This window comes from Streptomyces sp. NPDC058045 (genome assembly GCF_042885635.1).
Taxonomy (GTDB): domain Bacteria; phylum Actinomycetota; class Actinomycetes; order Streptomycetales; family Streptomycetaceae; genus Streptomyces.
On the sequence record NZ_JBHVRR010000045.1, the window covers coordinates 1 to 45,854 of the forward strand.

The following is a 45,854-nucleotide window of genomic DNA, read 5'->3' on the forward strand; positions in this document are numbered from 1 at the left end:
GACATGGATCCGCCCATGGCTTGGGCGACGACTTCGTAGGCTTTGTAGTTCTTGTAGGGGCCGTCGCCGAAGCCTTTGATGGAGGCGAAGACGATGCGGGGGTTGATGTCCTGGATGTGTTGCCAGGTGAAGCCCATGCGGTCGAGGGCGCCGGGGGCGAAGTTCTCGACCATGACGTCGGAGCGGGTGATGAGCTCGGTGAGGAGTTCCTTGCCGCGTTCGGTTTTGGTGTTGAGGGTGATGCTGCGTTTGTTGGAGTTGAGCATCGTGAAGTAGAGGGAGTCCGCGTCGGGCAGGTCGCGTAGCTGGCGGCGGGTGATGTCGCCGGTGGGTGCCTCAAGTTTCACGACGTCCGCGCCGAGCCAGCCCAGGAGCTGGGTCGCGGACGGGCCGGACTGGACATGCGTCATATCGAGAACACGCACGCCGTTCAGTGCTGTGGTGCCGGTGCTGGCTGTATCCGTGCTGGTCATGGCGGTCACCTCACTAATTGCATACAGTCGACGAATACTGTATGAAGCTTGTTATCTCGCATACGGAGGGCGGTGTCCAGGGGTCGTGCAGCAGTTTTCGGTCCTGGGTCGAAAGAAACCGGCCAGCTCGGTCCGAGCCGCGACGTATCCACCGCCGTGGTGCCGCGCCGGACACCGGCCCGGTACGCCCGCCCCGTGCGGCCCGACCGCACCGGCCGACCACTGACTTACGGAGCCGCGATGGACCTGTACGAACACCAGGCCAGGGACCTCTTCGAGGCGTACGGCATCCCGGTCCCGCGAGCCGGGCTCGCCCGCACCCCGCGGCAGGCCCGCGAGACCGCCGAACTGCTCGGCGGCCCCACCGTCGTCACAGCCCAGATCCGCGCCGGCGGCCGGACCGGGGCCGGCGGTATCCGGCACACCGCCGACCCGGCCGCCGTGGAAGCAGCCGCCCGCCACCTCCTCGGTATGAACCTCGACGGCCACCGGGTGCGCAGCGTCCTCGTCGCGGAGGCGGTCCAACCGCCGTGCTCGGGGCGGGAGTTCACCGTCGGCTATACCCTGGACCGCTCAGCCGGCCGCTTCCTCGCGGTACTGCGGACCGGACCGGGTGCCGACCTCCGCATCCCCGTCGATCCGCTCGAAGGCGTCACGCCCGCCGGGGCCGCCCAACTCCTCGCGGAGACCGCCGAGTTGATGCCGCGGGCCGCCGACATCCTCAACCGGCTCTGGCGGCTCCTGACGAACGAGGACGCGCTCCAGGTGGAGGCGGGACCACTGGTCGTGACGGGCGCCCCGGAGGCCGCCGGGCCGCTCACCGCGCTCGGCTGCCGGATCACCCTGGACACCAACGCCCGCTTCCGCCAAGCCCGTTGGGGAGAGGACAGCACCGTGCCCGACGACCCGCTCGAAGCCCGCGCCGCCGCGAGAGGCCTCACCTGTGTACGCCTCGGCGGCGAGGTCGGCGTCATCGGCAACGGCGCCGGGCTGGGAATGGCCACCCTCGACCTGGTGGCGGACCACGGCGCCCGCCCCGCCACCTTCCTCGACATCGGCGGCGGCGACCCGGCCCGCGCCATGGCCGACGCGCTCACCATCGTCCTCGCCGACCCCGCCGTACGCTCCGTCCTGGTCCATGTCTTCGGCGGCATCACCCCGTGCGACGCGGTCGCCGAAGGCATCGTGCGCGCCCTCGACACCGTCCACCTCACCCACCCCCTGGTGGTCCGGCTCGACGGCAACCGGGCAGCCCGCGGCCGCGACCTCCTGACCCTGCACCACCACCCCCTCGTCCACCAGGCCGCCACCATGGACGACGCCGCCCGCCTCGCCGCCCAACTGGCCCGCGGCGGCCCGCCCGCCACCCCGCACCCGGTGGCCCCGGCCGACCGCGACTGACCCGTACCGCGACCCCGATACGCAGGTGAAACGCACCGCGAAAGCTTGGTACTGTTGTCCTTGTCGCCGCAGGGAATCCGCAGGGAGTTCCGTGGGCGGCACACACCTTGTCCGGGTGGCGGAATGGCAGACGCGCTAGCTTGAGGTGCTAGTGCCCTTTATCGGGCGTGGGGGTTCAAGTCCCCCCTCGGACACACACCGTAGCGATACGAGTACGAAGCCCCGGCCGGTCGGTCGGGGCTTCTGTCGTCCCGCCCGCGTGTGTGCGTCCCGACCCCGATCCCGCCCGTGTGGCCGCTGCTGGGAGACTGCCGCCATGAGTACGGAGCAGCGGGCGATCCTTGTCGTCGGTATCGGGGCCGGCGATCCCGATCACCTCACCCTTCAGGCCGTGAAGGCGATCCGGCGGGCCGATGTGTTCTTCATCGTCGGCAAGGGGCCGGACAAGGCCTCGCTCACCGATCTGCGGCACCGGATGATCGAGGAGCACGCGCAGGGCCCGTACCGGGTGGTGGCGGTGGAGGATCCCAGCCGGGACCGGCGGCCCATGGACCGGTCCGGCTACACCGCGGCCGTCCAGGACTGGCGTGAGCGGCGCGGTGAACGCTTCGAGGCGGCCATGCGCGAGGAGCTGGCCGCGGGGGAGACCGGCGCCTTCCTGGTGTGGGGAGACCCGTCCCTCTACGACAGCACCCTCGGCATCCTCGCCGACATCGAGCGGCGCGGCGCGCTCTCCGTCGCCGTCGAGGTGGTCCCCGGCATCAGCAGCGTCTCCTCGCTCGCCGCCCGCCACCGCATCCCCCTCAACCAGGTGGGGCGCCCCGTGCACATCACCCCCGCCCGGCGGCTGCCCGAGGTCGGGCACGGCGACGACGGGGACACCGTGGTGATGCTCGACGCGCAGGAGTCGTTCACCCGGGTCGAGGGCGAAGGGGTGTGGATCTACTGGGGCGCCTACCTCGGCACCCCCGACGAACTGCTCATCGCGGGGCCGCTCGCGGAGGTCTCCGAGCGGATCCGCCGGGTGCGGGCCGAGGCCCGGGAGCGCCATGGGTGGATCATGGACACCTATCTGCTGCGGACGGCGGGGGCCTCCTCCCCGGTGTCCGGAGCGCTCTCTGAGGCGTCCGGCACCCCGGAGACGCGATGACCGGGGACTTGGTGACCGGCAGCGAAGCCCCCGTACTCGTCCGGCGGGAAGGCAGGGCCGGGTTCCTGGTGCTGAACCGGCCGCGTGTGCTCAACGCGCTCACCCCGGAGATGGTCGCCCTCGTCGACCGGGCGCTGGCCGCGTGGGAGCACGACGACGGTGTGCGGGTCGTGGTCCTCAGCGGTGCCGGGGAGCGGGGACTGTGCGCCGGTGGGGACATCCGCGCCATCCATGACGACGCCCTCGCCGGAGGCACCGCCTCGGCGGACTTCTGGCGTGCCGAGTACCGCCTCAACTCCCGTATCGCGCACTACTCCAAGCCGTATGTCGCCCTCATGGACGGCATGGTGATGGGCGGCGGGGTGGGGGTGTCCGCGCACGGTGGGGTACGGGTCGTCACCGAGCGTTCGCGGGTGGCGATGCCCGAGACCGGGATCGGTTTCGTACCGGACGTCGGCGGTACCTGGTTGCTGTCCCGGGCCCCCGGCCACCTCGGTACCCATCTGGCGCTGACCGGGGCGCAGGCCGGTGCCGGGGACGCCCTGCTGTGCGGGCTCGCCGACCACCATGTGCCCTCGGCCGCCCTGCCCGAACTGGTAGCGGACCTCGCCGCCCGGCCGCTCCGCGAAGCCCTCGCCAGTCATGAACTGCCGCCGCCCGCAGGGGACTTGGCCGACCGGCGGCACTGGATCGACGCCTGCTACGACGCTCCCACGGTGGAGGAGATCGTGCGGAGGCTGGAGGCGTACGGTGATCCGGCGGCCAAGGAGGCGGCCGAGACCCTGCTGGGCCGGTCACCCACCATGCTGAAGGTCACCCTCGCCGCACTGCGCCGGGCACGCCAACTCCCCACCCTGGAAAGCGTCTTGGACCAGGAGTACCGCGTCTCCTGCCGCGCCCTGACCGCCCCCGACCTGGTCGAGGGCATCCGCGCCCAGGTGATCGACAAGGACCGCACCCCGCACTGGACCCCGCGCACCCTCCCCGAGGTCACCGAAGCGGACGTGGAACGGTACTTCGCCCCACTCGGGGAGCGTGAACTGCGGCTGGGGGGACGGGAGTTGGGGGAGGGGTAGCGGGCCGGCCCGAGGCGAGCCCACCCGGTGCTCGTTCGGGTATCCCGATTCCTCCCGCGTTTCTCCTGACGATTCCTTCTGCATTTTCTCTCGAATCGAGGCTTTTGCTCTTCGGGGATACGGTGTTCTGGGGGGTGGTCGATACCCGACGACTGGGTTACCGGACGACTGGAGGACTGAGGCTCATGACGAACCCCGAGAAGGACCCCGAGCAGCAGGAAGGCCCCGCGGACGGTGGCGCGTCCGGTACGCCGGGTGTGCATGACGGCGGAGCCGATGGTGGAGCCGATGGTGGCGCGGACGCCGGTGCGGACCGTGGTGCCGATGGTGGCGCTGACGGCGGTGCGGATCACGGCGCTGATGGTGGCGCCGATGGTGGTGCGGACGGTGGTGCGGATGCCGGGGCCGATGGGGGCGCCGACGGTGGTGCCGGGCGTCGCGGTTGACGGGGCCGGCCCCCGGGAATTCCGGGAGTGGGGTGCTGGAGGAGCGGCTGACCGGGCTGAGCCGGGAGGTGTTCGCGCGTGATGTGTGGGCGCGGGCCGCGTGGCTGACGCGCCGGGCCGGCGACTTCGCCGACCTCTTCTCCACCGAAGCCGTGGACGAGCTGATCGCGCGCCGCGGGTTGCGTACCCCGTTCCTGCGGGTCGCCAAGGACGGTGTGACGCTGCCCGATTCGGCGTTCACCGCGCCCGGCGGGGCCGGTGCCGGCGTACCGGACCAGCTCGATGACACCGCTCTGTGGCGGGAGTTCGCCAACGGGGCCACCCTCGTGCTTCAGGGCTTGCAGCGGACTTGGGAGCCGGTGGCGGAGTTCTGCGCCGCGCTGAGTGGGGAGTTGGGACACCCGGTGCAGGCCAACGCCTATGTGACTCCGCCGCAGAACCGCGGGTTCGGTGATCACTACGATGTGCACGATGTCTTCGTGCTGCAGATCGCGGGCAGCAAGCGGTGGCTGGTGCGTGAGCCGGTGCGGGCCGATCCGCTGCGGGACGAGCCGTGGACGGACCATCGCGCCGCCGTCGAGGAGGCGGCGCGGCACGAGCCCCGTATCGACACGGTGTTGGAGGCCGGCGATGTGCTCTACCTGCCGCGGGGCTGGCTGCACGCGGCGCGGGCGCGGGGCGAGACCTCGGTCCATCTGACGCTCGGGGTGCACAACTGGACGCGGTACGCGCTGGCCGAACAGCTCACGCGGTCCGCGCTCGCGCTGCTCCGCGAGGACCCCGGGATGCGCGGCACGCTGCCGCTGGGCCTGGACGGGCCGGACGAGGAGACCGCGTATGTCCGTGAACGACTGCTCGCCGCCGTCGACCGGGCCGACCCGGCTCCCCACTTCCACCGGGCGCGGCGCGGGCAGGGGCGTCCCGCGCCGTTGGGACCGCTGGCCCAGCTCGCGGCCTTCACCGGGCTCGGACCCGAGTCGGCGGTGCGGCTCCGGGGTGCGCTGGAGGCGAGGTTGGAGGGGGCCCGGTTGAGTACGCGGGTCGGCCGATTCGACTTCACCGAGGGGGAGTTGGGCTCGTTGGCCCGGCTGCTCGGCGGGGAGGTGTGCACGGCGGGCGACCTCGGTGTGGAACTCGCCGGGAGGCTGCTGCGGGCGGGCGTGCTGGTGCCCGCCGGGCGGTGAGCGCGCCGCCGTGGCCCCGGGTGAACGCTTCTTCTGCGCCACCGCCGCCCGGTCGCGGGGCGACTCGATGGTGGGTACGGCACCGCACGGCACGGTATGGGTCCTGATCGAGTACCGGGGCGGCTGGCCGGTGAACGGTTTCGACGGCCTCGACCTCGAACCGTCCACCAAGGCACTGGTCCGCTCCACCGCGGAGGCCGCCCGCGCCCGCATCCTCCTCATCCGACGCCACGGCCGCCGCACCCCCGCCTCCTCCCGCAACCGCTGGGCCGTACTCCGCTACGCCAACTCCGGTGCGCATCAGCAGAGTTGGGGTACATGGGGGCGTGGCGAGGACTTGGCGCAGATCGCCGCGGCGCTGCGGCTCTCGCCGTCACCGGGGGATGGTGGCTTGGGGGTAGCGGCCTGTCCGCCCCTGCTGTTGGTGTGTGCCCACGGTCGGCATGATCCCTGCTGTGCCGTGCGGGGGAGGCCGGTGGGGCGGGCGCTGAGCGAGCGGTGGCCGGAGTTGGTGTGGGAGTGCAGCCATGTGGGCGGCGACCGCTTCGCCCCGAATGTGGTGGTGCTGCCGGACGGTGTCTACTACGGGGGTCTGGACGCGGAGGACGCCACCACCGTCGTGGCGGAGCATCTGGCGGGGCGGATCGACGGGCGGTATCTGCGCGGTTACACGGACCTCTTCCCGCCACAACAGGCGGCCGTCGCCGCGGTGCTCGCCCGGTTCGGTCCGGCCGGGCGACGGGACTACGCGGTCGTCGGAACCGTCCGGGAGGAGGACCGCTGGCTGGTCCGTATCACCGGCCGGCCGCCCGGCCCGGCAGCACTGGAGGTGGAGGTACGGGCACACCGCACCCCGCCGCACCGGATGACCTGCCGTGGCCCCGCAGACGGCAGGGCGGTCGCCTACCGGGTGACCTCCGTCAGCCTCCGCTGAGCGGGGACACGTTGCCGGTACGACCGGCGGTTCGCCTGAACGTCCGCCGGTCCGCGCCGACTTGGGCGACCGTCACCCGTCTACCGGGACTCGGCCGCCGCCCGCGCCAACCCGGCGAACCCGGTCCACGCGGTGCGCGAGACGGTCAGGACGGGGCCAGTGGAGCGGGCCGGGCTGAAGCGAGCGCAGGAAGCGCGCCTGCCGCTGTATCAGCGGACCGCCGGCCGCCACGCGCGGGAGCTGGGGCGTTCGGTGACGTGCGTCGGCTCGGGTACGACCGACACGTCAAGTGATGTCGCCGAGGCGGGCCGCACGGGCCCGGAGGTAGCGCTGTTCGGGGAGGCTCAGGGTCTTGGCGGCGGCTGACTCGTAGGCGGCTCGGGCGGCCTCGGGGTCGCCGGCGCGTTCCAGGAGGTGGGCGCGGACCGAGTCCAGGCGGTGGCCTGTTATCAACTCCGGTGCGAGCGCGTCCAGTTCGGCCAGACCAGCCTTCGGTCCGTGGACCATGGCGATGGCGACGGCACGGTTGAGGCGTTCGACCGGGCTGGGGACAAGGTGGACGAGGACGTCGTAGAGGCCGAGGATCTCGGGCCAGTCGGTGCTGTCCGGCGAGTCCGCCTCGTCGTGGACGGCGGCGATCGCGGCCCTCAACTGGTAGGGGCCGGGGCGGCGTTGGGACAGAGCCCAGGTCACCAGGGTCACGCCCTCCTCGATCGCCGCCTTGTCCCACAGCCCGCGGTCCTGCTCGTCGAGGGGGATCAGTTCGCCGTCCGCCCCGGTCCGCGCGGTGCGGCGGGCGTCGGTGAGGAGCATCAGGGCGAGCAGGCCGGTGACCTCGCAGTCGCCTGGCAGCAGGCGATGCACCGTACGGGCCAGCCGGATGGCCTCGCCCGCGAGTTCGGCCCGCTGGAGGGAGGCTCCGGAGGTGGCCGTGTAGCCCTCGTTGAAGATCAGGTAGAGCGTGTGGAGGACGGCGGGCAGCCGCTCCTCCCAGCGGTCAGGGCGGCCGAAACGCGTGCCCTTCACCCGCTGCTTGGCCCGGCTGATCCGCTGGGCCATCGTCGCCTCCGGCACCAGATGCGCGCGGGCGATCTCGGCCGTCGTCAGACCGCCGACGGCCCGCAGCGTCAGCGCGATCTGTGCGGGCGGGGACAGATCCGGGTGGCAGCAGAGGAAGAGCAGGGTCAGCGTGTCGTCCTCGGAGGGCGCACGATCGGGCCCGGGCGGCGGCGCGGTGAAGGCGTCGCGCGGTGTGAGCGCCGCTGCCTTCTCCTCACGCAGCCGCCGCGCCTCATCACTGCGCAGCGCGTCCGTGAGCCGCCGCGAGGCGACCCTGATCAGCCAGCCTCGCGGATTGTCCGGAGCCCCCGACTCGGGCCACTGCCGGGCCGCCGCCAGCAGCGCCTCCTGTACGGCGTCCTCGGCGGCGTCGAAGTGCCCGTACCGGCGTACGAGCGCGCCGAGGACCTGCGGCGCGTGCAGGCGCAGCAGGTCCTCGACCTCGCTCGTACGTCTCAAACGTCTCCCCTGCTCACACTTCGCCGAGCGGCCGGATGACGACGGGGTACGTGTTCGCGCCCTCGGGGACGGGGCACTGGGTGACCCGCGCGGCGATCTCCGTGACCCGTTCCAGGCTCTCGCACTCCAGGAGCCAGTAGCCGGCGATCACTTCCTTGGTCTCGCCGTACGGCCCGTCGGTGATCACGGGCTTGCCGTCCGCGCCGGCGCTGACCAGGCGGGCCCTGGCAGGCTCGGCCAGCCCCTGGGCATCGATGAACTCGCCTGTCTCGGCGAGGTCGTTGTTGATCGCCCCCATGTGCTGGAACATCGCCTGCATGTCCTTGTCGCTCCAGGCCGGGAGACCGGCGTCGGGCTTGCCCGCCTGGGCCTCGTAGTCCGCCTGCGTGCCCTGCACCATCACCAGGTACTTCATGAGTCCGCTCCTTCGGCTCGGGCCGCTCGTGGTGGGCGGCTCTCACAGGGGACGTCGGAGCCGGCCCCCGCTTCTCTACACCCTCGCGGAAGTTTTTCAGGCTGGCGGGAAGAGCGTCAGGAGTCCCGCTGCTCGACCCTGTCGAACGCCGGTCCGCTCCCCGTCGTGAGGACGGGCTCCGACTCGGCCTCTTCCGCCTCGTGCACCTGGCACTCGGGGTTCTTGCACGGGCCGGGACGCCACAGGGGCACGATGATGCCCAGGGTCTTGTGCCGCCGCATGACCTGCTCGATGGGGTGGCCGCAAATGGGGCAGAGGTACTCATTACTGGCCATGTCCCCAGGGTATTGCGATACGGCCCGGGCCGACAGGTGAGCGACGTGCCCGCGTGGGCGTCGCGCGGACGGAGGCTGCGGGGTACCCGGGTGCCGGGGCACGTCGGCCGGGCTCACTCCCGCACCACCAACACCGCCAGCCCCTCCGCCTCGAACCGTTCGACATCCCTGAACTCGACCGTCAGCGCGGCGAGTTCGGCGTCATCCAGTGCCACGTCACGCAGCGCCTCCGGCGTTCGAGCGGCCGTGGGGGTGATCACCACCAGGGCTCCACCCTCGCCCAGCAACCCGGCGAGACGACGCAGTACGCGCACCCGGTCACCGAAGAAGGCCACGGCCAACCGTACGGTGATCAGGCCATAGCCGTGCGCCCCGTCCTCCCCGTCCTCCCCGTCCTCCCGGAGGTGGGTGAGTTCGGTGTGCTCGACATTGAGGCACCACCAGCGCACCGCCTCCACCCCGGTGTGCTCGGTGCGGGCCCGCAGCAGTGCACCCTCGGCGAAGTCCACCGCGTCGACCTGGTAGCCGAGGGAGGCCAGGAATACCGCCAACTCGCCTGTGCCGCAACACACTTCAAGCGCACGACCTCCGCGCCCGGCCCCCGGCGGCCACGCACGCAGCAGCCTCTTCTCCGCCTCCCCGAGCGGCCGGAACCCCCGTCCTTCGCCATAGTGCCGCGACCACTCATCCGCCCTGACGTAAGCCACCGCCCCATCCTCCCCGTTCGGCCGCCGAACCCACCCCGCCAGCCCGAACGAGAACTGACCGCCACCCGCACCGCGTCACAGCCTGAGAACACGGCGGCGGCGCAGAGAGCGGTACACATGGCGGAACGAACGGTGGAGGCAAGCGGCGGAGGTGGTCGGCGGGAGGCGACCGCGGAGGTGCGGGGAGCCCAACGCGGGGTGTTTCGGGCCGCGTTCACTGTCCTGCGCCGCCACGGGCTCGCGCTGACCGCTCGTGCGGCGCGTGCCTCTGGAGCGGCCGCAGTGGGTGGTCTGCTCGTCACCGGTACGGCCTTCCTGCTCGCCTGGCCCGCGTTCACCGAGATGCGCCGGGGTGCGATCGCCGCGCGCGAGGCGGAGGACTCGTATGCGCCCGATGGGAGTCTGGTGACCGATCTGCACCTGCTCGCCCTGGCCGGTCTGCCGTTTCTGATCCTGCTGTTGCACCTGGGGTGTACGGCGCTTCAGACCGCGGCCGCCGACGCGGTGACCGGTGGACGGGCGGGCCTCCGGTCGGGTGGTCGTTTTCGTCGGGTGCTCGGTGTGTATGGGCTGCGCGGGGTGTGCGTAGGGGCGCCGGTGGTGCTCGGGGTGTTTGTCGAGGCCTACTTCACGACGACCACCTTTCGGGAGTACACCGCGATCGTCCCGAAGTGGCAGTACCCGAATCTTTTCCCTGTACTGGCTTACGGGGCACCGCTGTTGGGACTGTTCGGCAGTCTGCTGCTGCGCTTCGGTTGGACCCTCGCACCGGCGACCGCCGCGCTGGAGGACCTGCCACCGCTCACCGCGCTACGCCGCTCCTGGTCGCTCACCTGGGGCAGCCTCGGCGCCTGGCTTCGCACCGCGGGCACTGCCCTGCCCCTCGCCTCCCTCACCCTCGGCACCTACCTCCTCGTCCAGCTCGCCGTCAGGCCCCTGCGCTCCGCCACCACCTCCCTCTTCCTGACCGTCGGCCCGGACAACACCTACGCCGCCTATGTGGCCGCCCTCCTCGTCCCTATCGCCGTCACTCTGCTGCTGACGGCCACCCTGACCCTCCCCACCGCTCACGCCACCCTCGCCTGTCTCCAGCAACGACCGGCGCGGGAACGGGAGTTGAGGTCACTTGGTGCCACGGAGGTGGTCGCGGAGGAGGGTGCGTAGTGCGGGGAGTGAGGTCTGGGCGCCGAGGGCGGTGAGGAAGTCGGTCACGTCCCAGGTGAAGAGGGCGCCGTGGCGGGAGAGGTAGAGGCCGGTGCGGCGGATCGCGTACTGGTCGTCGTAGTCGAGGAGCAGGTAGCCGGCGAGTTGGAGTATCTCGGTGCGGCCGATTCTGGAGGTGCGGGTGACGGCCTTGCAGTCGATCAGGGTCCCGTCCAGGATGAAATCGGCGTCCGCGCCGCCCAGGTCACCGCTCCCGGCGAAGACCGGGCCGCACACCCTGCGGTCCGCCGGCAGCCCCCGGTACGCGGCGAACGGGCCCTGGGCCAACTGGAGTTGCTCCTCGATGTCCTCCACCACATACCGCGGCACCGAGGCCGTGAGGTCCTCCAGTACGGTGTCCGCGCCGGCCTGGGCCAGCAGATTGCGGCGGCGGGCGAAGACACCGCTGCGGTAGCACGCCTCGAAGTAGCCGGCGACATGGCACAGCCGGGTCAACTCCTCCTCGCTCAGGGTGTGCACGCCCATGAGATGGGCCTCGAACCGGGACAGCAGGTGGCCCCCGGCCAGGTACAGGGCCGACCGTACGTCGGGTGGGGGCGCACCCTGCAACGGGGCGGTGCTGCCCACCAGCAGGATTCCGGCCTCGATCGGGGCACCGAGGCCGCTGCCCAGGGTGAGACGCAGCCGGTGGTCGATGGTGTGGCCGAGGGCGGGCCAGTCGGGGCGCCGCTCGTCCATCGGCTGCACGGCCGGCGGCAGGCCCTGCATCTCCCGGGAGAGGTCCTCGGCCGCCCGGTCCGGGGTCGGCAGATGCCGGTTGAGGAAGATCGACATCGGGGACCGGGGGTACGCCAACTGCCCGGTCAGCGGAAGGGAGGCCACCGGAATCCCGTTCGGGGTGACGGTGCCCCCGCGCGATCCGGTACCGATGCGGCTCCTGGCCCACCGCAGTGCGGAGGTGTCCAGTTCGTGCCGGGCCCGGGTGACCGCCACATAGATCAGCCGCGCCTCCGAGGGGTGCAGACCGCGGTCCTGCGGTGCGTCCGGGGCGGGCTCGAAGCCGCCGCCCACCCGCACCCGGCCCCACTCCCGCCCCTTCGCCTTGTGCACGGTGGACACCACGACCTCCGCCTTCGCCTCCGCGGCGAGCTGGTTCACCACCGAGATGATCTGCTGCGGACCGTAGGCGTCGACCAGTTCCACGATCGCCTTCAACTCCGCGGCCGCGGAGTCCTGTTGGGCGTACTCCTGTACCTCGCCCCAGGAGGAGAACAGGAACAGCTCCTGGTGCGAGGTGCGGCGGCCCGCCTGGAGGTCGATGGCGGCCTGGGCGATCCGCAGCAGTGGCCCGCCGCCGCCGACCAGGGCCACCGGCACACCCCGGCTCAGCTGGTCCAGCACCTCCGCCAGGGCGTCGGCGTTGCCCCGGCACAGCACGGCGTCGGGCGACGGCACGGCCTGGATACGGGAGGGGATCGGGCGGTGGCCGGAGAGCTGCATGGACGAGGACGCGGCGCGCAGCCACCGGTTGGCCTCCACTGCGATGGCCGTGCCGAATCTGAAGGACTGCGTCAACTCCAGCCGCCGGCCCGGGAATCCGCTCATGATGTCCTTGGCGAACCGCCACTCGTAGATCTGCTGGGCCGGGTCTCCGACGCACACCCGCTGGGCGCTCTGGGCGAGGAACACCTCCTCCAGTACCGGGTTGGTGTCCTGCGCCTCGTCCAGCAGTACGAAGTCCGCCGGCAGTGAGGGGCGGCTCAGCGCCCACATCTTCAGATAGTGGTCGTGTTTGAACGGCAGCCTCCCGGTGGGGGAGCACACGTCGTCCCAGGCCCACCGGGCCCGGGGCAGCAGCGTCTCCGCCAGGAACTGGCCGCCCCTGTCGTCGAGGCCGTTGACCCGGCCCAGGTGGCGGGCGGCGACCTGCTCATCGGTGCTGAAGCAGAACCGCTGCACCATCTCCATGACCAGCCGGGCCTGTGTCGTCGCCTTCAACCGCCTTTTGCCGATGGCCAGATCGCCGGTCAGGCCGAGCAGCGCCGCCGTCCGCTTGAGCGGCATGTGCCCCGACGCCGCGAGACGGTCCCGGAACGCGGCGCCCACCGTCTGGTACGCCAGGGAGTGCGAGGTCCGGCAGCGGACGTTGGAGCCGAAGCGGTGCTGGGCCTCGGTGGCGATCGACTTGTTGAAGGCGATGTACATGCCTTGCTTCCCGGTCGCCGATCCCATCATCGCCAGGGTCGAGGTCTTCCCGGTGCCCGCTCCGGCGACCAGTGCGAGATCGTTCCCGCCCACGAACTCGTCCCTGGCCCGCTCCTGCTCCGCGGTCGGCCTCAACTCCACGCGGCCACGCCCCCCTTGCCCCACATCGTGCCCGGTCCCGGGCCGGCGGCGGGTGCCCGCGCCGACTGTCCGGAAGCATGACAGGGCAGCCGGGATGGCGGGTGCCGGGCCTTCGACCTGGGGCTGAGGCGGGCCAACTTGGCTGAGTGGCACCGCCGTTGCGTCGAGTTCAGGCCACGGTGGTGGGGTGGTGTGTGCCCGGTTCAGTCGGGGGGACGGTCGGCGTAGACGCCGTGCAACATGCCGGTGGCCTGGCCGACTTCGATGAGGTAGCCGTCGGGGTCGCGCAGATAGCAGCGCAACTCCGCCTTGCGGTCCAGGGGTTCGGTGAGGAACCGGGCGCCCTTGGCGGTGGCCTGGGCGTGGAACGCGGCGATATCGGCCACCCGCACATTGAGGAAGGAGGACACCGTGCTGTCCTCGCGCGGCGCCTCAAGGGTGACACCGGGCTTGTCGGGGGTGGGCCCGCCGCCGGGGTTCATGATGATCCAGCTGTTGGCCACCTTCACGATCGCCGGATTCTCTTCGAGTACGACCTCACCGCCGAACACCTCGGCGTAGAAACGCCGCGAGACCGCGACATCGCGCACGGTCAGGAAATGGGTGAGCACAAGGCCCTGCTGCGGCGCGGGAAAATCACCGGGTGACGTCATCGCCGACCCCTTTCCGGCTTGGCCTGCCTGGTCGGATGGATTCGGATGGATATAGAGGCCTTCTGACGGGTGCGGGGGGAGAGGGGGTACGCGGCGCCGGTCCGCTCCCGGGTATCCCGATTCGTCCGCGCCAGACATCGCGGCGCGCGTGGTGCCGGACACGGTGTGAGGTCACCGCTACACGGTCCGAAGTCAGGGGCGGTACGGGCCTCGGTAGGGGGCGGCGGACCGGTCCCGTAAGCCTTGGCTTACGTCGCTTGTGCTCGCCGAGGGCGGGTCACCACGCTGTGTGGTGCCGCCGCGGCCCATCCGGCGGGGACCCCGCAGGGCCTTCCCCCGCCGGTCGCTTCCGCGCGGCCAACCCCCCACCGCACACCATCCGGAGGTCACGTTGAGCATCCGACAGCCCAGCCGACAGCCCAGCCGCAGAGGCGTCATCAAGGCCGCCGCCGGACTGACCGCGGCGACGGCACTCGGTACCGGAGGCGCCCTGGCCTCGTCCTCCGCCGCGCACGCCGCCGGTGACGGCAACGGGTTGCGCATCGTGGAGCGCAACGAGAAGGACCCCCGAATGTGGTACTACCGCTTCGCCACCGAGGCGATCGGCTGGAACCCTGGGGTCAATGTCCTGCTGCCGGACGACTACCACACCAGCGGGCGCACCTACCCGGTGCTGTACCTCTTCCACGGCGGCGGTACCGAGGAGGACTTCACCCGCTTCGACAAGCTGGGCATCCGCGACTGGACCGCGGGCAAGCCGATCATCGTGGTGATGCCCGACGGCGGACCGGCGGGCTGGTACTCCAACCCGGTCAACTCCAATACGGGGCCGCGTAATTGGGAGACCTTCCATATCTCGCAGTTGCTCCCCTGGGTGGACGCCAACTTCCGTACCTTCGCCGAGTTCGGCGGGCGTGCCGTGTCCGGTTTCTCCATGGGCGGCTTCGGTGCGCTGAAGTACGCGGCCAAGTACCACGGCCACTTCGCCTCCGTCAGCGCCCACTCCGGACCGGCGAGCCTGCGGCGGGATGCCGGGCTGGTAACCCACTGGGCCAATGTGTCCTCCGCGGCCGTGGAACTCGGGGGCGGCACGGTCTACGGTGCCCCGCTGTGGAACGAGAAGCGGGTCAGCGCGGACAACCCGGTGGAGCGGATCGAGAGTTACCGCGGCAAGCGGGTGTTCCTGGTGGCCGGTACCAGCCCGGACCCGGTCAACTGGTTCGACACCGTGAACGAGACCCAAGTCCTGGCCGGGCAGCGGGAGTTCCGTTCCCTGCTGGGGAAGGCGGACATCGGGCACGAGTGGCATGAAGTGGGCGGCGGCCACAAGGTTCGCCCCGAGCTGGTCCGTAAGGACCTGGAGGGCATGATCGCCCACCTCCGCAAGGCCTGACCCCGACCCGCACCCACGTCCCCGCTCCTGTCCCCGTTCGGCGTCTCCCTCCGGTTACATCGGATACCGGAGGGGGACGTCCCTTGTTTGCCCGTGTTTCGCTCAACTTCCCTGCATTTACAGTGCAGTTGGGGCTTCGTTACCTATGGGTAGGGGAGGGGGCGCGGATGGCCACCGGATCTCCGGCGGGGCTCTGGACAGACCGTCGGCGGGGGCCTAGGTTCGCGGTCTGTTGAGGTTTTACGCAGAAGTTGTGTGGCTGAGGTGTGCGGTTCCGCCCGTGCCGGATCCGGCCGCCGGGGAGTGCGTTGGACCAAGGGGGAGCATGGCCGGCAAGGGCACTTCACCGACTGATGAGACAACAGCCGGTGCAGCGGGCGCAGTTGACACGGTGGCCCCTCCGGAGCGCACCCGGTTCCTGGTCCTCGGACTGCTCGCCGTCACCGACGGGCGGCAGACCATCGTGCTCCAGCCCTCCCGGCCCGCCGCCCTGCTGGCGGCACTCCTGCTGCACCCGGGAACGGTCGTCGCCACCGACTTCCTGCAAGGGGTGGTGTGGGGCGAACACCCCCCGGCCGGCGGCCGATCCGCACTGCACACCTGTGTACTGCGGCTGCGGAGGCTGTTCGAGAAGCACCGCATCACCGACCACACCATCGAGGCCGTCCCCGGCGGATACCGCCTGCACACCGACGCGGACAGCCTCGATCTGCTGCACTTCCGCGATCTGCTGACCCGGGCCTCGGCCGCCACCGACCCGGAGCAGTCCCTGGAGTTGGCGCGGGCCGCGCTGGAGCTCTGGCAGGGCCCGCTGCTCGGCAACGTCCAGTCGGAGCAGCTCCACCGCGACCAGGTCCCGCGCCTGGCGGAGGAACGGCTGCTTGCGGTCGAGTTGGTCTTCGACGGTGAACTCCGCCTGGGCCGCCACCGCGAGATGATCTCCGAGGCGCGGCGGGCAGTCCAGAGCCACCCCGCGCACGAGCGGCTCTCCGCCCTGCTCATCGAGGCGCTGTACCGGTCCGGCCGGCGGGGGGACGCGCTCGCCGAGTACGGCAGGATCCAGGCCCACCTCGGCCGGGAGCTCGGGGTGGAACCGGGGCCGGTGCTCCAGGGGCTCCAACTGGCCGTGCTGCGGGGCGAGTCGCTCACCGGACGGGTCACCGGACGCCGCCACGTGGCCCCACCGGAACCGGACCGGAGCACGGCCGCCCTCGCCGCGGGGGCGGCCGCCACCGCCACCGGGGACCGGGTGCTGCGCGGGCTGGTCGATGTCGGACTGCTGGCGGAGGGGCCGCCCGGCCGCTACCAAGTCCACGCCCTGCTAAGGCTGTTGGCGCTGGAGCTCGGCACCCGGCCACCGCCCGCGCCGGACCGCCCACCGGGCACCGCGCCGTCAGACGACTGACCACCTCTCCGCCGCTCTCCGCCCGCACCGGAGGTTCACCCCCCATGGCTCCCACGTCAGTGTCCTACGAAGAGATCGCCCAGTCCCGGCCCCGTATCCGCAGGGACGTGCTGTTCACCCGGACTCCCACCGGGGTGCTGTTCCACAACGCCTACGGCGGTTTCAACGTCGTCACCGCCTCCGCCTACCGGTTCGCCTCCGCGCTCGTACCGCACCTCGACGGGCGGCAGCGGGTGGCGGAGCTGTGTGCGGGGCTGGGGGAGAAGCAGCGTGGGATGGTGGTCCAACTCGTCGCCGCGCTCTACGCGCGTGGCTTCGCGCGGGACGCCACCGAGAGCGCCCCGGTGGAGGTGCCGCCCGCGGTCGCGGAGCGTTTCGCCCACCAACTCGACTATCTGGACCACTACTCGGACGGTGCGGCCGAGCGGTTCCTGCGCTTCCGGTCCACCGCGGTCTGCGTGCTCGGGGACGACGCGGTGGCGCGCTGGGCCGCCGTCGGACTGCTGCGGAACGGGTGCGCGGCGGTCGCGGTCACCGAGACGGGGTCTGGTGCGGGGGTGCTCCGCCCGGAGCTGCACGGTGTGTCGGGGACCGCGGACGTCGAGGCGGAGGCGCAGGCCCTCGGCAAGGCGGACTGCGCGCCCCGCCTGGACCGCCTCCCCGCGCCCGCCGCCGGCACCTACGGCTGGGCCGACCTCGACGGCTGGGACACCGTCCTGGTCACCGGCGGCCCCGGCGGATACCGGCAGATCCTGCGGCTGCTCTGCGAAGGTGTGCCCGACGGGCGCCGCCTGCTTGCCAGTTGGACCTTCGGGAACCGTGCCGTGGTGGGCCCGGTGATGACCGCCGGGACGCCCGGCTGCTGGTCCTGCGCCACGCTGCGCCTCGGCGCCGCCGGAGAGGCCGCGGACAGCGCCGAGTTGTGGGCGGCGGCGGGCCCGGCGGCACCCCTCGGTACCGCGCCGCCCACCGTCGCCGGGCCCCTCGCGGGGATGCTGGGAAACCTGCTGGCGTTCGAGGTGTTCCGCCTCACCACCGGGGCACCGCCCGCCGAGACCGGCCACCAGATCATCGTGCAGGACCTGGACTCGCTGGACGTCCTCACCGAACCCCTGCTGCCGCACCCGCGCTGCCCGTTCTGCGCCCCCGCGCAGGACACGGCGGAGGTGGCGTACACCCCGGGGACGCTGCACACCGCCGACGCCGCGGACGAGGCGCCCGCCCCGCCCGCCGACGGCGCCGCCGACCAGGACGCCGCGCGGGCCGCCCTGGCCGAACTGGAGCTCCGCGATGTGCTGGTGCACCCCGCCGCGGGTGTCTTCACCGGGTACGCCGACGACGACTGGGACCAGACCCCGCTCAAGGTCAGCACCGTCCGCCTGGGCACCGGGCCCGGCCGGGTGCGGGAGATCTCGGCCGCCGATGTGCACCATGTCGCCGGGGCGCGCATGGCCGCCCTGCTCCGCGCCGCGGAGGTCTACGCCGACCATGTGGTGCCGCCCCGGGTGGTGGACGCGGCGGACGAGAGGCGCCGGATCGCCCCGGCCGCGCTGGCGCTCTCCACCGGTCTCGACGTGCCCGCCGAGCAGGTCGCCCACTGGAGCGCCGCGACCTCCCTGCTCGACGGGCGGCGGGTACTGGTCCCCACCGCCGCCGTGCGCACCCTCGGCCCGTACAACGAGCAGGACCTCTTCGAGCGGACCCCGGCGGGCACCGGCGCCGGGGCCACCCCCCGTGCCGCGCTCACCCGCGCCCTGCGCACCGCACTCACCCGCGACGCCCTGTCCCGCGCCGTCCACCGGACCGCGCCGGTCACCACCGTCGACCCGCAATCCCTCACCGGGCAGCCCGAGTTGCTGTTCCTCCAGCGCGCCGCGGAGATCCTGGGCGCGGACACCACCGTCCTCGATCTGACGGCGGCCGGGGGCCACACCCTGCCGATCGTCCTCGCCCGCCACACCGATCCGGAGTCGGGGACGGTGCGCTGGGCGGCGGGCAGCGGTCTGCGGCTGGGCGATGCGGTACGGGAGGCGCTGCAAGTGCTGCTGGGAGCCGAGCAGTTGAGGCGGGCCACGGGGGAGCCCGACACCGGTGATCCGCTCTGGGGCGACCTGGACGTCACCACCCTCGTCGCCGAGGGCACCGCACGCCTCGCGGACACCGCCACCACCTGGGGCGCCGTGCTGGACGCCGTCGCCACCGCCGGGCGGGACGTGCTGGTGGTGCCGGTGCACGCCCCCGACCTGGCCGCCGGGGAGCTGTACACCGTGCGCACCCTGCTCACCCGCGGCGAGCACCGTGCGCGGTGACACCGCCGCCGCGCCCCCCACCGGCACCGTCGGCGACCCCTGGGACGCCCTGTGCGCCGCACTTGCCGAACGCACCGGCGCACCCGGCGCGACGGTACATATGCTCGGCGTACGCGACGAGTTGACCGCCGAGGCACGGCGGTACCCGCCGGGTGCGGTGCCGGTGGGGCTGTACGGGCATCACGCCGTGGTCGGTCCGGTCACCGCCGACGGCACGCCGGGCTGCCCGCAGTGCCTGGCCCGCCGCTGGCAGGCGGTGCGCGCCGGGTTCCTGCGGGACGCCCTGGAGACCGGCACCGGGACCAGGGCGACCGGAGTGCCGCCCTGGCGTGCGGACTTCGCGGCGGACGCACTGGCCGGGCTGGTGGCGGCGGCACGGGAGCCGTCCCCCGGCAGCGGCCCCCGGGTGTGGCTGCTCGACCTGGAGACCCTGCACATCGCCCGCTTCCCGCTGGTGCCCGACGGAGAGTGCCCGGCCTGCGGCACCCGCCCCGACGACAGCGCCGACACCGCCCGCGTCACCCTGGAGCCGGCTCCCAAGTACCGCCAGGACAGCTACCGTTCACGGCCGCCGGGCGCCTACGGCATCCGCGTCGAGGCGTTCGCCAACCCCGTCTGCGGGATGCTCGGCCCCTCCGTGGCACCCGACCGCACCTCGGTGTCCACCTCCTCCGCGGTGGGCGCGTTCACCGCACGCTCCGGCGGCTATCTGCGGGACTGCTACTGGGGCGGGCACACCGGCGCCTACGGCACCAGTACGGCCGTCGGGGTGCTGGAAGGGCTGGAGCGGTTCGCCGGGATGCGGGCGCGGGCCAAGCGGACCGCGGTCCTCGCCTCGCTCGACGAACTCGGCGCGCTCGGCCACACCGTGGTGGACCCGCGCACCACCGGCCTCTACTCCGACGCCCTGCACACCGCCGAGCCGGACATCCCGCGCTTCGCCCCGGACCGGCCGGTGACCTGGGTGTGGGGCTGGTCGCTGCGCGACCAACTCCCCGTGCTGGTACCGGAGGTGGTCGCGTACTACCACGCGCCCGGCGGCCGGCGGGTCCGCTTCGTGCAGGAGAGCTCCAGCGGCTGCGCGTCCGGCGGTTCGGTCACCGAGGCCGTCTACCACGGGCTGATGGAGGCCGTCGAGCGGGACGCCTTCCTGCTGGCGTGGTTCGGCCGGGTACGGCTCCCCGAGATCGACCCGGCGAGCAGTACGGTGCCCGCCACCCGCGCCATGGTCGCCAAGCTCGCCCTGTACGGCTACCGGGCCCGGTTCTTCGACACCCGTGTCACCTTCCCGGTGCCGGTGGTGACCGCGGTCGCCGAACGCCTCGACGGCGGGCCGGGGTTGCTGTGCTTCGGCGCGGGCGCGTCCCTCTCCCCGGAGGACGCGCTGGCCGCCGGGCTCTGCGAGATCGCCACCGACTCCGTCAACCTCCGCCGCAGAACCGCCCGCGAGGAACCCCGGCTCCGGCGGATGGCCGCCGACTTCGACCGGGTCGAGGTCCTGCACGACCACCCGCTGCTCTACGGACTGCCCGAGATGGGCCGGTACACCGACTTCCTGCTCCGCGGCCGGGACGAGGCGGAACGGGTGCCGCTGGCCTCCCTCGCCCAGGGTTCCGGCGCGCTGCCGCCGTCGCCGGATCTGCGGGAGGACGTGGAGCGGTGCGTCGCCGCCGTCACCGGGCGGGGATTCGACGTGGTGGTGGTCGACCAGACACCGCCCGAGCAGCACACCCTCGGCCTGCGCACGGTGAAGGTCCTGGTCCCCGGGCTGATCCCGATCGACTTCGGCACCCGGCGCCAACGCGGCCCGCTGATGCCCCGGCTCCGCACCGCGCTCCGCGAGGCCGGACTGCGCGCCACCGACCTCACCCCGGACCTGATCAACCCGGCACCGCACCCGTTCCCCTGACCCCGGGCCGCCCAACCGGCCCGTACCGCCCACGAGTTGAGAGTAGAGGGGAGTGACCATGGGATACGCCCATGAGTACGCGACCGCGGTGATGCGGCGGGGCAGGGAGCCCATGGAGCCCGCCGACTTCGTCCCCGACTGGGCCGACCGCCCCCGCAAGGGCAAGCACTTCCCGCACGCCCCGTCCATCCCGCTGCCCGACGGCGGGTGCGGCGAGGACGCCACCCTCGGTCGCGGCCTGTTCGGCACCCGCGGCACCGGCGCCTTCACTCTGCCGCTGCTCGGCGCGATGCTCCGCGACTCCTACGGGCTGACCGGCCGCCGCCTCGCCGTGCAGGCCAACAGCGACCTCGGCTCGCTGCCGTTCCACACCCACGCCAACTGGTCCCGCGGCACCGCCTCCGGCGGCGGCCTCTACCCGGTGGGCGTGCACTGGATCAGCGGCGCGAGCGGCCCCGTCACCCCCGGTGTGCACTACTACGACACCCGCCGCCACCGCCTGGTCCGGCTGCTGTCGGGCGATGTCTCCGGCGAGGTGCGGGCCGCCCTCGGGGACCTCCCGGAGGCCGCGGAGACCGACCAGTTCCTGGTACTGGGGGTGGCGTTCTGGCAGAACACCTTCAAGTACAACAGCTTTGGCTACCACGCGATCACCATGGACGTCGGGGCGCTGCTCCAGACCTGGCGGATGTGGGCGCGGGCGCACGGCCTCCATGTGGGCAGCGCCTTCTGGTTCGACGAGACCGGGCTCGGCAGGCTGCTGGGGCTCGACCCGGAGGAGGACGGGGTGTTCGCGGTGGTCCCGCTGCGGTGGGCGGCGCCCCAGCCGACGGTGCCCGCCCCGCGCACCCCCGAGGCCCGGGTCACCGCGGCCCCCGAGGAGAAGTCGCGCCGGGTGCTGACCTTCGACACCATCCGCCGCATCCACACCGCCACCTGCGAGCACGCCGCGGACCGGCCCGCACCCGGCACCCTGGACCCGGCACTCGCCGCCCCGGCCGCCGCCGGGGAGCGGGTCGCCCTGCCGCCCGCCGCACCGCTCGGGATGCCGGTCCGCGGTGCGCTGCGCCGACGCCGCAGCAGCTTCGGCCGGTTCACCGGCCTCACCCCGCTGGAACCGGCACGCCTCTCCGCCGCACTCGCCGCGGCGGTCGCCGGCGGCGCCCTCGACAGCGACACCGAAGCCCCCGACAGCACCCCCCTCACCCGCCTCTGCGTCTTCGTCCAGCACGTGGCCGGCATCCCTGCCGGGCTCTACGAGTACGACCGCGACACCGGCGACCTGGTCCCGATGAAGACCGGTGACTACGGCGACTTCCTGCAACGCAACTACTTCCTCGCCAACTACAACCTGGAGCAGGCCGCGGCCGTCCTGGTCCCCGTCGCCCGCACCGCCGCCGTGCTGGACGCGGTGGGGGACCGCGGCTACCGGCTGGTCAGCGCCGCGGTCGGGGCCACCGCGCAGGCCGTCTACACCGCGGCGGCCGCCACCGGCACCGCCTGCGGGGTGGCCCTCGGCTTCGACTGCGTGTCCTACGCGGAGGAACTCGGGCTGACCGAACGCGGCGAGATCCCGCTGCTGATCATGATGATCGGCCATGAGCGCCCCCGCCCCGCCGACTACCGCTACGACATCGTCGCCCCCTGACCGGCCCGCTCGCCGCTGCCGCCCCAACTGACCGTGCACCGCCGCCCATTCACCGTCCCGTACCGCCGACCCGCACCCGCATCGAGAGGGGGAGGGCATGAGCCCGACCGCCGGTATCGCCCGCCAGAGCCCGGGTACCGCCGAGGAACCGCCCACCGTCCTGCACAGCCGCTTCATGCTGCGGGTCGCGGGACTGCCGGCCGACACCGTCGACGCGCTGCGCACCCCCGAAGTCGCCCACTGGGCGGCCGAGACCACCGCCGAGGAGACCCGGCTGCACGACCTCGGCGCCCGCCTCAGTGACCCGCTCTCGCACGCCGTCGCGGCCACCGGCGACCCGGCCCTGCGCCGCCGGCTCCTCGCCCTGCGCCGCCAGGTCTTCAACAACCGCCTCCCCGGCGATCTGCCCGCCGCCCTGGAACTGGCCGCCGGGCTCCCCGCCGCCACCGGCCGGGACCTCGTCGCCTGGCTCCAAGCCCGCGCCCACTGGGAGGAGTTGCGCACCGAGGGCGAGCCCCTGCTCACCGCCGGACTCGACCGCACCCGCACCGCACTGCGCCGCCTCGCCCGTGACGACCGGCTCCGCCGCGGCCTCCTCCTCGCCTCACCCACCCTGGAGGAGCGCCTCGACCACTACGCCGACGCCCGCGCCACCGGCAAACGCGCCCGCAAGATGGAACGCTCACTGCTCTCCTACGTCTACCGCACCGCCTGCAAGACCAGCCCGTTCTCCACCCTCACCGCGGTGGCACTCGGCGAGTTCACCCCGGCCGACGGGCACGGCACCCACCTCACCGGCGACTGGAGCAGCCACCCCCGCCTCAATGTGGTCGCCCTCGCCCGCCTCGCCGAACTCATCGCCGCCGACCCGGAACGCCGCGCCGATCTGCCGGTCGCCCTGGCCTCCGGCTGGACCTTCGACGACGACCGGGTGCGCTATGTCCGGCGGGCCGTCACCGCGGGCGACGACAGCGCCGCCGTCAGCTTCGACGCCGCCCAGGACCGCCTGTTCTTCCTCCGCAGACAGGGCGCCCTCGACGGCATGTTGGAACTGCTCCGCGACCACGGCGGCACCCTGCGCCACGGCGACCTCACCCGCTGGCTCGCCACCACCACCGGCGCCGACGAGCAGGAAGCCGGCCACTACCTGGACGCCCTGCGCGAGTTGGGCATCCTCCAACTCCCCGGCCTCGGCACCGAAGTGCACGGCGGCGACCCCCTGGACGCCTTCCGCCACGCCCTGCGCGCCCTGGACCGCGACTGGGCCGACACCCTCGCCACCCGCCTCGGCCCCGCCGCCGACGCCCTCGCCCGCTACCCCGCCGCCGACATCCCCGTCCGCCGCACCCTCCTCACCGACCTCCGCACCCGACTCCTCACCCTCCAACGGGACTTGGGCGCCGAACACCCCACCCTGCCGCAGACCCTGGTGTACGAGGACGTGTCCGCCGGCACCACCACCGCCGACCTGGGCGAGTGGGCCGCGCTTGCCGACGGGCCGCTGCGCTCCATCGGCCGCATCCTGCCCGCCTTCGACGCCGCCCTGCCCCAGCGCCTCACCCTCAAGGGCTTCTTCCTCGCCCGCCACGGACGCGGCGGGCGGTGCCCGGACCTGCTGCGCCTGGTCCACGACTTCCACGAGGACATCTTCCACCAGTACCTCCAGTTCACCGCCGCCAAGGACAGCTACCTCCCGGACGGCGGCCACGCCCCGGAGGAGAACTGGCTAGGGATGCCGGAGATCGTGGCCGTCGACCGCGCCCGCGCCACCCTCACCGCCCGCGTCCGGGAAGCCTGGGCCGAACTGCCCCCGGGCGCCGAGGAGTTCGTCCTCGACGACGACACCGTGACCCAGACCGCCGCCGAACTCGCCCCCGCCGCACCGCTGTTCCGCCCCCGCAGCCACTTCCTCCAGGCCGCCCGCCGCGACGGCGACCCCCTCGCCGTCCTCAACGGCTCCTACGGAGGCCTGTGTTTCCCCTTCACCCGCTTCACGCATTGCTTCGACGGCGCCAACACCCCTGAGCTGACCGCCCAGTTGCAGGAGGAGCTACGTCAACTCCTGCCGCCCGGAGCGGTCTTCGCCGAAGTCACCGCCGGTGCCGCCACCACCAACCTCAACCTGCACGGCCGCCTCACCGACTACGAGATCGTCTGCCCCGGCGAACACTCCACCGCACCCGAAGAAGCCCGCATCCACCTGGACGACCTGGAGGCGGTGCACGACCCCGACACCGAGCGGCTGCTGCTGCGCTCCCGCCGCCTGGACCGTGAGGTGATCCCGCTCTACCTGGGCTACCTCATCCCGATGGTGCTGCCCGAGATCCCCCGCACCCTGCTCCTCTTCTCCCCGGCCGCCCGCTCCGTGGTCGACATCTGGCGCGGGGTGCCCACCGCGCCCGAGTACCACGGCACCACTCACCGGCCCAGGGTCCGCCACCACTCCCTCGTCCTCCAGCGGCGCTCCTGGACCGCGGCCGACGGCACCCTCCCGCTCCGCCCACCCGGCACCCCCGCCGTGTCCCAGGCCGAGTGGTATCTGGCCTGGCACCGGTGGCGCACCCGCGCCGGACTGCCCGCCCGCGTCTTCGCCACCGTCCACGAGGAGACCGCGGACGGCGAGGCCACCGCACCCTTCGGCGGGACCAAACCGCAGTACGTCGACTTCGAGAGCCCCCTGTCGCTGCTGGCCCTGGAGGCGCTGCTCGCCGGGCGGAAGGCCCGCACCGTCTTCGAGGAGATGCTGCCCGGCGAGGACGAACTGCACGTCACCTCGCCGCGGGGACGCCATGTGGCGGAGTTCGCGGTCGAACTGCTGCCGGTCCCGGCCGCCACCCCCGGAGAGGACGACACCCCATGAACGCCTTCCCCGCCGAGAGCACCACCCGGACCACCGCGGGCGGCACCGCGGGCGAGTGGCAGGCCGTCCATGTCTTCTACGCGGCCAGCCCCCGCCCGCTGCTCGTCCAGTGCGTCAAACCACTGGTGACCGCCCTCGCCGAAGAGGGCCTGCTCGCCGGGTACTTCTTCATCAACTACTGGCTGGAGGGCCCCCATCTGCGACTGCGGCTGAAACCGGCCAAGGCCGCGTACACCGAGCAGGTCCGCAGCCGGGCACACACCGCGCTCGGCGACTTCCTCCGCGAACGCCCCGCCCTCTACGAGGTCAACGGCGGCTTCCACGCCGAGCTGTACGAGACCCTGTTCAACCTGGAGTTCCCCGAGGAGCAGCGCGCCCCCTTCGTCGGCCCCGACGGGCGGATGCTGCTGCGCCCCAACAACACCTTCGAAGACCGCCCGTACGAACCGGAGTTCGGCAAATACGGCGGCCCCGCCGGGATCGAACTCGCCGAGTGGCACTTCCAGCACTCCAGCGACCTCGTCATCGAGGCCGCCCGCACCATGAACCTCCATCTGAGAACCGTGCTCCTCGGCCTCTCCGCCCAACTGATGATGGTGATGTCCGGTACCTTCCTCGCCGAGGACGAGGCACTGCTCGACTTCCTGGACCGCTACCACACCTTCTGGAACAAGGCGTTCAGCGGTACCGAGTACACCGCCGACAAGGGATACCAGCGTGCCTACGGCGAGATGTCCGGCAGCCTCCCGGAGCGCTTCCGGTACATCCGGGAGGCGGTCGCACAGGGCGACACCGAACGCCTCCCCGCCTTCCTGCACCACTGGGCCGACCACTGCGGTGAACTCCGCGAGCGCGTCCGGGACTTGGCCACCGGCGGCCGGCTGGTCTTCCGCTCCTGGGACGGCACCCGCGACATCCGCCCCACCGACCCCGCCACCGCCCTGCCCATGCTGCTGTCGCCGTATCTGCACATGACCAACAACCGGCTGAGTATGACCGTCCGCGACGAGGCGTTCCTCTCCTATGTGCTGGGACGCGCGCTGCGTACCACGGAGACCGGGGAGCCGAGATGACCAGCGGGGCCTTTCTCGCCGCCCGGCCGAAGGTCCGCCCGGACCTCCAGATCGGCCCCCGCCTGGTGCGCGGAACCTCCCCCGTCCATCTGCTCAAGGACCCGCGGACCGGCCGCCGGATGGAGGTCGGACCCAAGGAGTTCTTCCTGATCACCCGCCTCGACGGCAGCCGCACCCTGGCGGAGATCGGCGGCGAGTACGCCGGGGAGTTCGGCACCCGCCTCGGGGAGCGGCAGTGGGGGCAACTGCTGCGGGTCCTGCACGGCCGCAGCCTCCTCGACGGCTCGCCCGCCCCCGAACCCGCCACCGCACCACCCGCGGCCCCCACCCGGCCCAACGGCATCCTCTCGGGTCGCACCAGACTGGTCGCCGACGCCCCGGCGCTGATGGACCGGCTGCACCGGATCACCGCGCCCGCCCGCCGCCCCGCCGTGCTCACCCTGCTGGTGGCGCTGGCGGTCGCCGTCCTGGCCGCCGTCACCGCCCAGGCCGGGACACTGTGGCGGCAGACCGCGCACACCGCGCACCACCAGCCGGTACTGCTGTTCGCGGTGGGCTGCCTGCTCTGGTTCAGCCTGGCCGTACACGAGTTGGCGCATGGGGTGTTCGCCCGCGCCTGGGGCGGGCGGGTCAACGAGATCGGGCTGCGCTGGATCGCCGGGGCCACCTATCTCTACTGCGAGATCGAAGATGTGCAGTTCCTCGGCAACCGCCGCCGCAAGGTCGCCACCGCCTGCGCCGGCACCTTCGCCAACCTCCTCTTCCTGGTGCCGTTCTACCCGCTGTGGGCGCTGCTCCCGGCCGACGCCCAGGCCCGGCCGTTCTTCGGCACCCTGCTCCTGCTCGGCACCGTGACCGGGCTGGCCAACCTGCTGCCGATGCCGCCCCTGGACGGCTACCGGGTGATCGCCCACGCCGCCGGGGTCGCCGAACTCGCGGGCGGCAGCCGGGAGTTCGCCGCCCTCGCCGGGCGCCGGCTGATCGGCCGCGGCGACGGCATCGGCGCCTACCCGCCCCGACTGCGGCTGCTGTACGGCGGTTTCGCCCTGGTGCTGGCGGTGCAGAGCCTGGCGCTGCTGGCGCTGTGCGGGCTGGTGCTGCGCTCGCTGCTCCCCGGCCAACAGGCCTTCCTGGCCTGGGCGTTGACGCCCGCCCTGCTGCTCGCGGCCGTACTGCTGCGGACCCTGGGCACCCGCGCCCGCAACCGCCGGGCCGCGACCACGCCCACCGAAGCGGCCGGACCACCGACGCCCCCCGGCACCCCGCCCAGCCCGGCCCCACACCCCCACCCGGCAAGGAAAGACACGATGACCGGACCCGACAGCGAGACCAAGCCACCGGCCGCCACCGCCGCCACCGAGCCCCGCGCCCACCCCGACCCGGCGCCCGGCCCCCAGACGGAACCGGTCATCACCGTCGAGGCCGTCGGCAAACGCTACGGCGAGGTGAACGCGCTCGACGGTGTCTCCCTCACCGTGCGCCGCGGCGAGTTCCTCGGCATCCTCGGGCCCAACGGCGCGGGCAAGACCACCCTGGTGGAGATCCTCGGCGGGCTGCGCCAGGCCGACACCGGCCGCGTGGCGCTGTTCGGCCGCGCCCCCTGGCCGCGCGACCCGGCGCTGCTGTCCCGGATCGGCGTACAGACCCAGGCCTCCGCCTTCTTCGCCCGTCTCACCGCCGGCGAGCATCTGCGTACCGTGGCCGCCCTGTACGGGATCGGGACCACGGCCGCCGACACCGCGCTGGAGCGGGTCGGGCTCACCGGGAAAGCGGGGGCCCGGGTGGACGACCTCTCCGGCGGCCAGCGGCAGCGGCTCGCCATCGCCACCGCCCTCATCAACGAGCCGGAACTCATCTTCTTCGACGAGCCGACCGCCGCCCTCGACCCGGAGGCGCGGCGTGAACTCTGGGGCCTGCTGCGGTCGTTGCACTCCGAGGGCCGCACCATCGTCTACACCACCCACCACCTGGAGGAGGCCGAGGCACTCTGCGACCGGGTCGCCATCATCGCCGGCGGCAGGGTGGCCGCCCTCGACAGCCCCCGCAACCTCGTCCGCGCCCTGGCCGCCCCCGCCCGACTCCTGCTGCCCGTAGGGGAGTTGACCGTGAAGGACGCGCTGGCACTGGAGGGTGTCGACCGGGCCGCGGAAGAAGGCGCGGACCTTGTCATCGAGAGCACCGTCCCCAACCGCGTCCTCACCCTCCTCGGCGAACTGATGGACATCGAAGCGGTCACCGTCCGCACCGCGACCCTCGAAGACGCCTATCTGACCCTGACCGGACACCGGACGGAGCACGACCGTTGAGCGCATACGCCGCACTGAACCGGGCCACCTACCAGGCGAGCATCCGCGACAAGGCGACCCTGTTCTTCACCTTCGCCTTCCCGCTCGCCTTCCTCGTCCTCTTCGGCACCCTCTTCAAGGGCCAGCGGGTCGACGGCGGGCTGGCCTCCATCAACTACACCGCCCCCGGCATCCTCTCCTGGGGTGTCGGCAACGCCGCGGTGTTCTCCACCGGCTTCGCCCTGATGCAGTGGCGCCGCGACGACCTGCTCCGGCTGATCTGGCGCACACCCACCTCCCTGCGCACCCTGATCGCGTCCCGCTGGACCATCGTGCTCGCGGTGGCCGTGGTGCAGTCGCTGCTCTTCACCGGAGTCGCCCTGCTGCCCTTCTTCGGCCTCCAACTCGACGGCCCCTGGTGGGCGTTGGTGCCGCTGCTGGTGCTCGGCGTCACCGCGTTCGTCGCCCTTGGACTGGTCGTGGGAAGCGTCGCCAACACACCGGAGTCCGTCGCCGGACTCGCCAACATCCTGATGGTGCCGATGGCGTTCCTCTCCGGCTCCTTCTTCCCCGACGACCTGATGCCGGACTGGCTGCGCACCTGCGCCACCGTACTGCCGCTGCACTACCTCAACGACGGGGTCACCGACGCCATGGGAGGCCGCGGCGACCTCACCGACATCGCCGTGGACTGCGCCGGACTCATCGGCTTCGCCGCCCTCTTCGGGCTGATCGCCGTCCGCATCTTCCGCTGGAGCAACCGGACATGACCACCGACACCGCCCCGGCGCCGCTGGAGACGGCACGCGCGGACCTCCAGGACCGGCTGGCCGAACGGGCCGCCGCTGCCGGGCTGCCCGCACCCGCCGTCTCCCGGATCGGCGACACCAGCGTCCTCGGCACCGGGGCCAGCGCACACCCCGTGCCCGCCCACACCGCGACCGTCCACCTCACCGCCCAGGCCGTACTCCTCGGCCCCTGGGGCGGCGACCCCACCGGGGAACCGGCCTGCGGCACCTGCCTCGCCATGCGCCGCCAGCGGCTGCGCACCCGCACCGAACGCGAGGCGCTGGAGACGGGGCAGGAGACCACCGCCGTCGGCAGCCGCTGGCCCGCGCTCCCCGACAGCGCCGTCGACGCCGCCTGGTCCCTGCACCACCTCATCAGCACCGGCGCCGCCCGCCACACCCCGCACGGCCCGGACGCCGCCCTGCCCCGGGTCACCGAACTCGACCTGGAGACCCTGCGGGTACGCACCTTCCCGCTGCTGCCGGAACCGATGTGCCCGCACTGCCGCCCGCACACCGAGGACTCCGCCCGCCGGGCCACCGCCGCGGCGGCCGTCCACCCGCTGGTGCCGCGGCCCAAGCCGAGCCCGGACGGCTACCGGCTGCGCCGCCCCGCCGAGTACGCCCTGCCGGTGAAGGCGCTCGCCAACCCGGTCTGCGGCGCCCTCGGCGGCGGCACCTGGGTGGACGTCACCTCACCCACCACCGCCCCCGTCGCCGGCAGCGTCTTCATGCGCGGCTACGCCGGCCTCACCGACGTCACCTGGAGCGGCCAGGCCAACTCCTTCACCGACAGCCGCGACCTCGCCTTCCTGGAGGGCCTGGAACGCTACGCCGGCACCCACCGCCGCCACCACGCCCCCTTCGTCACCGCCTCCCTCACCGCACTCGGCGACCGCGCGCTCGACCCCCGCACCTGCGGACTGTACGGGCCGCGCACCTACGCCGAGGACCCCATGGTCCGCCCCTTCGACCCGGACCGCCCCATCCCCTGGGCCCGCGGCTGGTCACTGCGCGACCAGCGGCCGATCCTGGTGCCCGCCCGGCTCGTCTACTACAGCGCGGGCACCCGCGAGGACAACTTCGTCTTCGAGTGCTCCAACGGCTGCGCCATCGGCTCCACCCTCGAAGAGGCCGTACTCTTCGGCCTGTTGGAACTGGTCGAGCGGGACGCCTTCCTCCTCGGCTGGTACGGCGAACTGCCGCTCACCGAGATCGCACTGGACTCGGTACCCGGCCGCCGGGTCCGCGAGATGGCGGCGCGCGCCGCCTTCCACGGCTACGACGTCCGTGTCTTCGACAACCGGGTGGACCTCCCGCTGCCCGTGGTCACCGGTCTCGCGGTACGCCGCGACGACGGCCCCGGCACCCTCGCCTTCGCGGCCGGCGCGTCCTTCGACCCGGAGACGGCCGTGGAGTCGGCGGTCTCCGAGATCCTCACCTACATCCCGCACCTGCCCGGCCAGGTCGCCGAACGCACCACTGAACTCCACGCCATGGCAGGCGACTTCGACCTGGTGAAGCGCCTCCCGGACCACGCCGCCCTCTTCGGCCTGCCCACCATGGCCCGGCACACCGCCACCTATCTGACGCCCGCACGTACCGCGCCCCACACCGAACTCTTCGCCGACTGGCAGCGGCAGCGCCCCCGGACCGGCGACCTCCTCGACGACCTGCTGTTCCTGCGCGACGCACTGGTGGACGCCGGCTGCGATGTCATCGCCGTCGACCAGACCACCCCGGAACAACACCGGATGGGGCTGCGTACCGTGGCCACCCTCGCCCCCGGGCTGCTGCCGATCGACTTCGGCTGGCTGCGGCAGCGGGCACTGCACCTGCCGCGGTTGCGCACCGCACCCCACCGCGCGGGCCTCACCCCGGCCCCGCTCACCGACGCGGACCTCCGCCTGGTGCCCCACCCCTTCCCATGACCGGCCCCACGGCCTCGGCCCCCGGCGCGGTCGTACGCACCGGGGGCCGAGAGACGCCACCTGAGAGGTCAGGCGGTGCAGGAGGTGGTGCTGGTGGTGCTGGAGCAGGTGCTGGTGGAGGAGCAGCTCGTGGACGAGCCGAGCATGACCTCGCTGGCGTCCGAGTAGTCGCTGATCTCGAAGGTCTCGGACTCCAGGTCGAGGATCTCCTGGGCCAGGGACGAGAGGTTCTGGTCAGCCATGACAACTCCTTTGCAGTGCACGGGACATGTCTGCCGCGACCGGGAGGCCTCGGGCCTGAGCCCTCGACTCCCTTGCCGGAACGCCCTGTTGGGGATCGCTCCGGCACGGGGCGGTGGACTCGGTGGCACCTCCCTTTGTACGGCGCCCCGCAGTCACCCCCCTCGCCAACCGCTGTCAGCTCACTGACACCCACCGCCCCCGGAGCGCCCCCGCCATGACAGACCGCCCCCGCGGACCCGACGCCCTGCCGGGGCTCGACGCCCTGCTGCTGCCCGCCACCGAGCTGTACCTCGACCTGCACCGGCACCCCGAACTCTCCGGCGCCGAACGCCGTACCGCCGCCCGTTTCGCCGACTGGCTGGCGTCCGACGGCTACCGCGTACTGCGCGGCGTGGGCGGGCACGGGGTCGCCGCCGAACTCCGCAACGGCGACGGCCCCGCCGTCCTGCTCCGGGCCGAACTCGACGCCCTGCCACTGGCCGAGGCGACCGGAGCGCCCTACGCCAGCACCGCCACCGCCCCCGGGCCGGACGGCGGCCCGGTGCCGGTGATGCACGCCTGCGGCCACGACGCCCACCTCGCCTGTACGGCGGCCGCCGCCCGATGGCTCGCGGCCCGGCGCGACCGGTGGCGCGGCACCCTCCTGGTCGTCGGCCAGCCCGCCGAGGAGACCCTCAGCGGCGCCCGCGCCATGCTCGAAGACGGCCTCTACGACCGGATCACGGCCCCGGACGAGGTACTCGCCCAGCACACCGCACCCTTCCCCGCCGGAATGGTGGCGCACGCCGACGGCCCCGTGATGGCGGGCAGCACCACCCTCCGCATCACCTTCGAAGGTGCCGGCGGCCATGTCGCCACCCCGCATCTGGTGGCCAATCCGCTGCTCACCGCCGCCGCCACCGCCCTCCGGCTGCCCACCGAGGCAGCCGCGGTGACCGCACCCGCCGACCGTCTCGTCCTCGTCCCCTCCGCACTGCGCACCGGCGACCCGGGGCACGCCGGGAATGTGATCGCCACTCGCGCCGTGCTGGACGTCGCGGTACGCGCCTGCTCCGAATCGGCCCTGGACAGCGTCACATCGGCGGCCGAAGCGGTGGCCCGCGCCGAGGCCGCCGCCGCCCCGGTACCGCCCGAGGTCACCTTCGCCGTGACGGCCCGCTCGGGTACGACCGTGCCGGATCCGGTGGCCGGGGCGGCCGTGCGTGCCACACACCGCGCACTCTTCGGGGCGGCGCGGGTCACGGACTGGCCGGGCAGTGCCGCCACCGAGGACTTCCCGCTGCTCACCGGGGCGGGCGCGCACCTCCACGGCAGGCCCGGGGTGCGCGGCGTCTACTGGATGCTGGGCTCCACCGGTCCCGCGCAGTGGGCGGCCGCACCGGGCAGCGGAGCGGGGGAGAAGTTCGGCCGGCTGCCCGCCAACCACTCGCCGCGCTTCCTGCCCAGCGTCCGCCTCACCCTAAGCACCGGCACCGCCGCGATGACCGCCGCCGCCCTCGCCCGCCTCGCACCCCCGACCTGAACTCCCGCCGCTGGCAAGGTGGTTGACGCCGCAGCGCGCGCTCTTGGCGGGCGCCGCGGTGCCGCATAATCTGCCGGGGGAGTACGACGGTGTACTTCCGACGCGGCGCGCTCTCAGGAGGAAGCATGGAGTGGTGGGTCCTGATCCCGGTGGTGTCGATGATCACGGGACCTACCGCCATGTACTTCATCACCAGGGACAAGCGGCGGGAGCGGGAGGCCGAGGAGCGCTACCAGGACCTCGCCCGCCGCTATGAGGAACTGCTGGCGGACACCGACCCCCGCGAACTCCCCCGCACCCACCGCCAGGACCCCTGAGACGGGGCCTACCCGTGTGCCACGACCTCCGCGAAGCGGTGGGCCACGGTGCGCCAGACGGGGGCGGCGGCCTCCTCGTCCCGGTCCGCGGTGCGGAGCACCACCTCCGGGTCGACGCCCAGCTCGCGCAGCGCGTCCTGATCCCACTCCCGCAGCCGGTCCGCGCCGATCTCCGGGTGGTACTGGACACCCCACGCCCGCTCGCCCACCCGGAACGCCTGGTACGGGTGGTGCTCGCTCTCCATCAGCCAGGTGGCGTCCGGCGGTAGCGCGGTGACCGAGTCGACGTGCCGTTCCACCGCGGTGACCCGCTGCGGCAGCCCGTGGAACAGCGGATCGGTGTCGGCCTCGGGGCGCACCGTCAGCGGGGTGCTGCCGATCTCCGGTTCGCCGTGGCAGCCCTGGACGGTGCCGCCGGCGACCTGGGCCAGCAACTGCCCGCCCAGACAGATCCCGAGGTAGGGGGTGCCCCGGTCCAGCGCTTCGGCGGCCAGGGCGCGGGTGGCCGCCAGCCAGGGGGCGCGGTCGTCCTCGTCGGGCAGAAAGCCGCCGCCGAGTACCAGCAGCGCGTCGTGCTCCAGCCGGTCGGGCGGCGGGGCGCCGTCCCAGGCGGGCACGGTGTCGAGCGTCAGCCCGTCCTCGGTCAGCCAGTCGCCGAGCCGGCGTGGTCCGCCGCCCGGGGTGTTCTGCACCACAAGTACCCGTGGCACAGGCTCACTTCCCCTCGTGTCGTCCCTCCGCACCGTACGCCGGCTCCGCGCAAGGTGGCGGGGCCGGCGTACGGTGCGGGCGGGCTACTTGCTGCCGAGCAACTGCTCCAGCGGGTCGATCCCGAAGTACAGCAGGAACAGGGCGGCGGTGCCCCAGAGCAGCCAGTGCACCTCGCGGGCCTTGCCCATGCAGGCCTTGATGACCACGTAGGAGATGAAGCCGGCGCCGATGCCGTTGGTGATGGAGTAGGTCAGCGGCATCACGGAGATGGTGAGGAACGCCGGGATGGAGACCTCGTAGTTGTCCCACTCGATGTGCTTGACCTGAGTCATCATCAGGAAGCCCACCGCGACCAGGGCGGGCGCGGCGGCCTGAAGCGGCACGATGGTCAGGACGGGGCTGAGGAACAGCGCCAGTCCGAAGAGGCCACCGGTGATGAGGTTGGCGAAGCCGGTACGGGCGCCTTCACCGACACCCGCGGCGGACTCGATGTACGTGGTGGCGGAGGACGCGGAGGCGGCACCACCCGCGGCGGCGGCGACACTGTCGATGAACAGCACCCGGCCGAGCCCCGGCACCTGGCCGCGCTCGTCCAGCAGCCCGGCCTCCGCGGTGACACCGACGACGGTGCCCATGGTGTCGAAGAAGTCGGACAGGATCAGGGTGAAGATCAGCAGGACCACGGTGAGGGCGCTGATCTGGTGGAACGAGCCGAAGAGGTCGAAGTGGCCGAGGAGTCCGAAGTCGGGCGCCGCCACCGGCTTGTCGGGCAGCGTCGGGTCGGTGAGGCCCCAGGACTTGATGTCCGCGACCTCGTTGATGGCGAGGGAGAGGGCGGTCATCAGCACGATGCTGATGAGGATGGCGCCCTTCACCTTCCGGGCCAGCAGCACGATGGTGACGAGTACGCCGAGGCAGAACACCAGCATGGGCCAGCCGGTGAGGGTGCCGGTGCCGATCTGCACCGGGACGGTGGTGTTCGCCGCGTCCGGGATACGGGTGACGAAGCCGGAGTCCACAAAGCCGATGAACGCGATGAAGAGTCCGATGCCGACGCTGATCGCCTGTTTGAGCGGCTGCGGAATGGCGTGCATGATCGCCTCGCGCAGACCGCTCATCACCAGCAGGCAGATCAGCAGGCCTTCGAGGACGACCAGGCCCATCGCGTCGTCCCAGGCCATCTGCGGTGCGACCTGGAAAGCGATGATCGCGTTGATGCCGAGGCCGGCGGCGAGGGCCAGCGGAAGGTTTCCTCCGACACCCATGATGACGGTCATCACCGCGGCCACCAGGGCGGTGGCGGTGACCAGTTGGCCGGGATCCAGCGAGTCCCCGAACTTGTCCTTCGCGCTGCTCAGGATGATCGGGTTCAGTACGAGGATGTAGGCCATGGTGAAGAACGTGGCGAGGCCGCCGCGTATCTCCCGGCCGTAGGTCGAACCGCGCTGGGTTATGCGGAAGAACCGGTCAAGTGGCCCGCCGGGGCCGGATGGAGGCGCGTCGGCCGGGGGTGTCGTGCTCGTCTGCATGGACTGCATTGACTGCTTCTCCTGAGACCTACAAAAAATGAGAGCGGGGGGTATGCGGGTGCCGCAGGAGCTGTGAAGACGTGATTGTGCGAATGCACATGCGGCACCATGTTCGCGGATCATACGCGGCTGTGCCGTGATCTCAATTACCTTGCGGTAACAGCTAGTTAGCGAACCGAAGTGCCTCGTTGTTTCCTACAGAATCGGTGCAGACCTATACCGTCAAATCGGGATGCAGACGACAGTAGGTATGGTGCTGCCATGGGCCACTCCCTACTCTCTGGGCGTGCATCCACCACCCCCCTTCCACGCGCGCGCCGCCCGGACCATGCGCGAGAAACTCGGGATGGCCCCCGGCCATGTCGCTTACGGTATGCGCGCCTCCTATGGAATGACCCACATCACCCCGGACCACATCACCGCCTGGGAACGCGGCGCCGCCGTCCCCGAAGGGCGTGAACTCGCCGCGCTCGCCGGTGTGTTGTGGTGTTCGCCGGGTGACCTGATGGGCACCCCCCACACCCTCCGGGAGCACCGCCTGGCCCGAGGTCTCGCCGCCGAGGACATCGCCCGCAGTACCGGGCTCCCGCTGGACGCCTATCTCCGGATGGAGGAGACCGGCGAGTGGACCGGGGACCGCAACCAGTCCGCGACGCTCGGTGAACTACTCGGCCTGCCACCACGGGACTTCATCGCCATCACCGGCCAGGACACCGTACTCGCCGGCCTCCTCACCGACGCGGTCTCCACCCGCTGGCAGGCGCACATCCGCGCCATCGGCAAGCTCACCGGCCTGGACAAACGCGAACTCCGGTCGCCCCTGCAGAACATGCACCAGGAGTACCAGTCCCTGCTGGCGGCCACCCTCAGCCGCGCGGGCGGCGCCATCGCCTCCGGCGAGGAGGGCCGCCGCTTCCTCGAAGACATCGTCCCCCGCTTCTGGGACCTGATCGACAAGGGCCGGACGTAGGGGGTGTCGCTGCGCCCGGTGCGTCGTCCGTCGCCTGAACCGGCACGCGACCGTCGCGGGGGCCAGGCTTGAGGCGGTGACGGGCAGACCGAAGCGGCGCCGCAACCTCGTTGCGGCGCCGCGGAGTTGGCACCGGGGGCACCCGCTCGGGGCGGGTGCGGTGGGTCAGTAGGCGATGCGGTCGGCCTTCGTGACCCAGGTGTCGAAGGGCTGGGTGCGGTGCGGCAGGTCGAGGTGGGCGACCTCCATGGGCCACAGTTCCTGGGGACGCTTCTCGAACAGGTCGTAGAACTTGCGGTCGTCGAAGCCCGCGACGGCCGCGTCGTCCCGGTCGGCGGAGAACACCAGGCGGTCCACCCGCGACCACAGTGCCGAGGCCAGGCACATCGGGCAGGGCTCGCACGAGGTGATGAGGGTGCAGCCGTCGAGCGAGAAGGTGTCGAGCTTGACGCAGGCCGCCCGGATGGCGGTGACCTCGGCGTGCGCGGTGGGGTCCAAGTTCGCGGTGACCTGGTTGTTGCCGAGGGCGACGATCTCGCCGTCCTTGGCGATGAGGGCACCGAAGGGGCCGCCGCCGTTCTTGACGCTCTCGGTGGCCAGGCGGATCGCCTCCTCCATCCAGGCGCGCTCGAACTCGCGGATGTCGTTTCCGGCGGTGTGGGTGGTCACGGATGCTCCTTGTCGGTGCTGGGGGTGGGGGAGTGCGGTGCGTCGGTGCTCGGTGCGGTGGGGCGCCGTTCGCGGGCGAAGGCCATCAGGAGGTCGGCCGCGACGCTCACCGCGATGGTGGCGGGTTCCTTGCCGGTGATGTCCGGGATGCCGATGGGTGTCCTGATCCGGTCGATGTCGGAGTCGTGGAAACCGCCCTCGGTCGTCAACCGCTTGCGGAAACGGGCCCACTTGGCGGCCGAGCCGATCAACCCGACCGAACCGAGCCCCTCGGTGCGCAGTGCCGCGTCGACCAGTGCGGCGTCCTCGGCGTGGTCGTGCGTCATGATCAGGACGTGGGTGCCGGGCGCCAGCCGGCCCAGCACCTCCTCCGGCAGCAGCGGGGTGTGATGCACCTCGACCTCCGCTACCGCGTCCCCGAGCACCGCGAGACGGGCCTCGGTGAGGACGTCCGGACGGGAGTCGACCAGATGCAGGTCCAGATCGTGGCGGGCGAGGATCCGGGCCAGTTCGAGGCCGACATGACCGACCCCGAAGATCGCCACCGCCGGGACCACCGGCAGCGGTTCCAGCAGCACGGTGACGGTGCCGCCGCAGCACTGCACCCCGTGCCGGTTGCTGACCTTGTCGTTGAGGGCGGACTCCATCAGCTCCGGCTCCGCGGCACCGGCACCGATCATGTCCCGGGCCCGGTCGATGGCGACGGCCTCCACATTGCCGCCACCGATCGAACCCCACAACTCGCCTGCCGCCACGACCAGTTTGGCTCCCGCACCGCGGGGTGCGTGACCGCGTACGGCCGCCACGGTCACCAGCACGCCGGGTTCCCGGCGGGCCCGCAACCGTGCGACCGCGGCCACCCACGTCATCTCAGGCATTGCTCAACGTGCCGTCGGCGGTGCGGAGTTCGCCGTTCAAGGGAACACCGCCGCCGGGACGGTCCCCGCCGGCGCGTGCCGCCGCCACCGCCCAGTACACGGCCTCCGGGGTCGCTGGGGAGGCCAGTTCCACACTGATCCCGGCGGGCCCGAACGCGGCCGCGGCCTGCCGCAGCGCCTCCCGGACCGAGAACGCCAGCATCAGCGGTGGCTCACCGACCGCCTTGGAGCCGTACACCGCGCCCTCCTCGGTGGCGTTCTCCAGCAGCTTGACGTGGAACTCCTCGGGCATCTCGGAGAAGCTCGGCAGCTTGTAGGTGCTGGCGGCCTGGGTGAGGAGCCGGCCGCGGTGCGGGCCGTCGCCGGTGTCCCAGCGCAGGTCCTCCAGCGTCAGCCAGCCCGCGCCCTGCACGAAACCGCCCTCCACCTGCCCGAGGTCGATCAGCGGGGACAGGCTGTCGCCGACATCGTGCACGATGTCCACCCGCCGGATCCGGTATGCCCCGGTGAAGCCGTCCACCTCCACCTCGGTCGCGGCGGCACCGTACGCGAAGTACTTGAACGGTGTGCCCTGGAAGGTCTGCGCGTCCCAGTGCAGGCCCTCCGTCCGGTAGTAGCCGGCCGCGGACAACTGCACCCGCTGGAAGTACGCGGTGTGCACCAACTCGTCCCAGGCCAGCTCCTGGTCACCGCCGAGGGCGCGGGCGACTCCGCCGACGATCCGGACGTCGGAGGCGTTCGCCCCGAGCCGTCCGGCCGCGACCTGGACCAGTCGTTCCCGCAACTGCTCGCAGGCGTGCTTGATCGCGCCGCCGTTCAGGTCGGCGCCCGAACTGGCCGCGGTGGCCGAGGTGTTGGGCACCTTGTCGGTCCGCGTCGGGGCGAGCCGCACCTTGTGCAGCGGGATGCCCAGGGTGGTGGCGGCCACCTGGAGCATCTTGGTGTGCAGGCCCTGGCCCATCTCGGTGCCACCGTGGTTGATGAGGACCGAGCCGTCCTTGTAGATCAGCACCAGCGCGCCGCCCTGGTTGAAGGCGGTGAGGTTGAACGAGATGCCGAACTTGATCCCGGTGATCGCCAGCGCCCGCTTGGTGTGCGGGTGCGCCGCGTTGAACGCCGCGATCCGCCGCCCGCGGTCGGCGAACCGGGCGTCCTCCTGGACCTGCCGCCACACCGTGCCGATCCGCTCCGGATGCGTCACGAGCTGCCCGTACGGGGTCGACTGGCCCTGGCCCGGGCGGTAGAAGTTCCGCTCCCGCAGCTCCGTCGGGTCCAGGCCGAGGAGTGGGGCGCAGCGGCCCATGATGTCCTCGATGACCAGCATTCCCTGCGGGCCGCCGAAGCCCCGGAAGGCCGTGTTGGACACGGTGTTGGTCTTGGCGATCCGGCCCGCGACCCGGGCGTTGGGCAGCCAGTAGGTGTTGTCGATGTGGCAGAGCGCCCGGGCCAGTACCGGCTCGGAGAGGTCCAGGCTCCAGCCGCCGTCCGCGGTGAGCGTGGCGTCCAGCGCCTGGATACGGCCCTCGCTGTCGAAGCCGATCTTCCAGGAGGCGTGGAAGCCGTGCCGCTTGCCGGACATGGTGAGGTCCTGGGTGCGGTTCAGCCGCAGCCGCACCGGCCGCCCGGTGAGCTTGGCGCCGAGCGCCGCGACGGCCGCGAAGCCGTGCGGCTGCATCTCCTTGCCGCCGAAACCGCCGCCCATCCGCAGGCACTGCACGGTCACCTCATGGCTGTGCAGCCCCAGCACATGTGCCACGATCTCCTGTGTCTCGGACGGGTGCTGGCTGCTGCTCTGGACGAACACCTGGCCGCTCTCGTCCACGTGGGCCAGCGCCGCGTGGGTCTCCAGGTAGAAGTGCTCCTGCCCGGAGAAGGTGATCTCGCCGGAGAAGACATGCGCGGAGTCGGCGAACCCGGCGTCCACGTCACCGGTCACCATCAGCGGTTTCGCACCGTGGTAGCTGCCGGCCGCGATGGCCTCGTCCAGGGTGAGCAGCGAGGGCTGCTCGTCGAGCTCCACCTCTACGGCCGCCGCGCCCAGCCGGGCCGCCTCCAGGGTCTCCCCGAGCACCCACGCCACCGCGTGCCCGTGGAACATGACCTCCTCGGGGAAGAGCGGCTCGTCGTGCTTCATCCCGGCGTCGTTGACCCCGGGCACATCGTCCACGGTCAGCACCCGCACCACACCCGGTACGTCGAGCGCCGCCCCGGTACGCAGCGCGGTGACCCGGCCGTGGGCCTTCATCACCTGCACCGGGTGGGCGTGCAGTACGTCCTTGGTGCGGTGCACCAGGTCGTCGGTGTAGAGCGCGGCACCCGTGACATGCAGTCGGGCGCTCTCGTGCGGCATGGAGACGCCGACGACGGGCTGCTCGGGCCGCTCGGACAGATGGCTCATGACGACACCGCCTCATCAGGGGTCTGTGCGTACAGCTTCAGCAGGCTCTGGCCGAGCATCGCGGAACGGTAACCGGCGCTCGCCCGATGGTCGTTCATCGGAGTGCCCTGTGCCTGGAGCACCCGTGCCGCGGCCTCGGCGGTCCGCTCCGTCCACGGCTCGCCCTCCAACGCGGCCTCGGCGGCGTGCGCCCGTACCGGGGTGGCCGCCACACCGCCCAGTCCGATACGCGCCGTGCGGACGACGCCGTCCTCGATGTCCAGGGCGAAGGCGACGGCCACACTGGAGATGTCGTCGAACCGCCGCTTGGCGATCTTGTGGAAGGCGGTGACGGGGGCCAGCGGCAGCGGGATGCGCACCGAGCGGATCAGCTCGCCGGGGCGCCGCACACTCTGCCGGTAGCCGGTGAAGTAGTCCGCCAGCGGCACCTCGCGCTCCCCGTCGGCGTCGGCGAGCACCAGCGACGCCTCCAGCGCCAGCAGCACCGGCGGGCTGTCGCCGATGGGGGAGCCGGTGCCCAGATTGCCGCCGAGGGTCGCGCTGTTGCGGATCAGGCGGGAGGCGAACTGCGGGAACAGCTCGGCCAGTAGCGGGACTTGGCCGTCGAGACGGCGCTCGATCTCGGTGAGCGTCACCGCCGCCCCGATCGCGATCCGGTCCGACTCCACGCTCAGCGCCCGCAGTTCGGGCAGCCGGTCCACGGCGATCACGCAATCCGCCCTGCGGGAACGGATGTTGACCTCCACCCCCCAGTCGGTACTGCCGGCCACCACCACCGCACCGGGCCGCTCCCGCAGCAGCCGCAGCACCTCGGCGAGGGTGCCCGGGCGCAGGAACTCCCGCTCGTCCAGGGCGTATTGAGTGATGGCGGGCTCGGGCGGCGCCTGCTCGCGGCGCCGCGCCAGCGGGTCGTCCTCGGCGGGCGCGCCCACGGCGTACGCGGCGTCGCGGATGGGCCGGTAGCCGGTGCAGCGGCACAGGTTCCCGCTCAGCGAGTGCAGATCGAAACCGTTCGGCCCGTGCTCGGCGTCGGAACCGTGCCCCGCGTCTCCGGATCCGGCCTCGGTGTCGGTGTCGGTGCCGGTGTTCGGAGGTGTCGCCGCGCAGCGGCCCGGCCGGTAGTACTCCGCGGCCATGCTGCACACAAAGCCCGGTGTGCAGTAGCCGCACTGGGAGCCACCGCGGACCGCCATCTCCTCCTGCACCGGGTGGAGCGCGGGCACCGTACCCGGCTCACCGGCGGTGGCCAGCCCCTCGGAGGTGACGATCTCCTGGCCGTCCATGGCCGCGATCGGCGCCAGACAGGCGTTGACGGCGACCCAGTCGGTGGGCTTGTCCACCCCCGGGCGGGCCACCAGCACCGAACAGGCGCCGCACTCACCCTCCGCGCAGCCCTCCTTGCTCCCGGTCAGCCCGCGGTCCCGCAGAAAATCCAGGACCGTCGTATGGGGTGCGGCCGGGGAAAGAGGAATGACCTTCCCATTGACCGTGACCCGCGCCGCTACCATGCTGTTTCCTCATTTCGGTACGCGGTTCTACTCATTGTCCTAGTTGCCATTTCTGGGGCTTTCGGTGTCGGTGAACACAGTATGAGAACCCGGAACGCATATCGGCACGGTGCGGCCTGCCGCAGGCTGGAACGGGAAGCGGAAAAGGGGACGGGAAGCGGGCGGGCCGGGGCCGCGGACGGCACACCGGCGAGAGGCCGCTCAGCAGCCGTGCGCCACCCGTCCCGGAACCCAGGCGGTCCGCCGGGCGAGGCGCTGAAGATCGGAGAGAAACGACATCCGAATCGCCTCCTTCCCTACGCCGCGAGTCGGTCGCTCGAAACTAGGTCGCCGCGGGTACCCCGGTCAAGACAGCCTGTGAAGACCGGTAAAGGGTCTAGAGGAACCTATGGCGCGGCGTTCACCCACCGCCGTATCCCTTGGTCGATCGCACGACGAAATACGGCAGCAATGCGCCCAACCTCGATCCGTGCTAAGGGCCGCAAACCACATGCGCCGAAGTGCCCGTCCTGCCTACCCTGCCCCCATGACCGGCCACGCGAAAACCTCCTTCGTCTGCCTGCCGTGCCGGGCCTCGTACAAGCAGCCGTACGACCGGGAGCGGGTGCAGCGCGGCTGCCCGCGCTGTGCGGAGCCGATGATCCACGCCGGCTCGGCCTTCGCGCCGCCGCCGCGGCGGGACACCGAGGGCTGGCGCGTCCTCTCCGTGCTGCTGCACGCGGGGGTCCGCTTCCACAAGAGCTGCTGCGGAGGGCCCGGTTACCGTCCGCGCACCCTGAGCGAGGTCCGCGAACGCCTGCGGTACGCCCGCCGCACCGGCGAGCCGATCGCCCGCTCCCTCACCCGCCGCGAACTGCCCTGACCAGGCCGGACACCGCGGTACGGGCAGCGGGGGACAGGTCGTCGTCGCGGCACCGATGAGTTCGGGCGGCCCGAGCCGTCTCACAGGGGAGAGCGCATCACCATTCCCCAGTGAGAGGAGCAGATCATGGGCCGGCTCATCGTCACCGAGTTCATGACCCTCGACGGCGTCGCCCAGGCGCCCGGCGCGTCCCGGGAGGACGTGGAGAACGGCTTCGAGTACGGCGGCTGGCAGGCGCCGCTGATCGACGCCGAGGCCGGAAGGCTGATCTTCGAGCAGGCCGAGCACATGGACGCCCTGCTCCTCGGCCGCCGCACCTACGACCTCTTCGCCGACTACTGGCCCACCGCCCCACCCGAGATGGACTTCACCCGCCTGATCAACACCATCCCGAAGCACGTCGCCACCGGGACCCTGACCGACCCCCTCGGCTGGGAGAACGCGCAGGTCCTCGAAGGCGACCTCGCCAAGGGTGTGGCCGCGCTGAAGGAGCGCTACGACCGGGTCCATGTGATCGGCAGCCTCCACCTGGTCCGCTCCCTGCTCGCCGAGCAACTGGTGGACCAGATCAACCTGTGGGTGTACCCACTGCTCCTCGGCACCGGCAAGCGGGTCTTCGACGGCGGCGCACCCCCCGCCGCCCTCCGACTCGCCAACTCCCGTACGTTTCCCAACGGTTGCCTCCAACTGGAGTACGAGTGGGCCGGCGAACCGGCCTTCGGCGACATGACCGACCCGGAGGCGGCCCGCTGAACCGGTGCCGGTGCCGGTGCCGGTGCCGGTGGCTAGCGTGGGCGCATGGCAGAGAACGGGAGTAACGGGAGCGCGGGTTCGGGCTGGCGGCGGCTGGCGCCGATGGCGGATCTGGTGACACCCATGGCGCTACGGGTGGCCGCCACCCTGCGCCTCGCCGACCTGGTGGGCGAGGGGGTGGACCGGGTCGAGGATCTGGCGGAGCGCACCGGCACCGACCGGGAGGCACTGGGCCGGCTGCTGCGCCACCTCGACTGCCATGGACTGTTCACCGAGACCGCCCCGGGACGCTTCGCGAACACCGAGACCTCCGCACTGCTGCGCTCCGACCACCCGGCGGACCTGCGGAGGATGTTCGACCTGGACGAGTTCGGCGGCCGGATGGACCTGGTCTTCACCGAGCTGCTGCACACCGTCCGCACCGGCGGCCCCGCCTGGGAGCAGGCCTACGGCGCCCCCTTCTGGAACGACCTCGCCGCCGATCCCGCACTCGGCGCCTCCTTCGACGCCACCATGGCGGGCTCGACCAGATCCGCGGTGGCCACCGGCTACGACTGGAGCGGGGTGCACCACCTGGTCGACGTCGGCGGGGGCAGCGGCGCACTCCTCGGCGAGGTGCTGACCGCCCACCCGGGAATGCGCGGCACCCTGGTCGACCTGCCGGACACGGTGGCCCGCGGGCGCCGCGCCCTGACCGGTCAAGGCCTGGGCGAGCGCTGCGAGTTCGCCGGTCAGAGCTTCTTCGACCCGCTGCCCTCGGGCGCCGACGCCTACGTACTCAGCGCCGTACTGCACGACTGGTCCGACGAGGAGGCCACCGCGATCCTGCGCCGCTGTGCCGAGGCCGCCGGTCGCAGCGGTCGGGTGCTGATCGTGGAGTCACACGGCACCGCGGGCGACGACCCCGCGATGTTCGCCGAGATGAGCCTGCGCATGTTGGTGATCTCGGGCGGCCGTGAACGCACCGTCGAGGAGTACACGGCGCTCGCCGCCGCGGCGGGTCTCACCGTCACCGCACGCCACACCATCGGCACCGCCCCCTCTGAACTGGCCGTGCTCGACTGCCGCGCCACCCCGCCCCCAGGCGGTTCGGACCTCCCCGGGTGACCGGGCGGCCGAGTGACACGGTCCTACCCCGGGCCGTACTGGACGCCTTCGGTGTGACGGGTGTGCCGGTCCCGCTGGCCGGTGGGCAGGGGCGCAGTGTCCGCGTGGGTGGGGCCGTCCTCAAGCCGGCCGAGGGATCCGACGAAGAGGCCGAATGGGCCGCCGAGTTGGCCGAGAGCCTGGTGCACGGCAGCGGCTTCCGCGTCCCGCGGCCGTTGCGGGCGGCGGACGGACGGTGTGTGGTGGACGGCTGGACGGCCTGCGAGTTCCTGGCGGGTGAGCCCGGTCCCCGGGGGCGCTGGTCCGGTGTGCTCGATGCCGGGCGCGCCTTCCACACCGCGCTGCGCGGGGTGCCCCGGCCGGACTTCCTCGATCGGCGTACCCACCCCTGGGCGGTGGGCGACCGGGTCGCGTGGCTTGAGCAGGATGCCGAGGTGGTCGATGACCTGGCCGAACCCCTCGCCACCCTGCTGGAGTTGAGGCGCCCGGTGGAGCAGGACGCCGCCCAGCTCATCCACGGCGACCTCACCGGCAATGTGCTCTTCGCCGAGGACGCGGAGGACCACGAGGACGGGGACCGGGTACCCATCGTGATCGACTTCTCGCCGTACTGGCGGCCGCCGCTCTTCGCGGAGGCCGTGGTGGTCGCGGACGGTCTGCTGTGGTTCGACCTTCCGCCCGAACTGCTGACGGGTGCCGGCGATGACCCGGCCCGGGAGCAGCGGTGGCGGCAGATGCTGATCCGCGCGCTGATCTTCCGGCTTGTCGCCGACAGTGAGAACGCGGGGCGGGGCGGACGGGTCGGGTCCGGTGTGCAAGAGCGGTATGCGGGGGCGATCGGGGCCGTGGTGGACAAGTCAGCCAAGGTGCGGAGGCGGAGGGCGGACAGCTAGGCCGTGTCGTTTGGATCTCCGCGGCGTCGCGTGCCCTGGCACGCACTCTCGCCGCACCGGCCAAACGCCCAAGTACGTCCAGTACGAGGGC

38 protein-coding genes and 1 tRNA gene are annotated in these 45,854 nt (G+C 72.2%); 25 read left to right on the top strand and 14 right to left on the bottom strand.

What is annotated here, in order from left to right:
• On the bottom strand, positions 1-473 hold a 473-nt coding region (locus tag ACFVST_RS23155), incomplete at its 3' end, for a CoA transferase (RefSeq protein ID WP_390155184.1).
• A 240-nt stretch (positions 474-713) separates the two neighbouring features.
• Between ACFVST_RS23155 and ACFVST_RS23160 the strand changes: the two genes are divergently transcribed.
• From ACFVST_RS23160 to ACFVST_RS23190, 7 genes are all read left to right on the top strand, one after another.
• Positions 714-1,874 (top strand): ATP-grasp domain-containing protein, encoded by a 1,161-nt coding sequence (locus ACFVST_RS23160; RefSeq protein ID WP_390155187.1) that lies wholly within the window; start codon positions 714-716, stop codon positions 1,872-1,874.
• 109 nt (positions 1,875-1,983) lie between these two features.
• Positions 1,984-2,068 (top strand) — tRNA-Leu (locus ACFVST_RS23165).
• A 122-nt stretch (positions 2,069-2,190) separates the two neighbouring features.
• Positions 2,191-3,024, top strand: a complete 834-nt coding sequence (gene cobF / locus ACFVST_RS23170) for a precorrin-6A synthase (deacetylating) (RefSeq protein ID WP_390155189.1) — start codon at positions 2,191-2,193, stop codon at positions 3,022-3,024.
• Positions 3,021-4,100 carry an enoyl-CoA hydratase/isomerase family protein gene (locus tag ACFVST_RS23175; RefSeq protein ID WP_390155192.1) on the top strand — a complete coding sequence of 360 codons (1,080 nt, stop codon included), beginning with the start codon at positions 3,021-3,023 and terminating at the stop codon, positions 4,098-4,100. Before cobF ends, ACFVST_RS23175 begins: the two co-directional genes overlap by 4 nt.
• Before the next feature lie 261 nt (positions 4,101-4,361).
• Positions 4,362-4,628, top strand: a complete 267-nt coding sequence (locus ACFVST_RS23180; protein WP_390155195.1) for a hypothetical protein — start codon at positions 4,362-4,364, stop codon at positions 4,626-4,628.
• Entirely contained in the window at positions 4,543-5,730 is a 1,188-nt protein-coding gene (locus tag ACFVST_RS23185; protein WP_390155198.1) for a cupin domain-containing protein, read from the top strand. The genes ACFVST_RS23180 and ACFVST_RS23185 overlap by 86 nt, the downstream gene beginning before the upstream one ends.
• A 10-nt stretch (positions 5,731-5,740) precedes the next feature.
• Positions 5,741-6,664 carry a sucrase ferredoxin gene (locus ACFVST_RS23190; protein WP_390155201.1) on the top strand — a complete coding sequence of 308 codons (924 nt, stop codon included), beginning with the start codon at positions 5,741-5,743 and terminating at the stop codon, positions 6,662-6,664.
• A 285-nt stretch (positions 6,665-6,949) separates the two neighbouring features.
• Here the strand turns inward: ACFVST_RS23190 and ACFVST_RS23195 are convergent, their stop codons facing one another.
• The 4 genes from ACFVST_RS23195 to ACFVST_RS23210 all read right to left on the bottom strand — a co-directional run bounded on the left by ACFVST_RS23195 (position 6,950) and on the right by ACFVST_RS23210 (position 9,639).
• Positions 6,950-8,182 carry an RNA polymerase sigma factor gene (locus tag ACFVST_RS23195; RefSeq protein ID WP_390155204.1) on the bottom strand — a complete coding sequence of 411 codons (1,233 nt, stop codon included), beginning with the start codon at positions 8,180-8,182 and terminating at the stop codon, positions 6,950-6,952.
• Between the two features lie 13 nt (positions 8,183-8,195).
• Positions 8,196-8,597 carry a YciI family protein gene (locus tag ACFVST_RS23200; protein WP_390155207.1) on the bottom strand — a complete coding sequence of 134 codons (402 nt, stop codon included), beginning with the start codon at positions 8,595-8,597 and terminating at the stop codon, positions 8,196-8,198.
• Between the two features lie 116 nt (positions 8,598-8,713).
• On the bottom strand, positions 8,714-8,932 hold the full coding sequence (locus ACFVST_RS23205) for a hypothetical protein (protein WP_390155210.1): 219 nt from the start codon (positions 8,930-8,932) through the stop codon (positions 8,714-8,716).
• Positions 8,933-9,045: 113 nt separating this feature from the next.
• Positions 9,046-9,639, bottom strand: coding sequence for a class I SAM-dependent methyltransferase (locus tag ACFVST_RS23210; protein ID WP_390155213.1), 594 nt, complete (start codon positions 9,637-9,639; stop codon positions 9,046-9,048).
• Between the two features lie 117 nt (positions 9,640-9,756).
• Here ACFVST_RS23210 and ACFVST_RS23215 point away from each other — a divergent pair, with 117 nt between their 5' ends.
• On the top strand, positions 9,757-10,803 hold the full coding sequence (locus ACFVST_RS23215; RefSeq protein WP_390155216.1) for a hypothetical protein: 1,047 nt from the start codon (positions 9,757-9,759) through the stop codon (positions 10,801-10,803).
• On the opposite strand, the gene ACFVST_RS23220 is transcribed toward ACFVST_RS23215, so the two are convergent.
• Both ACFVST_RS23220 and ACFVST_RS23225 read right to left on the bottom strand, forming a co-directional pair.
• Positions 10,762-13,149, bottom strand: coding sequence for a UvrD-helicase domain-containing protein (locus ACFVST_RS23220; protein WP_390155219.1), 2,388 nt, complete (start codon positions 13,147-13,149; stop codon positions 10,762-10,764). The genes ACFVST_RS23215 and ACFVST_RS23220 overlap by 42 nt on opposite strands.
• Positions 13,150-13,352: 203 nt before the next feature.
• On the bottom strand, positions 13,353-13,802 hold the full coding sequence (locus tag ACFVST_RS23225; RefSeq protein ID WP_390155222.1) for a VOC family protein: 450 nt from the start codon (positions 13,800-13,802) through the stop codon (positions 13,353-13,355).
• Between the two features lie 397 nt (positions 13,803-14,199).
• Between ACFVST_RS23225 and ACFVST_RS23230 the strand changes: the two genes are divergently transcribed.
• From ACFVST_RS23230 to ACFVST_RS23275, 10 genes are all read left to right on the top strand, one after another.
• Positions 14,200-15,195 carry an alpha/beta hydrolase gene (locus ACFVST_RS23230; RefSeq protein WP_390155283.1) on the top strand — a complete coding sequence of 332 codons (996 nt, stop codon included), beginning with the start codon at positions 14,200-14,202 and terminating at the stop codon, positions 15,193-15,195.
• A 391-nt stretch (positions 15,196-15,586) separates the two neighbouring features.
• On the top strand, positions 15,587-16,600 hold the full coding sequence (locus tag ACFVST_RS23235) for a BTAD domain-containing putative transcriptional regulator (RefSeq protein ID WP_390155225.1): 1,014 nt from the start codon (positions 15,587-15,589) through the stop codon (positions 16,598-16,600).
• A 44-nt stretch (positions 16,601-16,644) separates the two neighbouring features.
• Entirely contained in the window at positions 16,645-18,909 is a 2,265-nt protein-coding gene (locus ACFVST_RS23240; protein ID WP_390155228.1) for a TOMM precursor leader peptide-binding protein, read from the top strand.
• Positions 18,899-20,818, top strand: coding sequence for a TOMM precursor leader peptide-binding protein (locus ACFVST_RS23245; protein ID WP_390155230.1), 1,920 nt, complete (start codon positions 18,899-18,901; stop codon positions 20,816-20,818). The genes ACFVST_RS23240 and ACFVST_RS23245 overlap by 11 nt, the downstream gene beginning before the upstream one ends.
• Positions 20,819-20,876: 58 nt before the next feature.
• Complete coding sequence (locus tag ACFVST_RS23250) at positions 20,877-22,466, top strand: SagB family peptide dehydrogenase (protein WP_390155233.1); 1,590 nt, start codon at positions 20,877-20,879, stop codon at positions 22,464-22,466.
• A 97-nt stretch (positions 22,467-22,563) separates the two neighbouring features.
• A complete protein-coding gene (locus ACFVST_RS23255; RefSeq protein ID WP_390155236.1) occupies positions 22,564-25,326 on the top strand; it encodes a lantibiotic dehydratase in 2,763 nt (920 codons plus the stop codon).
• Positions 25,323-26,399: a lantibiotic dehydratase C-terminal domain-containing protein gene (locus ACFVST_RS23260; protein WP_390155238.1), complete on the top strand. Its 1,077-nt coding sequence runs from the start codon at positions 25,323-25,325 to the stop codon at positions 26,397-26,399. The genes ACFVST_RS23255 and ACFVST_RS23260 overlap by 4 nt, the downstream gene beginning before the upstream one ends.
• Positions 26,396-28,705 (top strand): ATP-binding cassette domain-containing protein, encoded by a 2,310-nt coding sequence (locus ACFVST_RS23265; RefSeq protein WP_390155241.1) that lies wholly within the window; start codon positions 26,396-26,398, stop codon positions 28,703-28,705. Before ACFVST_RS23260 ends, ACFVST_RS23265 begins: the two co-directional genes overlap by 4 nt.
• Positions 28,702-29,454, top strand: coding sequence for an ABC transporter permease (locus tag ACFVST_RS23270; protein ID WP_390155244.1), 753 nt, complete (start codon positions 28,702-28,704; stop codon positions 29,452-29,454). The genes ACFVST_RS23265 and ACFVST_RS23270 overlap by 4 nt, the downstream gene beginning before the upstream one ends.
• Complete coding sequence (locus ACFVST_RS23275) at positions 29,451-31,403, top strand: TOMM precursor leader peptide-binding protein (protein WP_390155247.1); 1,953 nt, start codon at positions 29,451-29,453, stop codon at positions 31,401-31,403. The genes ACFVST_RS23270 and ACFVST_RS23275 overlap by 4 nt, the downstream gene beginning before the upstream one ends.
• 68 nt (positions 31,404-31,471) lie before the next feature.
• On the opposite strand, the gene ACFVST_RS23280 is transcribed toward ACFVST_RS23275, so the two are convergent.
• On the bottom strand, positions 31,472-31,645 hold the full coding sequence (locus ACFVST_RS23280; protein WP_390155250.1) for a thiazolylpeptide-type bacteriocin: 174 nt from the start codon (positions 31,643-31,645) through the stop codon (positions 31,472-31,474).
• A gap of 215 nt (positions 31,646-31,860) precedes the next feature.
• Here ACFVST_RS23280 and ACFVST_RS23285 point away from each other — a divergent pair, with 215 nt between their 5' ends.
• Both ACFVST_RS23285 and ACFVST_RS23290 read left to right on the top strand, forming a co-directional pair.
• On the top strand, positions 31,861-33,168 hold the full coding sequence (locus ACFVST_RS23285) for an amidohydrolase (RefSeq protein ID WP_390155253.1): 1,308 nt from the start codon (positions 31,861-31,863) through the stop codon (positions 33,166-33,168).
• Positions 33,169-33,293: 125 nt separating this feature from the next.
• On the top strand, positions 33,294-33,485 hold the full coding sequence (locus ACFVST_RS23290; RefSeq protein WP_390155256.1) for a hypothetical protein: 192 nt from the start codon (positions 33,294-33,296) through the stop codon (positions 33,483-33,485).
• A gap of 8 nt (positions 33,486-33,493) precedes the next feature.
• Here the strand turns inward: ACFVST_RS23290 and ACFVST_RS23295 are convergent, their stop codons facing one another.
• Together ACFVST_RS23295 and ACFVST_RS23300 are read right to left on the bottom strand one after the other, a co-directional pair.
• Positions 33,494-34,195, bottom strand: a complete 702-nt coding sequence (locus ACFVST_RS23295) for a type 1 glutamine amidotransferase (RefSeq protein WP_390155258.1) — start codon at positions 34,193-34,195, stop codon at positions 33,494-33,496.
• Between the two features lie 84 nt (positions 34,196-34,279).
• Positions 34,280-35,734: an NCS2 family permease gene (locus ACFVST_RS23300; protein WP_390155261.1), complete on the bottom strand. Its 1,455-nt coding sequence runs from the start codon at positions 35,732-35,734 to the stop codon at positions 34,280-34,282.
• Positions 35,735-36,011: 277 nt separating this feature from the next.
• On the opposite strand from ACFVST_RS23300, the gene ACFVST_RS23305 reads away from it, so the two are divergent.
• Complete coding sequence (locus tag ACFVST_RS23305; RefSeq protein WP_390155264.1) at positions 36,012-36,695, top strand: helix-turn-helix domain-containing protein; 684 nt, start codon at positions 36,012-36,014, stop codon at positions 36,693-36,695.
• Positions 36,696-36,860: 165 nt separating this feature from the next.
• Here ACFVST_RS23305 and ACFVST_RS23310 read toward each other — a convergent pair whose 3' ends face one another.
• Genes ACFVST_RS23310 through ACFVST_RS23325 form a run of 4 tightly spaced genes read right to left on the bottom strand, consistent with a single transcriptional unit; the run spans position 36,861 to position 42,148 of the window.
• Entirely contained in the window at positions 36,861-37,313 is a 453-nt protein-coding gene (locus ACFVST_RS23310; protein WP_390155286.1) for a nucleoside deaminase, read from the bottom strand.
• A 47-nt stretch (positions 37,314-37,360) separates the two neighbouring features.
• On the bottom strand, positions 37,361-38,233 hold the full coding sequence (gene xdhC, locus ACFVST_RS23315) for a xanthine dehydrogenase accessory protein XdhC (protein WP_390155289.1): 873 nt from the start codon (positions 38,231-38,233) through the stop codon (positions 37,361-37,363).
• Between the two features lies 1 nt (position 38,234).
• Positions 38,235-40,640, bottom strand: coding sequence for a xanthine dehydrogenase molybdopterin binding subunit (gene xdhB, locus ACFVST_RS23320; RefSeq protein ID WP_390155266.1), 2,406 nt, complete (start codon positions 40,638-40,640; stop codon positions 38,235-38,237).
• Entirely contained in the window at positions 40,637-42,148 is a 1,512-nt protein-coding gene (locus ACFVST_RS23325; RefSeq protein WP_390155269.1) for a xanthine dehydrogenase small subunit, read from the bottom strand. Before ACFVST_RS23325 ends, xdhB begins: the two co-directional genes overlap by 4 nt.
• A gap of 526 nt (positions 42,149-42,674) precedes the next feature.
• On the opposite strand from ACFVST_RS23325, the gene ACFVST_RS23330 reads away from it, so the two are divergent.
• The 4 genes from ACFVST_RS23330 to ACFVST_RS23345 all read left to right on the top strand — a co-directional run bounded on the left by ACFVST_RS23330 (position 42,675) and on the right by ACFVST_RS23345 (position 45,763).
• Positions 42,675-43,010: a deoxyxylulose-5-phosphate synthase gene (locus tag ACFVST_RS23330; RefSeq protein ID WP_390155272.1), complete on the top strand. Its 336-nt coding sequence runs from the start codon at positions 42,675-42,677 to the stop codon at positions 43,008-43,010.
• A gap of 126 nt (positions 43,011-43,136) precedes the next feature.
• Positions 43,137-43,763 carry a dihydrofolate reductase family protein gene (locus ACFVST_RS23335; RefSeq protein ID WP_390155274.1) on the top strand — a complete coding sequence of 209 codons (627 nt, stop codon included), beginning with the start codon at positions 43,137-43,139 and terminating at the stop codon, positions 43,761-43,763.
• 45 nt (positions 43,764-43,808) lie between these two features.
• The gene (locus ACFVST_RS23340; RefSeq protein ID WP_390155277.1) at positions 43,809-44,870 is read left to right on the top strand and encodes a methyltransferase; all 1,062 of its coding nucleotides are present in this window, start codon (positions 43,809-43,811) and stop codon (positions 44,868-44,870) included.
• Positions 44,871-44,923: 53 nt separating this feature from the next.
• A complete protein-coding gene (locus tag ACFVST_RS23345) occupies positions 44,924-45,763 on the top strand; it encodes an aminoglycoside phosphotransferase (protein WP_390155280.1) in 840 nt (279 codons plus the stop codon).
• Positions 45,764-45,854 lie beyond the last annotated feature (91 nt).

Excerpts from the sequence above, each read along its gene's own strand:
- ACFVST_RS23160 (WP_390155187.1), top strand. The coding sequence starts at position 714 with ATGGACCTGTACGAACACCAGGCCAGGGACCTCTTCGAGGCGTACGGC.
- cobF (WP_390155189.1), top strand. The coding sequence starts at position 2,191 with ATGAGTACGGAGCAGCGGGCGATCCTTGTCGTCGGTATCGGGGCCGGC.
- ACFVST_RS23175 (WP_390155192.1), top strand. The coding sequence starts at position 3,021 with ATGACCGGGGACTTGGTGACCGGCAGCGAAGCCCCCGTACTCGTCCGG.
- ACFVST_RS23180 (WP_390155195.1), top strand. The coding sequence starts at position 4,362 with ATGACGGCGGAGCCGATGGTGGAGCCGATGGTGGCGCGGACGCCGGTG.
- ACFVST_RS23200 (WP_390155207.1), bottom strand. The coding sequence starts at position 8,597 with ATGAAGTACCTGGTGATGGTGCAGGGCACGCAGGCGGACTACGAGGCC.
- ACFVST_RS23205 (WP_390155210.1), bottom strand. The coding sequence starts at position 8,932 with ATGGCCAGTAATGAGTACCTCTGCCCCATTTGCGGCCACCCCATCGAG.
- ACFVST_RS23215 (WP_390155216.1), top strand. The coding sequence starts at position 9,757 with ATGGCGGAACGAACGGTGGAGGCAAGCGGCGGAGGTGGTCGGCGGGAG.
- ACFVST_RS23225 (WP_390155222.1), bottom strand. The coding sequence starts at position 13,802 with ATGACGTCACCCGGTGATTTTCCCGCGCCGCAGCAGGGCCTTGTGCTC.
- ACFVST_RS23240 (WP_390155228.1), top strand. The coding sequence starts at position 16,645 with ATGGCTCCCACGTCAGTGTCCTACGAAGAGATCGCCCAGTCCCGGCCC.
- ACFVST_RS23250 (WP_390155233.1), top strand. The coding sequence starts at position 20,877 with ATGGGATACGCCCATGAGTACGCGACCGCGGTGATGCGGCGGGGCAGG.
- ACFVST_RS23255 (WP_390155236.1), top strand. The coding sequence starts at position 22,564 with ATGAGCCCGACCGCCGGTATCGCCCGCCAGAGCCCGGGTACCGCCGAG.
- ACFVST_RS23260 (WP_390155238.1), top strand. The coding sequence starts at position 25,323 with ATGAACGCCTTCCCCGCCGAGAGCACCACCCGGACCACCGCGGGCGGC.
- ACFVST_RS23265 (WP_390155241.1), top strand. The coding sequence starts at position 26,396 with ATGACCAGCGGGGCCTTTCTCGCCGCCCGGCCGAAGGTCCGCCCGGAC.
- ACFVST_RS23275 (WP_390155247.1), top strand. The coding sequence starts at position 29,451 with ATGACCACCGACACCGCCCCGGCGCCGCTGGAGACGGCACGCGCGGAC.
- ACFVST_RS23280 (WP_390155250.1), bottom strand. The coding sequence starts at position 31,645 with ATGGCTGACCAGAACCTCTCGTCCCTGGCCCAGGAGATCCTCGACCTG.
- ACFVST_RS23285 (WP_390155253.1), top strand. The coding sequence starts at position 31,861 with ATGACAGACCGCCCCCGCGGACCCGACGCCCTGCCGGGGCTCGACGCC.
- ACFVST_RS23290 (WP_390155256.1), top strand. The coding sequence starts at position 33,294 with ATGGAGTGGTGGGTCCTGATCCCGGTGGTGTCGATGATCACGGGACCT.
- ACFVST_RS23300 (WP_390155261.1), bottom strand. The coding sequence starts at position 35,734 with ATGCAGTCCATGCAGACGAGCACGACACCCCCGGCCGACGCGCCTCCA.
- ACFVST_RS23310 (WP_390155286.1), bottom strand. The coding sequence starts at position 37,313 with ATGGAGGAGGCGATCCGCCTGGCCACCGAGAGCGTCAAGAACGGCGGC.
- xdhC (WP_390155289.1), bottom strand. The coding sequence starts at position 38,233 with ATGACGTGGGTGGCCGCGGTCGCACGGTTGCGGGCCCGCCGGGAACCC.
- xdhB (WP_390155266.1), bottom strand. The coding sequence starts at position 40,640 with ATGAGCCATCTGTCCGAGCGGCCCGAGCAGCCCGTCGTCGGCGTCTCC.
- ACFVST_RS23325 (WP_390155269.1), bottom strand. The coding sequence starts at position 42,148 with ATGGTAGCGGCGCGGGTCACGGTCAATGGGAAGGTCATTCCTCTTTCC.
- ACFVST_RS23330 (WP_390155272.1), top strand. The coding sequence starts at position 42,675 with ATGACCGGCCACGCGAAAACCTCCTTCGTCTGCCTGCCGTGCCGGGCC.
- ACFVST_RS23335 (WP_390155274.1), top strand. The coding sequence starts at position 43,137 with ATGGGCCGGCTCATCGTCACCGAGTTCATGACCCTCGACGGCGTCGCC.
- ACFVST_RS23340 (WP_390155277.1), top strand. The coding sequence starts at position 43,809 with ATGGCAGAGAACGGGAGTAACGGGAGCGCGGGTTCGGGCTGGCGGCGG.